This window comes from Billgrantia sulfidoxydans (assembly GCF_017868775.1).
Lineage (GTDB): Bacteria > Pseudomonadota > Gammaproteobacteria > Pseudomonadales > Halomonadaceae > Halomonas > Halomonas sulfidoxydans.
On record NZ_CP053381.1, the window covers coordinates 3,841,864 to 3,896,510 of the forward strand.

The window sequence follows — 54,647 nt, forward strand, 5'->3', positions numbered from 1 at the left end:
CAGCTCACGCTGATGTCGGATGCGCAGCTCAACCAGATGGGCCAGGAAGCCTTCGCACAGTACCAGCAGGACCTGCCCCCGGCCGGCCAGGCCCAGCAGCGCTACGCCCAGTGCGTGGCCGAAGCCATCGTCGCCGTCCTGCCGGAGCGTGAGCGCAATCAGGAGTGGCAGATCCGCGTGTTCGAAGCGGAGCAGGCCAACGCCTTCGCCCTGCCCGGCGGCTACATGGGCGTCAACACCGGCCTGCTCGAGATTGTCGACAACCAGGACCAGCTCGCCTCGGTGATCGGTCACGAAATCGGCCACGTCCTGGCACGCCATGCCAACGAGCGGGTCTCGACCCAGACCTCGACCCAGCTCGCCCTGTCGGTGCTGTCCTCGGCGGCCGGTCTCGAGGGCCCGGGCGGCGAGCAGTTGATGGGGGCGCTGGGTCTCGGCGCGCAATACGGCATCCTGCTGCCCTTCTCGCGCCGCCACGAGAGCGAGGCCGACGTGATCGGCCTGCGGCTGATGGCCGACGCCGGCTTCGATCCGCGCGCCAGCGTCGCACTGTGGGAGAACATGAGCGCCCAGGGCGGCGCCAACCCGCCGGCCTGGATGTCGACCCACCCCAGCCACGGCCAGCGCATGCAGGGCCTGCAGGCGGAGATGGACAACGCCCTGGCGCACTACGAACAGGCCCGTCAGGCTGGGCGGCAGCCAAATTGCCCGCGCCCCTAGGGAAATGCTGAGCCCCACCTCACCTTGGAACGCTGATGCTGAGACTTGGCCTGCTGCTGTTGATCCTGCCCCTCTTCGTGCTGATGGGGGTCTACTTCTGGGAGCTCAATGACGTGCGTGAATGCGCGCTGATCCAAGAGGGGCATTGGGACTACCTGGCTGGCACATGCCGTGAGACGCCCCAGCCCTTCGTGCCCTGGGTGGAGCGTCAGCCGTGGCTGGTCAACGGCGGCATGCTGCTGTCGCTGGCCGGCGCGGTGATGTGCCTGCTGGGGCTCTACGTCAAGCGACGCTGAGGCCAAACCTCGAACGCATGACCCCGCGGCGGCTCACAGAGCGCGACGCAGCGCCTCGAGCACCGGCGTGGTGTCGGGGCGCCTGCCCCGCCATTGATAAAACGACTCGGCGGCCTGCTCCACCAGCATGCCCAGGCCGTCGACGGCAAGCGCACCGCGCTCGGCGGCCCAGCGCAGGAACACGGTGGGCTCGGCGCCGTACATCATGTCGTAGGCGGTGGCCCCCGGCGCGAAGAGGTCGTCGGGCAGCGGCGGCAGATCGCCGGCCAGGCTGGCGCTGGTGCCGTTGATCACCAGGTCGTACCCCTTCCCCACGTCATCGAAGCCCCCGCCCTCGATGTCGCCCAGGTCGGCGAAATCCTGTGCCAGTGCCGCGGCCTTGGCGGCGGTGCGGTTGGCGATCCGCACGCCAAGCGGCCCTGCCGTCAGCAGCGGTTCCAGCACGCCACGTACCGCCCCGCCCGCTCCCAGCACCAGGATACGGGCGCCGGCCAGGTTCACGCCATGGCGCGCCAGGTCGCGCACCAGGCCGACGCCATCGGTGGTGTCGCCATGGGTTTGGCCGTTGCCGCCGAGGATCAGGGTGTTCACCGCCCCGGCCCGCTGGGCACGCCGGCTCAGGGTATCGCAGAGACGGCAGGCCGCCTCCTTGAACGGCACGGTGACGTTGGCCCCGCGCCCCCCTTCGGCGGTGAACCTGCGCCAGGCGCCGGGAAAGTCGTCCAGCGGCGCCGCGATGGCGGTGTAGTCGATGCCCTCCCCGGTCTGCTCGGCGAAGGCGGCGTGGATCGCCGGCGACTTCGAATGGGCAATGGGGTTGCCGAAGACGCAGTAGCGGTCGGTCATGAAGAGGGCTCCTCTTCCCCCAGCCAGTCGCGGGGGCACAGGTAGTTCCGGTACAGGGCTTCCTCCGCGCTACCCGGCTCGGGCGTCCAGCCGTACTCCCAGCGCGCCAGCGGCGGCATCGACATCAGGATCGATTCGGTGCGCCCGCCGCTCTGCAGCCCGAACAGAGTGCCGCGGTCCCACACCAGGTTGAACTCCACGTAGCGCCCGCGGCGGTAGAGCTGGAAGTCACGCTCGCGCTCGCCCCATGGCGTATCGCGACGACGTCGTACGATGGGCAGGTAGGCGTCGAGGAAGGCATCCCCCACCGCGCGCTGGAAGGCGAAGCTGGCATCGAAATCCCACTCGTTGAAGTCGTCGAAGAACAGCCCGCCCACACCGCGCGTTTCTTCGCGATGCTTGAGATAAAAGTATTCGTCGCACCACGCCTTGAAACGCGGGTAGACGTCGGCGCCGAAGGGCGCGCAGGTGTCGCGGGCCACGCGATGCCAGTGCAGCACGTCTTCGTGCACCGGGTAGTAGGGCGTGAGGTCGAAGCCGCCACCGAACCACCATACCGGGGCCTCGCCGGTCTTCTCGGCGATGAAGAAACGCACGTTGCCATGGCTGGTAGGCACGTGAGGGTTCTCGGGATGCAGCACCCAGGAGACCCCCACCGCATGGAAGCCGCGCCCGGCGAGCTGGGGCCTGGCGGCCGTGGCCGAGGGCGGCAGCTGGTCGCCGTGGACGTGGGAGAAATTGACCCCGCCCTTCTCGAACACGTGGCCGTGCTCGATCACGCGCGAACGACCACCACCTCCGGCCTCGCGCTGCCAGCTCTCCTCGCGAAAGCCGGCCCCGCCGTCCTCGGCGGCGAGCCCGGTGCACAGCCGGTCCTGCAGGTCGAGCAGGTAGCCCTTCACCGTGTCGAGATCGGCATACGCCATGTTGCTCCTCGCTATCGTGGTCTTTCGCTACCCCTGACCGGCACGCCACCACTCAGGCGCGCAGTACCCGGCCGCTGCGCAGGTCGCGAATGGTGCTGGGGCGATCCAGCCCGCCAAGCTCCCCCTCGACGACGGCGTCGAGCTCGTCGCCGAAGATCTCGCGCACCTCGGCGGCGCTCATGGCCGAAGGCTCATTGGCCCTGTTGGCCGAGGTCGAGACGATCGGCCCGCCGAAGGCCCGGCACAGCGCCGCCACGCCGGGGTGGGCGCTGACCCGCAGCGCCACGCAGTCGTGGGCACCGCGCACCAGCGCATGGGTGCGCCCGTTGTGAGGCACCAGCCAGGTGTTGGGACCCGGCCAGCTGGCGACCAGCGGCGCATGCAGCTCCGGCGCCAGGCCCTCGAGCCAGGGCGCGAACTGGGCGATGGAAGCCGCCACCAGAATCAGTCCCTTGGCCGGGTCGCGCTGCTTGAGCCGCAGCAGGTGGGCCACGGCCTCGTCATTGTCGGGGTCGCAACCCAGCCCCCACACGCCTTCGGTGGGGTAGGCAATCACGCCGCCGGCGCGCAGCGCGGCAACGGCGACATCGAGCGATTCGGCCACGGTCATGGTCTCCTGCCAATGATTCAGCATACCGACCGCCAGCGGAGGGCTGTGTCGGTCCTGATGAGGGTTCTCATGCTAGCACGCCTAGGCGTTCTCGGGCAGGCGCACCCAGCCCCCGGGGGCCTGGGCGGCACGCCCTTCGAGCTCGAGTTCCAGCAGGCGCCGCTGGCAGTCGGGCACGCTCAGCCCGGTCAGGCTCACCAGCGCATCGAGCGGCGAGGGGGCGTCGCTGAGCCAGCGCAGCAGCGGGTCGCCGCTGCTGGCGGCACCCTGCGCCCCGGCTTCCCGGGGCCGGGCAAGGGCGAGGCTCGACGCCGCCCACTGGGTCAGCTCGGCGAGGATATCCTCGACGTGGCGCACCAGTACCGCACCCTGCCGGATCAGCCGCAGGCAGCCACGCGCCTGAGGGTTGTGGATCGAGCCGGGCAGCGCGAAGACCTCGCGGTTCTGCTCGATGGCGAGCCTGGCGCTCACCAGTGAGCCGCTCTTCTCGGCGGCTTCCACCACCAGCACGCCCAACGAGAGCCCGGTGACGATGCGGTTGCGTCGGGGGAAGAACGCCGGCCGCGCCGGTGTGCCGGGAGGATGCTCCGAAAGGATCAGCCCGCCGTGGTCGAGCAGTTGCTGGTAGAGCCGCCCATGACGCGGGGGATAGATCACGTCGACGCCGCAGCCCAGCACCGCCACGCTGCGCCCGCCGGCCTCCAGCGCGGCCTGCTGGGCGGCCCCGTCGACGCCCAGCGCCAGGCCGCTGACGACGCACCAGTCGCGGCTGGCCAGTTCCCGACCGAAGGCCGCAGCGTTGGCCAGGCCTTCGCGGGTGGGCCGACGCGAGCCGACGATGGCGAGTCTGGGCGGCTGCAGGGCGGCCAGGTCGCCCAGTGCCCAGAGGACCGGCGGCGGGTCGCCGATCTGCTCCAGCAGCGCCGGCCACGCCGGATGCCCCGGATACAGCAGGTGGCGGTCAGGCGCGGCCGCGAGCCAGGCCAGGTCGGCCTCTATCCCCTGGGTCAGCGGGCTGCGGGCCGGGTGGTCGAGCCACAGGCGCAGCGCCGAGGCCGCCGGAGGCGGCAGTCGCGCCAGCCAGCCGCCCGGCCAGTCCGGGGCGGCGGCCTGGATTTCGGCCAATCGCGCGGCGCCCATTCCGGGCAGCCGCATCAGCGCCAGCCAGTCGCGCCGGCTCGGTCCATGTCGCGCATCGCTCACCGCTGCGCCACCCCCACCCCACGGCGGGGATTGTGGAGGCGGTCGCCGACTTCCAGCGTACGTGTCGCCCGCATCACCAGGCCATAGCTCATCCTCTCGTAGGGTCGAAACACCATGACCAGGCCGGCGTCGGTCCCGGGCAGGCGCAGCGACTCGCCGGTGCGGGGATCGACCACACGTTCGCCCTGCTGTTCGACCTGCAGCACATGGCCGGTTTCGAGCCCGTCGCGACGCCCCCGGTCCAGCGCCACCACCTGCAGCCGGCCGATGAAGCGCACCCCGCCCGGCACGGCGAGAATGGTGCCGTCGACCTCGTGGTCCGGTGCGCGAGGCATGAACTCGCTGGCCAGCTCGCGCGCCTCGAGCGGCAGCACGATGTCCTCGTTGCGCACCTCCTGGCTGGCGGCGAGGACCTCCATGAGCGCGATGCCGTCCTCGCTGCGCTCGGCCCGGGCCCGCCCGATGCCGATCAGCTCCAGCCCCAGCAGCTCGCCGGTCGCCGCGTCGTGGTAGCGCTCGCCGACGCGATAGATCCCGTAGCGCTGCCCCCGCTGCAGCTCGCCGCGGGCATAGATGCGGTCGCCGGCGCCGCTGATGATGCGCCGGTCGTTGCCGGCCACCACGTAGGCCAGCTCATCGAGCGCCTCGGGGTCGTCGATCACCCGATGGTCGCGCAGGAAATGGCGCACGGTATCCAGCGGGATCGGCTCGATCGCTTCGCGTACCGGAACCCGGCGCACCTCGGGCGAGAGCCGCACTTCGCCCTGGCCGCGTTCGATCCCGAGGCACGGCCGGCCATGGCAGTCCTGGAGGGTGATCACGTCGCCGGGATAGATCAGGTGCGGGTTGCGAATCTGCGGGTTGACCTGCCACACCTCCGGCCACTGCCAGGGATGGCGCAGGAAGCGCCCCGAGATGTCCCACAGGGTATCCCCGCGCACCACCGTGTAGCGGTCCGGCGCGTCGCTGCGCAGCCCCTGCTCCCAGCTCACCCCCTGGGCCTGGGCCAGCGTCGCCGCCAGCAGCAGTGACAGGCCGGCCCCCCACGTCCACGCTCGCCTCAGCGGGCCGCCCAGCCGCCACGTTGCATTCTCGTCCATCCTTCCCCCCTGCCCTCGCTGCCGGCCCCGATCGCGGCCTCTCACGCCGGGAACCGGCGTGCCGTGCTATAGTCCAACGCTATTGAATGGATAAGCGCGCCAGCGGTTTCCCCCTGGCCTGCCGCCCCCTAGAATAGGGGCAATTCCCGAATGACAGCATAACGGTGGTTCCAACGCCATGGCCAAATTGACGATCCTCGAATTTCCCGACGAGCGGCTGCGCACCAGGGCGGCGCCGGTCGAAGCGGTTGACGACGAGGTGCGCCGGCTGGTCGACGACATGCTCGAGACCATGTACGACGCTTCCGGCATCGGCCTTGCCGCCACCCAGGTCGACGTGCACCGTCGCGTGATCGTGATGGACGTCAGCGACGACCGGGCCAACCCGCTGGTGCTGGTCAACCCCGAGTACACCCCGATCGGCGATGAACGCGAACTGATGTCCGAGGGCTGTCTGTCGATTCCCGAGTACTATGCCGAGGTGCCGCGGGCGCTCAAGGTGCACCTCAAGGCGCTGGACCGCGACGGCAAGCCCTACGAGCTCGAGGCCGACGGCCTGCTGGCGCACTGCATCCAGCACGAGTGCGACCATCTCGAGGGCGTGCTGTTCGTCGACTACCTCTCGCCGCTCAAGCGCGATCGCGTGCTGAAGAAGATGCAGAAGCGCCACAAGCAGATGCAGACCGCTTGAGGGCAGCGTTGATTCGCCCCGCAAGGCCGACGTGTCCCACGTCGGCCTTCGTCGTTTGGGCCTGCCTCCGTTAAGATGAGGGCAACCGTTCACTGGCAAGGCTCGACTCATGTCCCGTTCCCTGCGCGTCATCTTCGCCGGCACCCCCGACTTCGCCGCCGCCAGCCTCGCCGCCCTGCTGCACAGCCGGCATTCGGTGGTGGCCGTCTACACCCAGCCCGACCGTCCGGCGGGAAGAGGCCGCAAGCTGACCGCCAGCCCGGTCAAGTCGCTGGCCCTCGCGCACGACCTGCCGGTCCGTCAACCCGAGACGCTGAAGAGCGCCGAGGTGCAGGCCGAGCTGGCCGCCTTCGAGGCGGACATCATGGTGGTGGTGGCCTACGGGCTGATCCTGCCCCAGGCGGTACTCGACATCCCCCGGCTCGGCTGCCTCAACGTTCACGCCTCGCTGCTGCCGCGCTGGCGCGGCGCGGCACCGATCCAGCGCGCCATCGAGGCCGGCGACAGCGAAAGCGGTGTCACCATCATGCAGATGGATGCCGGGCTCGATACCGGCGCCATGTTGCTCACGCGGCGCACACCGATCACCACGACGACGACCGGCGGCGAACTGCACGACACCCTGGCCACGCTCGGCGGCGAGGCGCTGGTCGAGGTACTCGACGCGCTGGCTGGCGAAGGCCTTACGGCCATACCTCAGCCGCAGGCGGGGGTGACCTACGCCGCCAAGCTCTCCAAGGCCGAGGCCGAACTCGACTTCACCCTCCCTGCCGACGAACTCGCCGCCAGGGTGCGCGCCTTCAACCCCTGGCCGGTGGCCTGGTGCGCCTGCGGCGATGAGCGGCTGCGCCTGCTGATGGCCGAGGCGGCATCCGCCCGCGAAAGCGAACGCCCCGTGCCGCCGGGTACCCTGCTCGCCCCCGAGGCCGACGCCCTGCGCATCGCCTGCGGCCCCCAGGGCGGCGAGGTACTGCGAGTCACCCGCGCCCAGCTGCCGGGCGGCAAGCCGCTGGCGGCCCGCGACCTGCTCAACGCACGCGACGCGCGCCTGCAAGCCGGGCATCGCCTGGGCAGTGCGACCGAGGAGAGCCCCTGATGCATCGTTCCACCCCCTCCACCCGCGCCGGCAAGAGCGTCCAGGACGGCGGCCAGGCGGTACGCGCCAGCGCCGCCCGTGCCCTGGTGCCCGTCATCACCGGCAAGGGCTCGCTCAACGAGCTGGACGATCATCAGGTGGTGATCCGCGACCGCGCCCTGTTCAAGGCGATGTGCTACGGCGTGTGCCGCACGCTGCCGCGCCTCGAGGCGCTCGCCGAGCGCCTGCTGAAATCCCCGTTCAAGGCCCGCGACGCCGACGTCCAGGCGCTGCTGCTGCTGGGCATCTACCAACTCCTCTACCTGCGCATCCCGGCCCACGCCGCGGTGGGCGAGACCGCCGGCGCCGCGCGCCAGCTGGGCAAGGAGTGGGCGACCCGGGTGCTCAACGGCTGCCTGAGGCGGCTGACCCGGGAGTCCGCCGCGCTACAGGCCGAGGTCGACCAGGACCCGGCGGTGGCGCTGCTGCATCCTCGCTGGCTGCTCAAGGCGCTGCGCCACGCCTGGCCCGACGACTGGCGCGCCCTTGCCGAGGCCAACAACCAGCCGGGCCCCATGACCCTGCGCATCAACCGCCGCCACGGCGACCGCGAGGCCTACCTGGCGAAGCTGCTCGAGAGCGGCATCGCGGCACGGCTGTGCACGCACTCACCCGATGGGCTGACGCTGGACAAGCCCTGCGACGTGCAGACGCTGCCCGGTTTCGCCGAGGGCGACGTCAGCGTGCAGGACGAGGCCGCCCAGCTCGCCGCCGAGCTGCTCGGGCCGGCCCTGGCCCCTCGCCCCGGCGGTCGCGTGCTGGATGCCTGCTGCGCCCCGGGGGGCAAGACGGCCCACCTGCTCGAACTGTTCGACATCGAGCTGCTGGCGCTCGACAGCGATGCCGTACGCCTGGCCCGGGTCGAGGAGACGCTGGAGCGTCTCGGTCTCTCGGCCACCCTGGTGCATGCCGACGCCACGCAGCGCGACTGGTGGGACGGAACGCCGTTCGACGCCATCCTGCTCGATGCGCCCTGCTCGGGCACCGGCGTGATTCGCCGCCATCCCGACATCAAGCGCCTGCGGCGCCCTTCCGACATCCCCAGGCTGGCCGAGCTGCAAGCCCGCCTGCTCGACAACCTGTGGCCGCTGCTGCGCCCCGGCGGCGCGCTGCTCTACGCCACCTGTTCGGTGCTGCGCGAGGAGAACGACGAGCAGATCCGCGCCTTCCTCGAGCGCACTCCCGACGCCGGCGTCACCACCCCCGAGGGAGTGAGCTGGGGCCGCACGGTCGGCCCCGGACGCCAGCTCCTGCCACAGCCGGAGAGCCACGACGGCTTCTTTTATGCCAGACTGAGGAAGCGGGGTGGATCCGACGCCCCTTCGTCCACATGAGCAAGGAGCACCCATGAGCGATCATGTCTACAAGCATATCGAGCTGACCGGTTCCTCCGAGAAGAGCATCGAGGACGCCATCCAGCGTGCGCTCGACAAGGCCTCGCAGTCGCTGCACGGCATGCGCTGGTTCGAGGTCGTGGATACCCGCGGCCACATCGAGAACGGCCGCGTCGGCCACTGGCAGGTCACGCTCAAGGTTGGCTTCACCCTGGACTGACGGCACCGTTACCACACGAGCCTGTTACATCACCTTCGGCTGGTTTATGCTAGCCACGAATGCTGCGGCGCCATAACGGCGTCGCAGAGTCGTTTGATGGGTCTGACAGCATATGAAGATCATCATCCTGGGCGCCGGCCAGGTCGGCGGCACGCTGGCCGAACACCTGGCCCGCGAGGAGAATGACATCACGGTGGTGGACACCGACGGCGAACGCCTGCGCGAACTGCACACCCGGCTCGACATCCGTACCGTGGTCGGTCCCGGCTCCTACCCCGTGGTACTGCGCCAGGCCGGCTGCGAGGACGCCGACATGCTGATCGCGGTGACCAGCCAGGACGAAGTCAACATGATCGCCTGCCAGGTCGCCCACACGCTGTTCCGCACGCCGACCAAGATCGCCCGGGTACGCGCCACCGCCTACCTCACCCGCAAGGGGCTGTTCGCCCACGAGGCGGTGCCCATCGACGTCCTGATCAGCCCCGAGCAGGTGGTCACCGACCACATTCGCCGCCTGATCGAGCATCCCGGCGCCCTGCAGGTGCTGGAATTCGCCGGCGGCCTGGTGCAGCTGGTGGCGGTCAAGGCCTACTACGGTGGCCCGCTGGTGGGCCAGGACCTCGGCTTCCTGCGCCGCCACATGCCCAGCGTCGATACCCGGGTGGCAGCCATCTACCGCCGCAACCGGCCGATCATCCCGCGCGGCGACACCGTGATCGAGGCCGACGACGAGGTCTTCTTCATCGCCGCCCGGCGCGACATCCGCGCGGTGATGAGCGAGCTGCGCCGGGTCGACCGCGACTTCCGCCGGGTGATGATCGCCGGGGGCGGCAACATCGGCGAGCGCCTCGCCGAGCACCTCGAGCACAGCCACCAGGTCAAGATCATCGAGCACGGCCTGGAGCGCTGCACCGTCCTCTCGGAACGCCTCAACCGCACCGTGGTCCTGCATGGCAGCGCCACCAACAAGCGCCTGCTCGAAGAGGAGAACATCGAGGATTGCGACATCTTCTGTGCGCTGACCAACGACGACGAGGTCAACATCATGTCGTCGATGCTGGCCAAGCGCATGGGTGCCAAGAAGGTGCTGACGCTGATCAACAACGCCGCCTACGTCGACCTGGTGCAGGGCGGCGAGATCGACATCGCCATCTCGCCGCAGCAGGCCACCATCGGCAGCCTGCTGACCCACGTGCGCCGCGGCGACATCGTCAACGTGCACTCGTTGCGCCGCGGTGCGGCGGAGGCGATCGAAGCCATCGCCCACGGTGACACCCAGTCTTCCAAGGTGGTGGGACGCGCCATCGGCGAGATCGACCTGCCTCGCGGCACTACCATCGGTGCCATCGTGCGCGGCAAGGAGGTGCTGATCGCGCATGACGACGTGGTGGTGGAGTCCGGCGACCATCTGATCCTGTTCGTGATCGACAAGCGCCGCATCCGCGACGTCGAGCGCCTGTTCCAGGTCGGGCTGACGTTCTTCTGATGGCGGGCTCGATGACGACACGCGACGCCGGGAACGCCGCTCCATGAGTCTGCGCGTCATCCTGCGCATCCTCGGCCTGCTGCTGATGATGTTCAGCCTGACCATGCTGCCGCCGATCCTGGTGTCGCTGCTGTTCGGCGACGGCCAGTGGGATGCCTTCAGCATCGCCATCCTGATCACCGTGCTGACCGGCCTGGTGATCTACCTGCCCAACCGCAGCGCGCACAAGGAGCTGCGCATTCGCGACGGCTTCCTGATCGCGGCGCTGTTCTGGAGCGTGCTGGGGCTGTTCGGCTCGCTGCCGCTGATGCTGACCGGCGACGCCGCACTCATGCCGACCGATGCGGTATTCGAGTCGTTCTCGGGGCTGACCACCACCGGCGCCACCGTGATCACCGGCATCGAATTCCTGCCCGAATCGGTGCTCTACTACCGCCAGCAGCTGCAGTGGCTCGGTGGCATGGGCATCGTGGTACTGGCGGTGGCCATCCTGCCGACGCTGGGCGTCGGCGGCATGGCGCTCTACCGCACCGAAATTCCCGGGCCGCTGAAGGACTCCAAGCTGACTCCGCGCATCACCGAGACGGCCAAGGCGCTGTGGTATATCTACGCGGCGCTGACGCTGACCTGCTTCCTGGCCTACCTGGCCGCCGGCATGAGCTGGTTCGATGCCCTGGGGCACAGTTTCTCCACCGTCGCCATCGGCGGCTTCTCCACCTACGACGCCAGCATCGGCCATTTCGACAGCGCCCTGATCGAGCTGATCTGCGTGTTCTTCCTGGTCATCTCGGCGATGAGCTTCAGCCTGCACTTCCTGGCCTGGCGCGGTCGGCAGCTCGGTCACTACCTGCACGATCCCGAGGCACGCTTCCTGCTGATCTTTCTCACCGGGCTGAGCGTCGTCACCATCGTCTCGCTATGGCTGACCAACACCTACGATACCGAGTTCGGGCTGCGCCACGGGCTGTTCCAGGCGGTCTCGGTGGCCACCACCGCCGGCTTCGGCGTGGACGACTTCTCGGCCTGGCCGGGGGCGCTGCCCTTCCTGCTGTTCATGGCCGCCTTCGTCGGCGGCTGCTCCGGCTCCACCGGCGGCGGCATGAAGGTGATTCGCATCATCCTCATTCTCAAGCAGGGCATGCGCGAGGTGATGCGCCTTGTCCACCCCAACGCGGTGATCGCGGTCAAGGTGGGCAAGGTCAGCGTGCCCGACGGCATCGCCCAGGCGGTGTGGGGCTTCTTCTCGGCCTACCTGATGCTGTTCTTCCTGATGCTGGTGGGCGTGATGGCCACCGGCGTCGACCAGGTCACCGCCTGGTCGACGGTGGCCTCGTGCCTGAACAACCTGGGCCCGGCCCTGGGTGACGCTGCCGCGCACTACGGCGAACTGCCGCCGCTCGCCAAATGGATCCTGGTGCTGGCGATGCTGCTCGGCCGGCTGGAGATCTTCACCGTGCTGGTGCTGTTCACGCCCGCGTTCTGGCGAAAGTGACGCCACGCTGAGGTCGGGTTTGGCCCGTCAGCCGGCTTCGTGGATAATCGGAACCTTCACTCCCTGCGACCCCGAGCGTTCATGACCGACTCCCAGGAATCCATGACCGACCCGCGCCAGGAAGGCGCCTTCAGCGGCCCCCATCGCGTCGTCGAAGTGGGCGGCACCCGCTACACCCTGCTGGGTACCGCGCATGTCTCCGCCGAGAGCGCCGAGGACGTGCGCCGGCTGATCCGCTCAGGCGACTTCGACGCCGTGGCCGTCGAGCTGTGCGATGCACGCCATCACAACCTCAGCAACCCGGACGCCCTGGCCCAGCAGGACCTGTTCGAGATCTTCCGCCGCGGCAAGGCCGGCATGGTCGCGGCCAACCTGGCGCTGGGCGCCTTCCAGCAGCGTGTCGCCGAGCAATCCGGCATCGAGCCGGGGGCCGAGATGCGCGCCGCCCTGGAGGAGGCGCGCCACCACGATCTGCCGCTGCTGCTGATCGACCGCGACGTGGGCATCACGCTCAAGCGCATCTACGCCAACGTGCCGTGGTGGCAGCGCATGTCGCTGTTCACCGGCCTGCTCGGCAGCGTGATGTCGCGCCAGGAGATCAAGCCCGAGGAGATCGAGCGCCTGAAGGAGGGCGACGTACTGGAGTCGACCTTCAGCGAATTCGCCGCCGAATCGGAGACGCTGTACACCCCGCTGATTGCCGAGCGCGACCGCTACATGGTGCTGCGCCTGGCGGAGCAGGCCCCTCCCGGGCGCTATCGCAACGTGCTGGTGGTGATCGGCGCCGGCCACATGAAGGGCATGGTCGAGCACTTCGACGCCCCGCTTCCCGCCGAGCCGGAGGCGGAGGCGGAGCGGCACACGCTGGAGGCCACCCCGCCGCCGTCGAAACTCTGGCGCGCCCTGCCCTGGCTGATCACGGCCCTGGTGCTGACCGGCTTCGTCATCGGCTTTTCGCGCAATACCGATCTCGGCTGGCAGCTGGTCGTCGAGTGGTTCCTGATCAACGGGGTGCTCTCTGGAGTCGCCACGCTGGCCGCCCTGGCCCACCCGATCACCGTCGTGGCCACCATGTTCGCCGCCCCGCTCACCTCGCTCAACCCCACCATCGGTGCCGGCTTCGTCGCCGCCGGGGTCGAGCTGTGGCTGCGCAAGCCCAAGGTGCGCGACTTCTCGATGCTGCGCCACGACGTCACCGAGCTCAAGGGCTGGTGGCGCAACCGCGTGTCGCGCACGCTGCTGGTGTTCCTGTTCGCCACCCTGGGCTCGGCCGCCGGCACCTGGATCGCCGGCTTCCGTATCGCCGGGGCGCTGCTCGGCCCCGCGGCCTCGGGCTAAGACCGCCCATCGCCAGGCGGGTGCTCTTCCGCGCCGCTTCGTTCGGCCCGGGCGAAGGCCTCGATGACCTGGGCCACCACCTTGCGCTGCGCCACCGGCAGGGCCAGGTAGCGCTGCAGCACGCGGCGCTCCTCGGCGCTGACCGAGGCGTCCCAGGCACCACGCGGTTCGCCGATGCGATAACCGCCGCCCTCACCGAAGCGCAGGGCCTGGGGCTCGACCCCGAGCCACTCGGCCAGCACCTGCAGTTTCTCCTGCTGCGGCAGAGTCTCCCCGCATAGCCAACGCCTTACCCCCTGAAGCGTGACGGGTTTGCCCCAGTAGCGCAGGTTGAATTCCCGCTCGAGGACGGCAGGGCGCGGCTCGTAGCCGGCAGCACGCATGGCGGCGGCCAGCCGCTCGGCAAAGGCAATCTTCTCATTCATCGGAGGAATGTGCCGCGTACGCCAGACCCGCGGTTAAACCGCGGTTGATCTTAAATGGCAACCAATGGTTTACTTTCGTCATGACAGGACCTGCGTGGGCCATGCCAACCTTCCCGGATGGCGGGCCACGTAACAGGGGCGACAGCTAACCCTTGCTGTCGACGACACAACAGGAAACATCCCCATGCCGGACTCGCTTGAAAGGGAACTCGATGCGAGTGTCTGCCCGTCGGCAGCCGTTGCCGCCAGCGGCGCGATACAGCCTCATGGTTGTGTCATTGGTTTCGACAACGGCTGGCGAGAGGTGTGCCTCGCCAGCGCCAACCTGTCCCGCTTCTTCGGTCTCTCGCCTGCCGAGGCGCTCGGCCGCTCCCCCGAGCGGGTGCTGGGCCTCGATGGCGTCATCGCCCTGCAGGAGGCGCTGGCCGCGGGATCGCCCGGCATTGCGCTGCCTACCTCATGCGGCGGCGCCGACTTGCCGGGGCTCCACCTCTCCCTGCAGGCGACCGGGCGACACGTCGTGCTCACCGGCGAGCCCCTGGAGGGAACGGCCCATGACCTGCCGGGGTTCGGCTGCAGCTGGGGAGCACGCCTCGCCCAGGCCGACAGTGCCAGCGAGCTCGACGCTCGGCTCCGGCAGGCCCTGCTGGCCTTGACCGGCTTCGAATCGTGCACCCTGGTCCGCCCTGAACACGGATGCCTGGCGTCCGAACGCCTTCCCGGCGCCGTGTACCACAGCGACGGCCCGTCGCTGTGGTTGGCCGATACCTGGGCGGGCCCGGTCGAGCTATGGACAGCGCCGGGTCCGCACGTCGAACTCACCAGCTGCCCGCTGCGCCTGGCGCCACCGGCGCTGGGCCACTGGCTGGCCGATCGCCAGGCCCGCGCTGCACTGATCCTCGACCTGCACGAGGCCCCTCCGGGACGGAGCCTGGCCATCTGCTGGGATCGCCGGCCACGCTACCTGGCACCGCCCGTCAGACATCTGCTGCTGCAGCTCGCCCAGATGGCCGCGCTGCGTCGCACGCTGCTTCACGAGACACAGCGGACCCGGCATCGCTATCGCCTGCTGCACGAACGCAACACCCGGCTCCAGCGGCTCGCCTACACCGATCCGTTGACCCAGCTGGCCAACCGTCACCGCATCGAGCAGGTACTCGACACCGAACTGGCGCTGGCCAGTCGCAACGAGGCCCCGCTGGCGGTGCTGCTGTTCGATATCGACCACTTCAAGTCGATCAACGATACCCATGGCCATGAGACGGGCGACCGGGTGCTCTATCGCATCGCCCGGCAGGCCCAGTCACACCTGCGCGACAGCGACCATCTAGGGCGATGGGGCGGCGAGGAGTTCATCGTCGTCGTGCCCGGGTGCGAACTGCCCCGGGCACGGGAGCTGGCATGGCGCATGTGCCGCACCCTGGCCCAGTGCCGCATCGCCCCCGTCGGCCAGGTCACCGCCAGCTTCGGTGTCGCGTCCCGCCAACCCGGGGACAGCTGCCGCGTCCTGGTGCGGCGCGCCGACCAGGCGATGTACCTGGCCAAGCAGGCGGGACGTGCATGCGTGCGGTCGCTGGCCGGCGCCAGCTGAGTGCTTACCCGCCGTGCCGGGCCAGCAGCCGCCGCATGGCGGCGGTGGGCGCCTCGAGCTTCTCGTAGCGGCGGCTGGCGGCGTAGCTGACATTGAAGGCGTCGAAGTAGTCGTCCAGGACCTGGGCCGCCTCGCCGTCACCACTCTGGCGCAGCAGTTCGGCAGCCACCTCGGCGGTACATAGATGGGCCTGGGAGGCAGGCTTGCGCAACCGGTAGCGGGTCACCCGACTCGTGGCGAGCGGCAGCACCGGCAGCCGGTCGAGATAGTCGCTCTTGCGGAAGATCCGTCGCGCCTGGCGCCAGGTGCCGTCGAGCAGGATGAACACCGGTACCTTGTCCTTCCGCTTGGCGGCCCCGACGGCTTCCATGCCCACGACCCGCTCGGCATAGTCGGGCTGGTCGTCGGGAAAGATCACGAAGGGGGCGAAGCGCGGGTCATCGAGCAGCGCCAGCAGGCGTTCGTCCGGCGCCGTGCGGTACCAGGTGAAGACCTCGGTGGCGGGCAGCACGTCGCGGATCAGGCGCCCGGTATTGGTCGGCTTGAGGTGCTCGAGTGGATGCGTGATCAGCCACACCCGCGCCTCGCTCTCGGCGCTGGCCCGGTAGGGACAGAGACAGTTCAGCACCGGCAGGTTGCAGCCGGCGCAGCGCTCGGTGAAGCTGCCCCGCGCCTTGAACTCGCGCCGCGGCGGCCGCCGATGACCGGTACCGGGGTCATGGGCAAGGCCGGGGGCGGGGTCAGCCGAAAGCGCGGCCGCGGGGTGACCGGTGGAAAGGTCCTGGGGCAGGGTCTCGTCCAGCATCAGTACGCTATCTTGGAAACGGGCCGGCATTCTAGCACGCCACCGGCATCAGCCCAGCAGGGTTTGCGGCACCCACAGCCTTCCCTCACGCTGCCAGTGGCGTACCAGCGCCGGTACGCCCCTCCCGGCGGGCTGGCTGATGCGGGTCACGCCGGGCGGCGCCAGCACCTCGGCCTCGGGGTCGACCAGCACGCTGGGCGCGTCCAGCGGCGCATGCTCGAGCAGCGAGGCGGCCGGCATCACGGCGAGCGACGTGCCCACCACCAGCAGCAGATCGGCCTCGGTGACAATCTCGCAGGCCTCGCCGAAGTGCGGCACGCTTTCGCCGAACCACACCACGTCGGGGCGCAGCTGGCTACCCTTGTCGCAGATGTCGCCCAGCTCGATGCCGCCGCGCGGCAGTGGGTACTGCATGCGGCCGTCCACCGTGGAGCGCGCCTTGAGAATCTCGCCGTGCAGGTGCAACACGTGGCGCGAGCCTGCACGCTCGTGAAGGTCGTCGATGTTCTGGGTGATGATGCTGACCCGAAAGCCCTGCCGCTCGAGCGCCGCCAATGCCCTGTGCGCGGCGTTGGGGCGCGCCCGGCGTACCTGCTCGCGGCGCAGGTTGTAGAACTGCAGCACGCGGGCCGGATTGCGCCGCCAGGCCTCGGGGGTGGCAACCTCTTCGATGGGGTGGTCGGCCCACAGCCCGTCGCTGGCGCGAAAGGTCTGGATGCCGCTCTCCGCGCTGATGCCCGAACCGGTGAAGACCACCAGGTGGGGACGCTCGTCCTCTGCCATCACGGCCCTCGTTGCTTCACATCAGTAAACCAAGCCGTTCTCTTCATTGGCGCTGAAGCGCTGCTTGTTACGATAGGGGTAGACGTCGATCACCCGTCCATCGATGATCGCCTGCTGCAGGCCCTTCCAGTAGTCGGCGTCGAACAGTTCGGGGTGCAGCTGGTAGAAGAGCTTGCGCAACTTCAGGTCGGCGAACAGGAAAGGGCCGAACTCCTCGGGGAAAATATCATTGGGCCCTACCGAGTACCAAGGCTCGCCGGAAAGCTCCTGCTCCGGATACATCGGCTCGGGAATGTGGCGGAAATTGCATTCGGTGAGATAGCACACCTCGTCGTAGTCGTAGAAGATCACCCGGCCGTGGCGGGTGACGCCGAAGTTCTTCAGCAGCATGTCGCCGGGAAAGATGTTGGCCGCCGCCATCTGCTTGATGGCGTTACCGTAGTCCTTGAGCACCGCTTGGGTCTCGGCGTCGCCGCACTGCTCCAGGTAGAGGTTGAGCGGCGTCATCATGCGCTCGGTGTAGCAGTGCTTGATGATCACCTTGTCGCCCCTGAGATACACCGTTGAAGGGGCCACCTCCAGCAGGTGCTCGAGGCACTCCGGGGAGAAGTGATCCTTGCGCGCGATGAAGTTGGAGAACTCCTGGGTGTCGGCCATGCGCCCGACCCGGTCATGGCGCTTCACCAGCCGGTACTTCTCGCGCACGGTGTCGTGACTCATCTCCTTGGAGGGGTCGAAGCGGTCCTTGATGATCTTGAACACGGTGCGAAACGAGGGCAGCACGAACACCGCCATGACCATGCCGCGCACCCCGGGGGCGATGACGAACTGATCCTCGCGCTTGGCCACCTGGCGGTTGAGCGCACGGAAGAACTCGGTCTTGCCGTGCTTGAAGAAGCCGATCGCCGAATAGAGCTCACCCTCCGGCTTGTCGGGCATGAGCTGCTGCAGGTAGTCGACGAACTCGCCCGGCACCTGGACCTCGACCTGGAAGTAGGCGCGCGTGAACGAGAAGATGATCGACACTTCGTCCGACTCGATCAGCACGGTGTCGAGGTGCAGCCCCTCGCCCTGCTCGTGCAGGATCGGCAGCACCAGCGGCACCTGTTCGCCATCGCCACGGATCCGCCCCACCAGATAGGCGCCCTTGTTGCGGTAGAACACGCTCTTGAGCAGCTCGATCTCGGCGTCCGGCGCGTCGAGGAGCGTCCGCGGCAGATGGCCGCGCAGGAACTCGCCGCCGAGCCGGACGTCGCGCGCGAGATCCTCGAAGGGGGTCTCGAACGGCGCCTCGGCCAGCGCCCAGCGGATCGCGCCCTCCCAGTCGCCCGCGACGCGCCGGCTGCGACACGGCTCGAGCCCGGAGTGGTGGGCCGCCGAATCCCGCGAGCTGTAGACGAACATCCAGTCGTTGCGAATGTGGCGATGATGGAAGATCGAGCAGAACAGCGAGTTGAAATAGGTCTCGGCGAGCTCGTAGTCGAGCCGCTCGCTGATCAGCTCGGCGTAGTGGTTGCGCGCCTCGCGCCAGCATTCGCAGTGGGTCAGGTCGTCTTCGTCCAGGGCGCGCTGGAGCCGGCCCAGGGTCTCGCCGACCTTCTCCTCGTAGAGGTTGATGCGCTCGGCCGAGGCCTGCTGGGCCTCGCGCCAGGCGGCATCGCGGAAGCGCCGGCTGGCATCGGCGGTGATCTCCTTGAAGCGGGTACGGTACTCGTCGAAGCCGTGCAGGATGGTGGCGGCGAGGCGATAGGCAGGCGAATGCTTCATGGCGAACTCCGGGCGACGTAGGCCACCAGCTTCGCCAATTCTCGTTCGCAGCGCGAGCCGACCATGGTGGGGCGCGCTGTAGTTCAACGACATGCCGTCATCCTTTCATCACCGTGCTGTCGCCGGGTCGTCATCCCCGGCAGGCATGCTCGCCCTCAAGCTCCCAGGCAGCGAGGATGCCATGCGAATCTGTCTAGTCAGCGAGACCTGGTCACCCGAGATCAACGGGGTCGCCCATACCCTCCTGCAGCTGAGCCAGGAGCTGCTGGCGCGGGGCATGTCGCTGCAGCTCATCCGCCCCCACCCGGCCGATGCCGGCGCCCCGCGGCGCACCCGGGGCATGCAGGCCGAACTGCGGGTGCCGGGGGTGGCGATACCGGGCTACCGTGCGGTGCGCATCGGCATGCCCGCCGCGCGGCGCATCCAGCGGCTGTGGCAGAAGCAGCGTCCCGACGTGGTCTACCTGGCGACCCAGGGGCCCCTGGGCTGGTCGGCACGGCGCGTGGCCCGCCGCCTGGGCATTCCGCTTGTCGCCGGCTGGCACACCAATTTCGACCACTACTGCGGCGATTATGGCGTCCCCTGGCTGGCCCCGACCCTGATGCGTGCGCTGCGCCACTTCCACAACGGCTGCCAGGCCACCCTGGTCCCCACGCGGCAGCAGGCCGAGGAGCTCGTTCGCCAGGGCTTTGAGCGGCTTGAGCTGATGGGGCGCGGTATCGAACACGAGCGCTTCTCGCCCGCGCTGCGCTGTTCCGAGCTGCGTCGTCGCTGGGGCGTGGGCGAGCACCGTCCGGTGGCCCTGTACGTCGGCCGGCTGGCGGCGGAGAAGAACCTCGGGCTGCTGCGCGAGACCCTGCACGCCATGCGCAGCGCACGCCCCGACATGGCCCAGGTCATCGTCGGCGACGGGCCGGCGCGGCGCTCGCTCGAGAAGGCGCTGCCCGACGTGCACTTCAACGGCTTCATCTCACCGGAAGCCCTGTCGCGGCACTACGCCAGCGCCGACCTGTTCCTGTTCCCCTCGCTCTCCGAGACCTGGGGCAACGTGGTGCCGGAGGCCATGGCCAGCGGCCTGGCGGTGGTGGCCTATCGCCATGCCGCCGCCGCCGAGCTGATCGACAGCGGGGCCAACGGCGTGACCGTGGCCGCCGGCGATGCCGCGGCGTTTCGCGAGGCCGCCGTGGCGCTGTGCCAGCAGCCCGCCCGCTACGCCCGGATGGGCCGCGCCGCACGCCTGCGCAGCCTGGCCTGCCGCTGGCCGGCCGTTGCCGACACCTTTCTTTTCGCACTCGAACAGGCCCGGGAGGTGACCCATGCGACCACGCACCCTTGCCGTATTTGACCGCCTCGACCTGCTGGAGTGGCGGCTCTGCCGACGCTTCGCCCGCCTCAGCCTCTATGCCCCGTGGCTCGCCACCCTGCGCCTGGCCAGCCGCGTGGGCGACTGGCCGGTATGGGTAGCGCTGATCGCCGCCCAGCCGCTGTTACAGCCCGAGGCCGGCTTCACCTACCTGCTGCAGTACGCCGCGACGGGGCTCATCGCCATCCTGATCTATCGTCTGATCAAGACCCGGCTGTGCCGCGAACGGCCCTTCATCACCTTCGTCAATGTCATCCAGTGCGGCGAACCGGCCCGCGACCGCTACAGCTTTCCCAGCGGGCACACCATGCACGCGGTGATGTTCTGCGTGATGACCGCCGCCCATGCCCCTTGGCTGCTGCCGCTGCTGGTACCGCTGGCGGTGCTCATCGCGCTCTCTCGGGTCGGGCTCGGGCTGCACTACATCAGCGACGTGGCCGCCGGTGCCGCCATCGGCTACGTGTTCGGCCTGGCCAGCCTCACCCTGGCGGGATGAAGCTACCAGGGCAGCGCCTCGCCGTTGCTATGCCAGAAGCCGCCGCTGGTCTCGAGCGTCAGCGCCGCGATGCAAGCGGCGATGCCGGCGGCGGCCTCCTCGGGAGGGATCAGGCCGCCGAAGTCGACCATGCGGGTCTGCACGTAGCCCGGATGGAGCTGGGCCACGGCGATGCCCTTGGGCTTGAGGTCGATGGCCAACGACTTGCCGAAGGCATTCAGCGCCGCCTTCGAGGCCCGGTAGCCATAGCGCCCGCCGGAATCGTTGTCGGCGATCGATCCCATGCGGCTGGTGACGTTGGCGACCTTGCTGCCGGCGCCCAGGTTGTCGAGCAGCGCCTCGGTCACCCGCAGCGGGCCGTAGGCGTTGACCTCCATCTGCCGCTGGATGGTGGCGAAGTCCAGCGAGCCCAGCGACTCATCGTGCAGCAGGCCGGCATTGTTGACCAGCACGTCCAGACGCTGGCCGCGAATGGCCTCGGCGAGCCTCGCCACGTCCTCGGAGCGGGTCACGTCGACGCCTTCGACCACCTGCTCGGCGACTTCATCGAGCTCGGCGGAGGTCGCGCGGCAGGCGCCGACCACCCGCCAGCCCTGCCCATGATAGTGACGGGCCAGCGCCAGACCGATGCCGCGGTTGGCTCCCGTGATCAGCACGCGTGAAGACATGAATGACTCCTCTGTGTCGGGGGGTGGTGGGTTGTCAGTGTGGCGGCGAGAACCGGGAGTGCAAGCGCCGATTCGGCACATTTCCTTCAACGTAACGGCGGGAATATAATGGTTACGCAATGTAATGCCCGCTCCGGGCCCCCTCACCGATGCCTGCCATCGAACAAGGATGCTTTCATGGCCAATCGCGCCTCTACCATGACTCTTGCCGCCCTGGGTGGCGCCGCCGTCGGCCTGGTCGCCGGCTGGCAGCTGCCCGACATGGCCCCGACCACCGCTCCGATCATCGAGGAGGCTGCTGCCGATAACGCCGCGTCCCCGGTGCTGACGCTTGGCGAACGCCTGCGCGGCGAGATCACCTCGGCCAGCGAGCTCAACGGCAAGGACGGCAGCCGCTTCCAGCGCTTCACCCTCTCCCTGGAGGAGGGGGCGCTGATCGAGATCGAACTCGGCGGCCCCCTGCAGGGCACCCTGGCGCTCTACGACAGCGAGGAGACCCTGCTCGCCTCGAGTGCCAACCCGGCCTACTACGACGCACCGGCCGCCACCTCGCTGCGCCGGCGTATCGACGAGAGCGGCGACTACCTGCTGGTGGTCAGCGGTCACGACAAGCACAGCTACGGCCCCTTCACGCTGACCAGCCGAGAGATGGAGCTCACCACCAGCGACACGCTCGAGATGCCCTCGCGTGCCGATGGCTGGCTGCAAGGTGACGGCGACACCTTCAGCATGACGATCGAGGAGAGCGGCCTGTACCAGATCGAGATGCGCTCCAGCGATGTGGATGCCTACCTGGTACTGGAAGGTCCCAACGGCTACCGCCGCGAGGACGACGACAGCGCCGGCAACCTCAACGCCCGCATCGCCGACTTCCTCGAGCCGGGCGATTACCGTCTGACCGCCCGCGCCGCCTACGACCACGACGGCGGCCTCTATACGCTGGAGCTCGGCCCCCATGCCCAGGCCGACGGCGCGACGCTGCGCAACAGCGGCGAGCTGACGTTCGACGAACCATTGCACGGCTGGTTCAGCGGCGAGACGCTGAACTACGAGTTCACCCTCGAGTCGCCGGCGGCGGTGACCATCGACATGCTCTCGTCCGATTTCGACGCCTACCTCGAGCTGCAGGGCGACAACGTCTTCGCCAGTGACGATGACGGCGGCGATGAGCTCAACGCCCGCCTTTACTCTCCCCTCGAGGCCGGCAGCTATCGCGTGACCGCCCGCAGCCACGGCGGCCACGGCAGCGGCCTGTTCGAGCTGCGAGCCAGCAGCACTCCGCTGGAAGAGCTACCCAGTAACGGCCAGCTGGAGATCGACAATCCGGTGCGCGCCAGGCTCGCGCCTGGCGCGCGCGACTACTACGAACTCGTGGTCGAGGAAGCCGGCCGCTATCGTCTCGATCTGCTCTCGGACGATTTCGATGCCTTTCTCGAACTCGACGGCCAGGGGCAGTACCTGCGCGACGACGACGGTGCCGGCGAGCTGAATGCACGCATCAGCAGCCATCTGGAGCCGGGCAGCTACCGAGCCACCGCCCGCGCCTACGGCAGCAGCGAGAGCGGCAGCTATACGCTGCAGTTGCATCGCGAGTGAGGTGAACGACCGATGACGGCTGACCCCGCCTCGGGGCCGGCCGTCGTCATGGGCCGCACGCCACCGGCGGATACCGCCTCAATGCCGGCCTGCGGTACAGCTGCTATGCTGTGCATGAGTTCGTCATGCATGGAGACGGCGGCCCTCGTTGCCCTTCGACATATGGAAGTGAACGTCAAGCGCAGGCTTCGCCTGCGTCCTGCAGCCGCGACAGACAGGCCCCTGCTCGAACACTGGGACACCCAGTCCCACGTCTTCGCCACCCCCAGCGCAGGCGGGAATCGCCACGCCGAGCTTGGCCATCACGCCGAATGGCGCCGGCAATTCATCGCCGAACGCGATGGATATCCCATCGGCTTCGTTCAGATCATCGCCCCCGCCCGCGAGCAGAGCGCGTACTGGGGGGAACTCGCCCCTGGCGTGCGCGCCATCGACCTCTGGATCGGCGAGCCCGAGGAGCTGGGCAAGGGTTATGGCACCACCACGATACAGCTGGCCCTGGCCCTCTGTTTTGCCGACCCCGAGGTATTCGCCGTACAGATCGCCGTCCTGGCCGACAATCGCCGCGTTCGACACTTCTACGAGCGACTGGGCTTCCGCTTCATCGAGCAGCGCGGGCTGGGCAACGTGACCGGCTGCATCTACCGCCTCGAGCGTCGCGACTGGCAGGCCTGAGCGCGCGGATCGTACGCCCCTCCCCCGGCCCCGGTCGTCCCTCGCCCAGGGCTGCTACGCTGAACCAGGCAAACGAGGAACACGCTCATCAGGAGGAAGCCGATGTCAGGGCAAACGGATCATGCCAACCTGTTCGACGATGCCCGCTCACGACTGGAGGAGGTATTCGATGCCATCGACGTGCACGGAGATGCCAGGGAGCGCCTGAGGCAGCCCAACCTGTCCCTTCAGGTCAGCGTGCCCGTGCGCATGGACGACGGCAGTCTCAAGGTCTTTCCCGGCTGGCGCGTGCAGTACAGCGACACCCTGGGGCCGGCCAAGGGCGGCATCCGCTTTCATCCCGACGTGAACCAGGAAGAAGTGACCACGCTGAGTTTCTGGATGGCGGTGAAGTGTGCCGTGGTCGACCTGCCCTACGGCGGCGGCAAGGGGGGCGTCAAGGTCGACCCCAAGCGGCTGTCGACGCTGGAACTGGAGCGCCTGGCCCGCGGCTACGTGCGCGCCATCGCCGATATCATGGGACCCGATCGCGATATCCCCGCCCCCGACGTCAACACCAATGCCACGGTCATGGGCTGGATGGCCGACGAGTTCGATCACCTCGCCCGCGGCAAGGTGCCTGCCGCCATCACCGGCAAACCGCCGGCCCTGGGCGGCTCGCTGGGCCGCGTCGCCGCTACCGGGCGCGGCGCCCTGCACGTGCTCGACCTGTGGGCGACCCGCGAGGAGCGCAGGCCCGAGGAGATCACCCTGGCGATACAGGGCTTCGGCAACGCCGCCTATCATTTCGCCCGCCTGGCGCATGCGCGAGGCTACCGCATCGTCGCGGTGTCCGACTCCAAGGGCGCCATCTACAGCCGTGAAGGCCTGGACCCGGACCCCATCATGGCGCAGAAGACCCGCAACCAGCGTCTGCACGACATGGTCTACTGTGACGACTCGGTTTGCATTGCCGAGGATGCAGAGCCGATCGAGCGCGACGACCTGCTGACCCTGGAGGTCGACGTCCTGGTTCTGGCGGCGCTCGAGAATCAGGTGCACGAACACAACGTCGACCAGCTGAAGGCCGGTGCCGTGCTCGAGATCGCCAACGGGCCGGTCACCAGTCGTGCCGATTCGCGGCTCGAAGCGCGAGGCGTGCCCGTACTGCCCGACGTGCTGGCCAACACCGGCGGCGTGATCGTCAGCTATTACGAATGGGTGCAGAACCGCAGCGGGGAACGCTGGGCCGAGGAGGAGATCGATTCGCGCTTGGCCAAGCGCCTCGAACGACAGAGCCGGCTGGTCTTCGAACGCGCCGAGCGGGAGGCAATCTCCTATCGCAAGGCGGCATATCGCCAGGGCATCGAGCGCATCGCCGAAGCCATCCAGCTGCGCGGCAACTGCCAGGACAGCGAGTGAGCGCCCGTGGCGGCGCACAGGTGACAAGAGCCAAGGAGGGGGCGACAATGGCGCCCCTTGCAGCAACCATCGGGTCGCCATGACGGAACCCTTGAGCATCCTTCATCGGGACGAGCATCTGGTCGCGGTGCACAAGCCCGCGGGCCTGCTGGTGCATCGTTCCAAGCTGGCCGGCGGCGAACGCGAGTTCCTGCTGCAGCGGCTGCGCGACCAGTTGGGCCAGCGGATCTACCCGGTGCATCGCCTCGACCGCCCCACCTCGGGTGTCATGGTCTTCGCCCTGAACCCGGCCACCGCGACCCGGCTGGGCGACAGCTTCGCCGAGCGCCGGGTCGCCAAGCGCTACCTGGCCGTGGTACGCGGCACCGGCCCGGAGTGCGAGCGGCTCGACTATGCCCTGCGCGAGGAGGACGGCAGCCGCCCCAAGAGTGAAATGCCGGCGCTCGAAGCCGTCACCGAAATCAGGCGGCTCGACAGCGTGGAACTGCCGGTCCAGGTGGATCGCTACCCTACCAGCCGCTACTCGCTGATGGAGGCCAGACCGCTGACCGGGCGCCGCCACCAGATCCGCCGCCACCTGTCGCGGCGCGGCTACCCCATCATCGGCGACGCCAAGCACGGCAAGGGCAACCACAACCGCTTCTTCGCCCAACGCCTGGGCTGCCCGCGGCTGCTGCTGGCCGCGGTTGGCCTGAGCTTCGACCACCCCGTAAGCGGGCATCGGCTGGCATTGAGCTGCGCCCTTGACGCCCCGATGACGGCCCTGTTCCAGCGCCTAGGCTGGGCCGGCCACCTGCCGGTCGATGGCGCCCGTTGTCCCGACGTCCCTCTGCCCGTCGCCACCTGACACCTGAGCCGGAGTTCGATACGCCCCATGACCGCTTCTCCAAGCCCGCACGATGTCGCCCCGCCGGCGCAGGATGACTACGACTTTCGCTTCGGCGGCATCCGGCGCCTCTACGGTGCCCGCGCCCTCGAGCGCTTCCGCGCCGCCCATGTGGTGGTGGTGGGCGTGGGTGGCGTCGGCAGCTGGGCGGTGGAGGCGCTGGCGCGCTCGGGCATCGGCCGGCTCACGCTGATCGATCTCGACGACGTCTGCGTCTCCAACGTCAACCGCCAGCTGCCGGCCCTCGACGGCACCATCGGTCGACCCAAGGTGGACGTGCTGGCCGAGCGCTGCCGGGCGATCCAGCCCGGCATCGAGGTCGCCGCCGATACCGCCTTCGTCACCCCGACCAACCTAGCGCAGCGCATCCCGGAAGACGCCGACTACGTGGTCGACGCCATCGACAGCGTGATGGCCAAGGCCGCACTGATTCACTGGTGCCGGCGGCGCAAGCTGCCCATCGTGGTGGCGGGCGCCGCCGGCGGCCAGACCGACCCCACGCGGATCAAGGTGGCGGATCTCGCGCGCAGCGAGCACGACCCGCTGCTGGCCAAGGTACGCGCCCGCCTGCGTCGCGACTACGGTTTCTCGCGCAACCCGAAGCGGCGCTTCTCCGTGGAGTGCGTCTATTCTGACGAACAGCTGGTCTACCCGGGCGTCGATGGCGAGGTCTGCCTGCAAAAGCCTGGCAGCGGCGAGTCGACCCGGCTCGACTGCGCTTCCGGCGTAGGCGCAGCCACCTTCGTGACCGGTGGCTTCGGCTTCATCGCCGCCTCGCGGGTCCTTGCCCGCCTGGCCAGGCAGGCCGCCGAGGCAGCGGCCGGCAACGACACGCCCCCCTGACTGGAGTCCAACGCGATGTCTCACCCCCTCCCCGTTCCCGGCATCTACAGCCACTACAAGGGCAACCGCTACGAGGTGCTCGGCGTCGCCCACCACAGCGAGACCGAGGAGCCCCTGGTGGTCTACCGCGCCCTGTACGGCGACTACGGTCTGTGGGTGCGTCCACTGGCCATGTTCACCGAAACCGTGGAAGTGCGCGGCGAGCCAGTGCCGCGCTTCGACCTCGAAAAGGCATTCAACTGAAGGTGGAACGGAGCCGCCAAACAAGACGGCACCGACGTGAATCGGTGCCGTGGGGGTTGCGCCAAGCCAGCGATCACTCGTCGCCGGCTTCCTGCATCTGGCGCAGCATATAGTTCTCGATGCCGACCTTGTCGATCAGGCCGAGTTCGGTCTCGATATGGTCGATGTGCTCTTCTTCGTCTGCCAGGATGTCGCGAAGCAGGTCGCGGGAAACGTAATCCTTGACCTTCTCGCAGTAGGCGATGGCCTCGATGTAGTCCTTGCGCCCGTCATGTTCGAGCTTGAGATCGCTCTCGAGCATCTCGCGCACGTTCTCGCCGATGTGCAGCTTGCCGAGGTCCTGCAGGTTGGGCACGCCTTCGAGGAACAGGATGCGCTCGATCAGCTTGTCGGCGTGGTTCATCTCATCGATGGACTCGTCGTACTCCCACTTGGCCAGCGCCTTGAGGCCCCAGTCCTTGTACATCTTGGCGTGAAGGAAATACTGGTTGATCGCCACCAGCTCATTGCCGAGGGCCTGGTTGAGATACTTGATGACCTTGGCATCGCCTTTCATTGCCTTTCTCCCTTCTCTCGTCTCGGCCTGGGGCCTTGTCGTTGCATGATGCTCGAATCATCATAGGCAGTATCAGCCCAAAAACGCAAAAAATCCAACCGAGACAGTCGGTTGGATTTAATGGCAACAAGAATGAGAGAGATTGACAACGGCGAGCCGGGGCGCCCGAACTCTACACGGCATAGGCGAGGTCGTTGGCCGACGCCATCACGGCGGCCTTGACCGCTTCACGGGTGATGGTCTTGCCGACGCTGGCGCACTTGCCGCACTGAGTACCGCAGCCGGTTTCCTGCTGAACCTCGCGCCAGCTACGCGCACCGCCCTCGACGCTCTCACGAATCTTGCGGTCTGATACGCCCTTGCAGAGACATACGTACATCGACATCCACCTCGCTATGCTTACGATAGTTAATGTAAATGATTCGCATAGCCCATCGCAAGGGGGAATCGACTATTTTTTGATCTCGGTCAGCCGGCGCCTAGCGACGGCTCGCCCGGGGCAGGACCACCACTCGCGTGCCCGAGGCGATATCGGACCAGCTACGGCGCTCGGTATCGAACAGGACCCAGAGATAGCCGAGCCCGAAGGCCGCCAGCGACAGCCAGGCCACAAGGTAGCGCACCAGGCTCTGGCGCAGCGTGATCGAGTGCCCGCTGCGGGTCTGCACGCGCAGACGCCAGGCCTGCATTCCCAGCGTCATGCCGCCGCGCATCCAGGAGAAGGCGAAGAACAGGAAGGCGCCCATCACCAGCAGCAGCTGCAGCGACAGGCGCTGCGCGATGCCGGCACCGACCTCCTCGGCACCGAGGCCCAGCACCTGGCGCACGAAGACCACGTGCAGCACCCCGATCAGGATCCAGACCGCCACGACCAGCAGGGCGTCGTAGAGCATGGCGCCCAGGCGCCGTCCGAGGCCGGCCGGCCACACATCGTCGAGTTGGTCGAATCGTCGTTGCATCATCGTCTCTCGTTTCAGGTCCGTGCCGGCGGAGCTATTAGCCCGAGCGCCGCAGGAGGTACAGCCCGAGGGCGGCGCAGAGCAGGGTCGGTGCCAGCACGGCCCAGACCGGCGAGAATCCGAACACGGTGGAGGCCGGCGCCAGCAGGTCCTGCAGGTACTTGAACGACAGCCCCACGACCACGCCGTAGAACACCCGCGTCCCCGCCGCCACGGTACGCAACGGGCCGAACACGAACGACGCCGCGACCAGCACCAGCGAGGCCATGGTCAGCGGCAGCAGGAGCTTCTGCCAGAAATAGAGCAGCGGTTGGGTGGCCTGCTGGCCCTGGGAGAGCAGGTAGCGCGAGTAGGCCCACAGCTCGCTGGGCGCCTGGCTGCTGACGTCCCGCAGCAGGCGATTGAGCTGGTCGGGGGTCAGGCTCGTCTCCCATTCCAGCCGGTCGTGCGTCTCGGCTTCGGTACGGTCTTCGCCAAAGCGCGTGACGCTCACCTCCTCGAGCACCCAGCGGTTGTCCTCCCACGAGGCACGCGTCGCCTGGACGGCTTCGCGCAGCCGCCTGCCGTCGAAGACGTAGCGGGTCAGGTCGAGCACGGTGTCGTCGGCGCGAATGGCGCCGAAACGATAGACGCTGTCGCCCTCGCGCTGCCAGCCACCGCTCTGGGTCAGCAGGGCGCCTTCCCCCTGCATCTGTTCCAGGCGCCAGGCGCTGGCGAACTGCTCGGTACGAGGGCTGACGAATTCGGCGATCAGCAGCAGGATGACCACCACCAGGATGATCGGCTTCATCACCCCCCACAGGATACGCGCCAACGAGCGCCCCGCGGCACGCATCACCGTCAGCTCGTTGCTCGAGGCCATGCTGCCAAGGCCGATCAGCGCGCCGATCAGCACGCCCACCGGGGCATACTGATAGAAGCGCCAGGGCAGACGCATCAGCAGGTAGAGCAGCACCTGCAAGGCGCCGTAGTTGCCCTCGACATCGTCCAGGTCGTTGATATAGGTGATCACCAGATCGAGGCCGAGCAGCACCACCTGGACGACGAGGATCGCGCCCAGCACGTTGCGGGCGATATAGCGGTCGAGACGGTCCGTCAGCATCAGCGCATCCCCCTGCGCTGGTTGTGCATCAGCAGCCCCACGCCGAGCGCCAGGAACACGAGATGGATCGGCCACATGCCGATTGATGCCGACAGTGCCCCGCGGCCGATGGCATCCAGTGCCGCCAGCAGCAGGCTCAGGTAGCAGATGTGCAGGAAGATCGCCGGCAGCAGCTTGGCGAAGCGTCCCTGGCGCGGGTTGACCCGCGAGAGCGGCATCGCCATCAGCGTCAGGATGAACACCATCAGCGGCAACGACAGCCGCCACTGCAGCTGGGCCTGGGCACGGGACGAGCCGTCATCGAGCAGCTCGGCCGTGGTGGCGTACTCCGCCGACTCCAGCTCACGCTGCTCGCCGCCGAGCGAGAGCCGCACGGCGTAGGTCCCGAACTCCAGTCGCTCGGCTTCGAAGCGCCCCGGCTCGACGCTGTAGCGTTCGCCGTCGGCCAGCACCAGGAAGCGGCTGCCGGTCTCGGGGTCCACGGTCTGGTAGCCGCTGCCGGCGCGAGTCACGGCGGTTTCCGGGGTGCCGTCGCGTCGACGCTGGCGCTCGCTGATGAAGACCTCCTGCATTTGCTGTCCGTCGGGGCTGAAGGCCTCGGTGTAGGCGGTGCGACCGCCGCCGAAGTCCTGGAAGCGCCCCGGCGCCAGGGCGGTGAAGTCGAGCCGGCTGCGCTGCTCCTCGAGCATCACCGCGTTGTGCAGTGCCCCGGCCGGGGTCAACCACAGGCTGCACAGCCCCACCACGACCGCCACCAGGGTGGCCGGCACCAGGCTGACCTGGAACAGCCGGGCAGGACTGGTGCCGCAGGCCACCAGCACGGTGATCTCGCTGTTGAGGTAGAGCTGGCCGTAGGCCAGCAGAATGCCGAGAAAGAAGGCCAGCGGCAGGATCAGCTCGAGAAAGCCGGGCAGATGATAGAGCATCAGGTTGCCGAGGATGGTGGCGGGAATGTCGCCCTCCGCGGCATCGGTGAAATAACGAATGAACCGGCTGCCCATGATGACCAGCAGCAGCACGCCGGCGACGGCGGCCATGGTGAGCAGGATTTCGCGGGTCAGGTACCGAAAAATGATCATGCAGCGGTCTTCCATGCAATGGCGCCATGCCTTGAGTACACTGGGGTGATTCGGCAGTGGCCTGGAGCCGTGCCGGCATTATCCAGAATCCCCCATCGCTTGTCTTGTGGAGTCACCATGGAATTCCCAGTTCAGACGGCCAATCCCGCCAAGGCCGAATCGGCCTGCATCGTGGTCCCGATCCTCAAGGACGGCGACCTGCTGCCCGCCGCCGCCAAGCTCGACGACGCCAGCGAGCGGCTGATCGGCCAGTTGATCGAGCGCGGCGACTTCGACGCCAAGCTGGGCAACGTGCAGCTGATTCCCTTCGCCCCCGGTCTGTCCGCCGACCGCCTGCTGCTGGTGGGCCTGGGCGAGCGCGACAAGTGCCAGGAGCGCGCCTTCATCCGGGCGTTGGATGCCGCTTTCAGCGCCGCCGCCGGCCTGAAGATCGAGGACCTCGCCGTGGCCTTCACCGACGTGCCGGTTCCCGAACGCAGCGTCGCCTGGAAGGCCCGCATGACCGCCGAAGCCGCGCAGCGCGCCGTCTACCGCTTCGACGAGTTCAAGTCGGAGAAAGCGCCGCGCCCGCCACTGGACCAGGTCACCCTGCTGCTGAGCGACGCCGAGGCCGCCGACGAGGCGCGCGAGGGCGCACGCATCGGTAACGCCGTAGGCCAGGGGGTGGCCTACACCCGCACCCTGGGCAACCTGCCGGGCAACGTCTGCACCCCGAGCTACCTGGCCGAGCAGGCCGAACAGCTGGGTCGCGAATCGGGCGGTGCCCTCGAGGTCGAGATCCTCGACGAGGCGGCGCTGGAGGAGCTCGGCGCCCACAGCCTGCTCTCGGTGGGCCGCGGCAGCGAGCAGCCCTCACGCCTGATCGTGATGAAGTACCAGGGCGCCGAGAGCGCCGACGAGGCGCCCCACGTGCTGGTGGGCAAGGGCATCACCTTCGACACCGGCGGCATCTCGCTCAAACCCGGCGAGGCGATGGACGAGATGAAGTTCGACATGTGCGGGGCGGCCAGCGTGTTCGGCACCGCCAAGGCGGTGCTCGGCATCCGCCCCAAGCTCAACCTGGTGTTCATCGTCGCCGCCGCAGAGAACATGCCCGACGGCCGCGCCACCAAGCCCGGCGACATCATCAAGACGCTGAAAGGCCTCACCGTCGAAGTACTCAACACCGATGCCGAAGGGCGCCTGGTGCTGTGCGATGCCCTGACCTACGCCGAGCGCTTCGAGCCCGCCAGCGTGGTCGACATCGCCACCCTGACCGGGGCGGCCATCATCGCCCTGGGCCACCACGCCACCGGCCTGCTCTCCAACGACGACGACCTGGCGCTCGACCTGCTCGACGCCGGCGAAGCCGCCTGGGACCGCGCCTGGCACCTGCCGCTGTGGGACGAGTACAAGGAGCAGCTCGACTCCAACTTCGCCGACATGGCCAACATCGGCGGGCGCCCGGCCGGCACCATCACTGCCGCCTGCTTCCTCTCGCGCTTCGCCGACAAGTTCCCCTGGGCACACCTGGACATCGCCGGCACCGCCTGGACCTCGGGCAAGCAGAAAGGCGCCAGCGGCCGCCCGGTGGGGCTCTTGACCCAATACCTGCTCGACCGCGAGGAGGAGGCGCGCCAGGTCGAGAACGACGGCTGACGCCGCCAAGGTTGCCATCGCCGCCGGCAACCGTTACATCTGACGCATTGCACGCCCCGGGTCGGCCGACCCGGGGCGTCAAGAAGCCCAAGAAAACGCCGGAATCCCGGCATAGCGGAGACCCTTTTGCCGTGCCCAACGCCACCTTCGAGATACTGCCAAGCGCCATGCCCACGGCAGCCAACATTCGTGACGACATCCTTGCCAACCCCGGTTTCGGTCGTTACTTCAGCGACCACATGGCCCACGTGCGCTGGACGGCCGAGGCCGGCTGGCACGGCCACGAGGTGCGCCCCTACGGCCCGTTGACCCTCGACCCGGCGGCGGCCGTGCTGCACTACGGCCAGGAAATCTTCGAGGGCATCAAGGCCTACCGCCACGCCGACGGCTCGGTGTGGTCGTTCCGCCCGGAGAAGAACGCCGAGCGCTTCCGCCGCAGCGCCCGCCGCCTGGCGCTGCCCGAACTCAGCGACGAGGACTTCGTCGGTTCGCTCAAGGCGCTACTCGCCCAGGACCACGCCTGGGTGCCGACGCCCCGCAACGAGGCCGACGAGTCGAGCCTCTACCTGCGCCCGTTCATGATCGCCAGCGAGAAGTTCCTCGGTGTGCGTCCGGCCCACGAGGTCGACTACTACGTGATCGCCTCCCCCGCCGGCGCCTACTTCAAGGGCGGCATCGCCCCGGTGTCGATCTGGCTCTCCTCGCACTACAAGCGCGCCGCCCCCGGCGGCACCGGCTTCGCCAAGTGCGGCGGCAACTATGCCGCCTCGCTGGCTGCCCAGAAGGAAGCCGAGAAGCACGGCTGCAGCCAGGTCGCCTTCCTCGACGCCGCCGAGAACAAGTGGGTCGAGGAGCTGGGCGGCATGAACCTGTTCTTCGTCTACAAGGACGGCCGCCTGGTCACGCCGCGCCTGACCGACACCATCCTCGAGGGCGTGACCCGCGACTCGGTGCTCACCCTCGGCCGCGACGAAGGCTTCACCCCGGAGGAGCGCGCCATCAGCATCGACGAGTGGCGCGACGGCGTGGCTTCCGGCGATATCGCCGAGGTCTTCGCCTGCGGTACCGCCGCGGTGATCACCCCGGTGGGCCAGTTGATCAGCGAAGACGACACCATCCAGATGCCCGACGCCGGCAACGAGATCGCCAAGCGCCTGCGCGGCAAGCTGCTCGATCTGCAGTACGGCCGCGCCGAAGATACGCATGGTTGGTTGACCCGCCTGGTGTAACAGCGAAGTCGCCGCAATGGGCTCGCTGGTGCGAGTCCGTTGCCACCACGACTATTACCACTGAGGCGAGGGGCGCCGAAGGGCAGGCCGGCGCGGAGGTCCTACGCCAGGGATGGCGTCGGTAGCGTACAGGGAAGTATTCACAGCGCCTCCGCGAAGGCCTGCCCGTCGGGAAAGCCCCGGGCAGACTCTGATGACCCAAGTAGATTTCTACATCCTCCCCGACACCACGCTGGAAGCACGGCTCGACTTCGCCTGTCGGCTGGCCGAGACCATCGCCGGCAAGGGCTTCCGGCTGCATCTGCACGCCGAGGACGAAGCCATGGCCAGCGATCTCGACGAACGGCTGTGGACCTTTCGCCCCGAGGCCTACCTGCCCCACGCCCTGCTCGGCAGCGAGATGGCCGAGAGCGTGGCGGTGACCATCGGCTGGGAGCAGCCGCCCGAGCCGAGCGCCGAAGCGCCCATGGCGCTGCTCAACCTCGACCCGGGCATCCCCGAGTGGTTCTCGCGCTTCGAGCGGGTCGCCGAGATCATCAACCAGCACCAGCAGGTGCTCGTCGCCAAGCGCGAGTGCTGGCAGACCTACAAGCAGCGCGGCTATCCCGTCAAGGCCCATCAGCTCAAGGGGTGAGTCCCGTCCCGGTGTTACGAGAGGCCGCCTATACCGGGGCTGATCCGGCGACAGGGACTGCGAGGAGGCGCTGTGAACCTATCCCTGGGCGCTACTTTTGCCATCCCTGGCAAAAGACCTCCTCTTCGCCCTGCCCCCGGCGCCCCTCAGAGGCTGTACCGATCCGTCCGTTCACGTCTGGCTGACGCCAAGCACCCCATCGCGCTATAATCGAGCCCATTTTTCGCACGCTTTCGACGACTTCCCGCCGCCCGGCCCCACGACCCGGCGGCGATCATTTCTGGACCCGGAACGCCCCATGGACAAGACCTACCAACCCGAGCAGATCGAATCCCGCTGGTACGAGCGCTGGGAGGCCGACGGCCGCTTCGCCCCCTCGGGCGAGGGCGAACCCTACTCGATCATGATCCCGCCGCCCAACGTCACCGGCAGCCTGCACATGGGCCATGCGTTCCAGGACACCATCATGGACACGCTGATCCGCTGGAAGCGCATGCAGGGCAACAACACCCTGTGGCAGGTCGGCACCGACCACGCCGGCATCGCCACCCAGATGCTGGTCGAGCGCAAGGTCGCCGCCGAAGAGGGCAAGAGCCGCCACGACCTGGGCCGCGACGCCTTCATCGACAAGGTCTGGGAGTGGAAGCACGAATCCGGCGGCCACATCACCCGCCAGCTGCGCCGCATGGGCGCCAGCGTCGACTGGTCGCGCGAGCGCTTCACCATGGACGACGGCTTCTACCAGGCGGTGCAGGAAGTCTTCGTGCGCCTCTATGAAGAGGATCTGATCTATCGCGGCAAGCGCCTGGTCAACTGGGACCCGACCCTGCACACTGCCATCTCCGATCTCGAGGTGGAGAACCGCGAGCAGCAGGGTCAGTTCTGGCACTTCCGCTACCCGCTGGCCGACGGCGTGACGACCGATGCCGGCCTCGATTATCTGGTCGTCGCCACCACCCGCCCCGAGACGATGCTCGGCGACACCGGCGTGGCGGTGAATCCCGAGGACCCGCGCTACGCCTCGCTGATCGGCAAGTTCGTCGAGCTGCCCTTGGTCGGCCGGCGCATCCCCATCGTCGCCGACGAGCACGCCGACATGGAGAAGGGCTCGGGCTGCGTGAAGATCACCCCGGCCCACGACTTCAACGACTACGAGGTGGGTCGTCGCCACGGCCTGCCCTTGATCAACGTCTTCACCCAGGACGCGGCGATCCTGCCCCAGGCCGAGGCCTTCGACATCCAGGGCCGCCCGCTGCCCGAGATCGACTTGAGCCTGCCCGCCGCCTACGCCGGCCTCGACCGCTTCGAGGCACGCAAACAGATCGTCGCCGACATGGAGGCCGCCGGGCTGCTCGAGCAGATCGAGACGGTCAACAACACCCTGCCCTACGGCGACCGCTCCGGCGACGTCATCGAACCGCTGCTCACGGACCAGTGGTTCGTCGCCGTGGAGAGCCTGGCGGGGCCCGCCATCGCCGCGGTGGAGAACGGCGACATCCAGTTCGTGCCCAGGAACTACGAGAACATGTACTTCTCGTGGATGCGCGACCTGCAGGACTGGTGCATCTCGCGCCAGCTGTGGTGGGGCCACCGCATTCCCGCCTGGTACGACAGCGAAGGCAACGTCTATGTCGCCCGCACCGAGGCCGAGGCAACGGCGAAATATCTTGAGCAAATGGCAGCGACGAGCGGTACGCATGCCATCGCGCTGACACACCTCAAAAACAAGAACCTGTTGGTTAACGGAGTGTTGAATGAAGAAGGCATTGCTCAATTAACTGACACATTCGGGCTCGAAAGACTGACCCAGGACGAGGACGTGCTCGACACCTGGTTCAGCTCGGGGCTGTGGACCTTCGGCACCCTGGGCTGGCCGGAGAAGACGCCGGAGCTGGCGACCTTCCACCCCTCCAGCGTGCTGGTCACCGGCTTCGACATCATCTTCTTCTGGGTCGCGCGGATGATCATGCTGACCCTGAAGTTCATGGACGAGGTGCCGTTCAAGACCGTCTACGTCCACGGCCTGGTGCGCGACGGCCAGGGTCAGAAGATGTCCAAGTCGAAGGGCAACGTGCTCGACCCCATCGACCTGATCGACGGCATCACCCTGGACGCGCTGCTCGAGAAGCGCACCGGCAACATGATGCAGCCGCAGAAGGCCAAGGCGATCGCCAAGGCCACCCGCGACGAGTTCCCCGAGGGCATCGAGCCCCACGGTACCGACGCGCTGCGCTTCACCTTCCTTTCCCAGGCCACCACCGGGCGCGACATCAAGTTCGACATGGGTCGCCTCGACGGTTACCGCAACTTCTGCAACAAGCTGTGGAACGCCTCGCGCTACGTGCTGATGAACGCCGAAGGCCAGGACTGCGGTGCGCAAGGTGGCGAGGTCGAGCTGTCGCTGGCCGATCGCTGGATCGTCTCGCGTCTGCAGCAGACCGAGGCCCAGGTGACCAAGGCGATGGAGGAATTCCGCTTCGATCATGCCTCCCAGGCGCTCTACGAGTTCGTCTGGAACGAGTACTGCGACTGGTACCTGGAGCTCTCCAAGCCGGTGCTGTGGGACGAGGGCGCCAGCGCGGCAGCCAAGCGCGGCACCCGCCGCACCCTGGTGCGGGTGCTGGAGGCGATCCTGCGCCTGGCCCACCCGATGATGCCGTTCATCTCCGAGGAGATCTGGCAGCGCGTGGCGCCGCTGGCGGGTAAACAAGGCGATTCGATCATGGCGCAGCCTTGGCCCGTGGCGGAGCAGGAGAAGATCGACGAGCAGGCGACCCGCGACATCGAGTGGCTCAAGGGCGTGATCGTGGCGGTGCGCAACGTGCGCGCGGAGATGAACATCGCCCCGGGCAAGCCGCTGGAAGTCCTGCTGACCAAGGGCTCGGCGGCCGATCGCGAGCGCCTCGAGGCCAACCGCCTGTTCCTGGCCAAGCTGGCCAAGCTCGCAAGCGCCACCTGGCTCGACGACCCGAGCGAGGCGCCGCTGTCGGCCACGCAGCTGGTCGGCGACATGGAGGTGCTGGTGCCGATGGCCGACCTGATCGACAAGGATGCCGAGCTCGCCCGACTGGCCAAGGAGATCGACAAGCAGGACAAGCTGATCGGCGGCATCGAGAAGAAGCTTTCCAACGAGAGCTTCGTCGCCAAGGCGCCCGAGGCGGTGGTCGAGAAGGAGCGCGGCAAGCTCAAGGAGTACCAGGCGGCGCGCAACCTGCTGCTCGAGCAGCGCGACAAGATCGCCGCGCTCTGATCAGCGGCCCGATACCGCCGCGCTCTGATCAGCGGCCCGATACCGCCGCGCTCTGATCAACGGCCCGACACCGCCGCCAGGAGACGACACGAATGCCTCGAGACGACAGCACCATGGCCGGCCACCGCCAGGGCTTGACCCTCGAGGCGATCCGCCCGCTGTTTCCGCTGCTCGAGCGCAACAGCGCCGGGGCGATCCTGGTCGACGAATCGAGCCGTCTCATCTGGATCAACGCCTGTTACTGTCGGCTGCTGGGCATCGACGATCCGGCCAGTGTGATCGGCCGCCCCGTGGGCGAGGTGATCCCGCACACGCGCATGCCCGAGGTGGTACGCAGCGGGCAGCCCATTCTGCTCGACATCATGGAGTACCAGGCGCGGCAACTGGTCGTCACGCGGCTGCCGCTGCACGATCCGACCAGCGGCCGGGTCAACGGTGCCGTGGCCTTCATCGTGTTCGACGACCTGGGCCCCCTGGCGCCGCTGATCGGCAAGTACCGCCGCCTGCAGCACGACCTGGCGGTGGCCCGGCGCGCCCTGGCAAGCCGCGGCTCACGCTACGCGCTGGCCGATTTCGTCGGCGCCAGCCCCGCGGTGCTCGAGGTCAAGCGCCGCGCCCGCCTGGCCGCCGCTCGCGCCACCCCGGTGCTGCTGCTGGGCGAGACCGGCACCGGCAAGGAGGTGCTGGCCCAGGCCATCCACGGCGACTCGCCGCGGGGGGCCAGTCCCTTCGTTGCCGTCAATGTGGCCGCGGTGCCCGAGAACCTGCTCGAGGCGGAGTTCTTCGGCGTCGCCCCGGGCGCCTACACCGGCGCCGACAAGCGCACCCGCCAGGGCAAGTTCCAGCTCGCCGACGGCGGCACCCTGTTCCTCGACGAGGTCGGCGACATGCCGCTGGCGCTGCAGGCCAAGCTGCTGCGCGCGCTGCAGGAGGGCGAGGTGGAGCCGCTCGGCTCCAACGAGATCAAGCGCATCGACGTGCGCGTGATCGCCGCCACCAGCCGCGACCTGGAAGCCATGGTCGCCGAGGGCAGCTTCCGCTCAGATCTCTACTATCGCCTCAACGTGCTGCGCATTCAGGTTCCCCCGTTGCGCGACCGCCTGGCCGACCTCGGCATTCTGTGCGAGACCCTGCTCGGCCGGATCGCGGCGGAGAGCGGCGAGCCCCGCGCCGAGATCAGCGCCGAGGCCGTGGCGCTGCTTCAGCGTCACGACTGGCCTGGCAACATCCGCGAGCTGCGCAACGTGCTCGAGCAGACCCTGGCCCTGAACGAGGCCTGCAGCGTCATCGACGTGCCGGAGCTGGGCGCCGCCCTGCGTCTCCCCACCCAGGCCGGTGACGCAGCGGTGCCCACCACCAGCGTTCGTCCGCTGGGAGAGATCGTCGCCGAAGCCGAGCGTACCGCGCTGGCCAACGCCCTCGCTGCCTGTCATGGCAATAAGTCACGCGCGGCCCGCCTGCTGGGCATTCCCCGCTCGGTGCTCTACGACAAGCTCTCCAGACTGTCCGTTAATCCAGACAATTGACCGGTTTTCGGTCAAATTTCTTTTCGACCAAGGTCTAGAACTGTCCGAATCAGCGGACAGCCACTGCAACACTCCCTCCTAAATAAATCTCAACTTTTTGATTTAACGATTCTTTTTATTTCTGGCATGAAGTCTGCAATGCGTTGTGGCATGCGTCGCCCGAGCGGCGCTGAGGGTCGCTTCGCAGGGCGATCCATACAACATCCCATCGCCAGGCATCGACCAGGCGTCGTACCGACAACAATTCCCAAGGAGCCTTCATGTCGTTCACTCCCACTTTCGCCGCTCGCCTACGTCCGCTCACCCTCGGCGTGGCCGCTGCCGCCCTGATGGCGGGCGTCGCCACCACCGGTACCGCCGAAGCCCAGGAGCAGGTGCGCTGGCAGGTGCCCATCGCCTTTCCCTCGCACCTGGTCGGCCTGAGCACGCCGGTGCGCTTCCTCAGCGAATCGCTGGAGCAGGCTTCCGGCGGCAGCATTAATTTGCGCTACTACGAGCCGGGCGAGCTGATCCCGCCGTTCGAAATCCTCGATGCCGTCTCCGAAGGCCGCTACGACGCCGGCTTCACCTGGGTCGGCTACGACCAGGGCAGCATCCCCTCGCTGCCGCTGTTCGCCGGCGCGCCGTTCGGCATGGAGCCGCCCGCCTACCTGGCCTGGCACTACTTCGGCGGCGGCCAGGAACTGCTCGAGGAGATCTACGCCGACTACGACGTCCAGCCGCTGCTGTGCAGCATGATCGGCCCGGAAGCCGCCGGCTGGTTCGCCGAGCCGCTGGAGTCGCTCGATCAGATCGACGGCCTGCGCATTCGCTTCGCCGGCATCGGCGGCCGCGTGCTGGAGCGCCTGGGCGCCTCGGTCACCATGATCCCCGGCGGCGAGCTCTACCAGGCCATGGAGCGCGGCACCATCGACGCCACCGAGTTCTCCGCCCCGGCGGTGGACCGCATCCTCGGCATGCAGGAGATCGTGCAGAACTACGTGATGCCGGGCTGGCACCAGACCTTCACCACCGCCCACCTGCTGATCAACAAGGAGAGCTGGGAGGCGCTGGAGCCGCAGACCCAGGCGATGATCGACATGGGTTGCCGTGCGGCCACCCTCTACGGCTACTCCGAGAGCGAGATCGAAACACCCAAGGCGCTGCGCGACTTCGAGCAGGAGGGCGTCAACGCCCAGGTCTTGCCCGACGAGGTGCTGTCGGAGCTGCGCCGGGTGACCAACGAGGTGCAGGCCGAGATCGCCGCCGAGGACGAAATGTTCGGCCGCGTGCTCGAGAGCCAGCGCGAGTTCATGAAGCTGCACGGCAACTGGCACGTCAAGGGCCACCTGCCGCGCTCCTACTACGCCCCGGAAAATCTCGAGAACTGAGCCGGCCGCCCGGTAGCGGGCGGCCTCTGCCAGCCATAAGCGACAGCGGCCCCCGCCGTAAGGCGGGGCCGCCCCGTGTTCCCAACGCCCCGGAGTCACCCCATGAGCGTCAACGAATCAGCGGCCTCTGCCCAGGGGCCGGAGGGCCACTCCGTGCCGGAATTGCCCACCAACCGCCTCAGCTATCGCCTCGACCTGACCATCCTGCTGTTCGGCCGCGCCGTCTCCTGGCTGTGGCTCGCCACCATGGCGGTCGTGCTGACCAACGTGGTCAACCGCTTCATCCTCGGCCGTGGCTCGATCGCGGTGGAAGAGCTCTCCTGGCACCTGTTCGGCGCCACCATGATCCTCACCCTGGCCTACGCCGTGGTCAGCGACGATCACGTGCGCGTCGACGTGATCCGCGAGAAGTTCTCTCTGCATACCCAGGCCTGGATCGAGCTGGCAGGCATCGTGCTGCTGGCGCTGCCGATCCTCTACCTGATGACCGAGGCGCTGTTCGAGTACGGCTACCGCGCCTTCGCACGCGGCGAGCGCTCCCAGGCGCCGAGCGGCCTGCCCTATCGCTTCATCATCAAGACCCTGATTCCCATCGGCCTGACGCTGGTCGCCGTGGCGCTGTTCTCGCGAGCGCTGCGCTGCGCCACGCTGCTGTTCGGTTTCCCCCGGCCTCTTCGCCAGACCACACCGCGGCACTAGCGGCGCGCCGCCCTCCGCCATACGCCACGTTCATCTAGCGAGATCGACTATGGGACTGGAACAATTTCTCGTGCTGGCCATGTTCGCCAGCTTCATGGGCCTGCTGCTGCTGGGCTTCCCGGTGGCCTGGTCGCTGGCCGGCATCGGCTTCGTCTTCGCCGTCATCGGTCACCTGCTGGTGGAGTTCGCCGGCGCCGACCTGTGGTTCTCCTGGGGCGGCACCATCGGCGTGCTGGACCGTCGCATCTACGGCATCGTCGCCAACGAACTGATGGTGGCGCTGCCGCTGTTCATCTTCATGGGCATCATGCTCGACCGCTCCGGCATCGCCGAGCGCCTGGTCACCTCGCTGGTGCGCGTGCTCGGCGGCCTGCGCGGCGGCTACGCCATCACCGTGGTGATCGTCGGCGTGCTGCTGGCGGCTTCCACCGGCATCGTCGGCGCCTCGGTGGTGCTGCTCGGCATGCTGTCGCTGGGGCCGATGATGCGCGCCCAGTACAACAAGTCGCTGGCGGTGGGTACCGCCTGCTCGGTGGGGACCCTGGGTATTCTGGTGCCGCCGAGCATCATGCTGGTACTGATGGCGGACCGCATGGGCACCTCAGATGCCTCGGTGGGACGGCTGTTCATGGCCGCGCTGGTTCCCGGCGTGATGCTCGGCGTGCTCTATGTCGCCTACATCCTGATCGCCGCCTATCTGAACAAGGACCTGGCACCGGCGCCCAAGGACCGCGAGCCGCTCGACGCGCGCGCCTTCCTGCAGGTGTTCTGGGCGGTGTTGCCGCCGTTGGGCCTGATACTGGCCGTGCTCGGCTCGATCTTCACCGGCTTCGCCACCACCACCGAGGCCTCCGCGGTAGGTGCGCTGGGGGCCATGCTGCTGGCCCTGGTCAACCGCCGGCTCAGCCTCACGACCCTGCGCCAGGCGCTCTACCAGACCAGCCGCACCACGGCCTTCATCTTCGCCATCTTCATCGGCGCCACGGTGTTCGCCGCCGTGCTGCGCGGGCTGGGGGGCGACGACGTGGTGCGCTTCGCCCTCACCGGCCTGCCCTTCGGCGAGACCGGTATCGTGCTGACCATCCTCGCCGTGGTGTTCCTGCTCGGCTTCTTCCTCGACTGGGTGGAGATCACCCTGATCATTCTGCCGCTGGTGGCCCCGGTGGTCATGAACCTGGGGGTGGATCCGCTGTGGTTCGCGATGCTCTTCGCCATCTGCCTGCAGACCTCTTTCCTGACGCCACCGGTGGGCTTCGCGCTGTTCTACATCAAGGGCGTCTGCCCGCCAGAGATCACCACCCGTGACATCTATCTCGGGGTCGCACCCTTCGTCGCCATCCAGCTGCTCGGGCTTGCGCTGGTGTTCTTCTTCGCCCCACTGGCGACCTGGCTGCCCAACGCCATGTATGGCGGCAACTGACAACGGAGACCGGACATGCAACTCATCGACAAGACGGCCCTGATCACCGGCGCCGGCGGCGGCATCGGCCGCGCCATCGCCGAGCGCTATGCCCGCGAGGGCGCCAGGGTCGCGGTGGCTGACCTCGACCTGGCTGCCGCCGAGGCCACCGTCGCGCAGATCCGCGCGCAAGGCGGCGACGCCATGGCACTGGCCATGGACGTCACCGACGAAGGCGCGGTGGACACTGGCGTCGCCGCGGTAGTGGAGCGCTGGGGCAGCCTGGACATCGCCATTGCCAACGCCGGCATTCAGCACATCGCGCCGCTGCATGCCTTGTCCTTCGCCGACTGGCGCAGGGTGATGGCGGTACACCTCGACGGCGCCTTCCTGGTCACCAGCGCCGCCCTGCGTCAAATGTACCGTCAGCCGAGCGGCGGCTGTCTGCTCTACATGGGCTCGGTGCACAGCAAACTCGCTTCGCCGCTCAAGGCGCCCTACGTGGCCGCCAAGCACGGCTTGCTGGGGCTGTGCCGCAGCGTGGCCAGGGAAGGGGCGGCACACCGGGTTCGCGCCAACGTGATCTGCCCCGGCTTCGTACGCACGCCGCTGGTGGACAGGCAGATCCCCGAGCAGGCCGAGGCGCTGGGCATCTCGGAGGAAGCGGTGATCCGCGACGTGATGCTCAAGGATACCGTGGACGGCGAGTTCACCACGCTGGACGACATCGCCGAGGTTGCGCTGCACCTGGCGGCCTTCCCTACGGCGGCGCTGACGGGCCAGTCGGTGGTGGCCAGCCACGGGTGGTACATGCAGTAGTCACGATAAGTTAAAGAACGCTGTTCCGTTACGTTCCCTTACGCTAGAATGGGGCATCGCTATCTCCATCGTGCGTGCCCCTCATGTCACACTTCGAACCGATCTTCAGTCCAGGCCGTATCCTGCTGTTCAACCTGCTCGGCGCCCTGCTGGTCTGGTCCTGGCTCTCGCCCAGCCTGCTGTTCTGGACCGAACTGGACGACGCCGTCTTCTTCACCACCAACGCCTGGCTGAGCGGTGACAACGATGCCTGGGTGCTGTTCGTGGCGGCGCTCAACACCCGCGTGTTCGACGTGGCCAGCCTGCTGGTGCTGCTGGCCCTCTTCGTGTGGGCGATGAGCCGCGACCCATGGCACCCCAACCGCCTGCTGCGCTGGGGCGGCATCGGCGTCGCCATGCTGCTGGCGGCGGTGTTCATCGCGCAGGGGGTGCGCCTGGCAATACCCTATACCCACCCCAGCCCCACCCTGGTCTACGATAACGTCAACCTGGTGACGCAGCTGGTCGACCTGCCCACCAAGGACAGCTCTGCCAGCAGCTTCCCGGGCGACCATGGCATCAACCTGTTCCTGTTTGCCGCCTTCATGTGGCGCTTCGCCGGCCTGCGTGTCGCCCTGGTCAGCGCGGCCTTCGCGGTCCTGCTCAGCGCCCCGCGTATCCTCAGCGGTGCCCACTGGTTCAGCGACGTGTTCTTCGCCGCTTTGGCGATCAACCTGATCGCAACACCGTGGATCCTGCTCACCCCGGCCGGCCCGGCACTCGCTCGCGCGATCGGCGCCGGGCTGCTCACGCTGCGAGGCGCGTTACCCGACCGGCCGAGCTTGGGCTAGCCCGCTAGCCCGCAAGGGCGCGGGCTTCAGCCCGACCTCTTGCGTCGATGCGTCGAGGGCTCCTTGGGCTGTCAGTTGGCTCTCTTCCAGCCGCCCAATACCCGCTGGTCCGGCCCGAAGAGCACCAGTCGATCATGGTCGATAAGAAAGCGGTAGGCGTTCTCCATCATTCCGGTAACCCGCTTGGCATCCTCGAGCTGCGCGCACCCGCGGCGGGTAGTGGCAAGCTCGCTGAACTGGATGCGGTTGCCCTCGTCCAGGCGCACCCGGCCATTGAGCTGGTTGCAGCCGTCGCTGCCGCTGACACGACCGTCTGACGAAACGGTGAAATGCGGCGTCTCGGGCATGGAGAGCCGCTCGTCGGTGCCCACCAGCAGCAGGTTCCAGCGCGGCCCCACCACCGGATGATCGCTGGCGACACGCTCGCCCTCCTGGCGCGTCGGCTCGGAGGGCTGGCTGCCGCACGCCGCCAGCAGGGCGGCGGCTGCCGTCATCAGGCCCAGGCGGGCCACAAGCGTCTTCATCATGGAATTTCTTCTTCTCTCAAGGGCTGAATTCAACGCCGCACGGCCAGGCGCAAAGGCACTCCCGACCCTACCAGGCGCCGGTGTTCGGCATGGATGCCCAGGGCTCCCGCGGCGGCAGCGCCTCGCCCTTCTGCAGCAGCTCGACGGAGATGCCGTCGGGGCTGCGCACGAAGGCCATGTGGCCGTCGCGTGGCGGCCGATTGATGGTCACGCCCCCCGCCTGCAGGCGCTCGCAGAGGGCGTAGATGTCCTCGACGCGATACGCCAGATGACCGAAGTTGCGCCCACCGCCGTACTCCTCCGGGTCCCAGTTGTAGGTCAGTTCCAGCTCAGGCGACTTGAGCTCGGCGGAGCGGGACTCGTCCTCGGGTGCAGCGAGAAAGACCAGGGTGAAGCGCCCCTTCTCGTTCTCCTTGCGCCGGACTTCCACTAGCCCCAGCAGGTCGCAATAGAAGTGCAGCGACGCGTCCAGATCACTGACGCGAACCATGGTGTGCAGATACTGCATGACCCCCTCCTTGTGTCGTGTCCCACTCACTCATGAGTGTATTCGTTGAAGATGGCCGGCGTACGATCCTCATGGCGCCAGGTCAGCACGGCGTAATCGTCCTGGCGTCCGGTTTCCATGCCGGGCGAGCCATGCGGCATACCGGGCACGGCTAGCCCCGCCACGTCGGGCTGCTCCTCGAGCAGCCGCTTGATGTCGGCAGCGGGCACGTGACCCTCGATCACATAGCCCTCGACCAGCGCCGTGTGGCAGGAGGCCAGCTCCGGCGTGACACCATGCTCGATCTTGACCGTGCGCATGTCATCGCTCTTGTGCCGGCGCACCTCGAAACCCTCCTCCTCGAGATGTTCGGCCCAGGCCGAGCAGCAGCCGCAGTTGGGGTCCTGGTACATCTCGACCACGGGGGCGGCCGATGAGGAGAGGCTGAAGTGGGCCGCCAGCAAGCCGCCCGCCAGGGCGGTGAGCAGCGCTGCCTTCCGGGTCTTGCGGTTTGCGGGTAGGATCTTCATGTCGGTGGCTCCCGATGCGTTGCGTCGCCTAGTGAGGGGAATCGTGACAAGCCGCCGACGAATTGCCAATACCCCAAGCACAAGAGAGCCGAAATGGCGCACTATTGCGATCTGGCCCCCGGCCACCCCTGGCACGGCCCCTACCACCAGGAGGAATACGGCTTCCCGGTCGGGGACGACACGGCCCTGTTCGAGCGCCTCGTGCTGGAGATCAACCAGGCCGGGCTGTCGTGGCTGACGGTACTGAAGAAGCGCGACGCGTTTCGGCGTGCCTTCGACCGCTTCGACATCGACCGGGTTGCCGCCTTCGGCGACACCGACCGCGCACGACTGCTCGCCGATGCCGGCATCATTCGCAACCGGCTCAAGATCGAGGCGGTGATTCACAACGCTAGCGTGATCCAGGCCCTGCGCGAAGAGTATGGCAGCTTCGCCGGCTGGCTCGATCATCATCACCCACTGCCGCTGGCCGACTGGGTCAAGCTGTTCCGCCGCACCTTTCGCTTCACCGGCCCCGAAATCGTCGGCGAGTTCCTGATGAGCACCGGCTACCTGCCCGGCGCCCATCGCGACGACTGCCCCGTCCACCAACGCATACTCGCCTGTCGCCCCGCCTGGCACACGGCCTGAGCCCCGGCGCATCTTCGCAAGGAGTTCAAGCGCATGGATACCCTGACACAGGCCGCTCTGGGTGCGGCGGTAGGCGGCACGGTGCTGGGCCACCGACTGGGGCGCAAGGCGATCCTGCTCGGCGCAGCGCTGGGCACCCTGCCCGATCTCGATGTCTTCATCGACTACGGCGATGCCGTGGCCAACGTCACCGAGCATCGCGGCTTCAGCCACTCGCTGTTCGTGCTCACCGGCCTCGGCACGCTGCTGGCAGGGCTGGCCAGGCGCTTCGCCGCGGCCCGCGACATTTCCCTGGGCCGCTGGTGGGCCTACTTCATGCTGTGCCTGGTGACCCATCCGCTGCTCGACGCCCTGACCACCTACGGCACCCAGCTCTGGTGGCCGCTCGACGTGCGCCCCAGCGCCTGGCCGGTAGTGTTCATCATCGACCCGCTCTACACCCTGCCGCTGCTGGCAGGCATCGGCATCGCGCTGATCGGCGGCAACGGCTGGCGCGGCCCCGCCTGGGGGCTGTCGCTCTCCTGCGCCTACCTGCTCTTCGCCATGCTCGCCAAGGGCGTGGTCGAGCACCGCCTTGCACCGGTACTCGCCGAGCGTGGCCTCGAGGAGGCGCCACGGCTGGTGCAGCCCACCCCGTTCAACACGCTGCTGTGGCGAGCGACGGTCATCGACGGCGACCGCCATCACGAGGCCCTGGTGGGCCTGCTGGATGGCGATACGCCGCCGATCGTGGAAACCTTTCACCGCGGCGCCGAATTCGAGTCCGCCGCGCTGGCATTCGAAAAGGGCCGACGGCTGGACTGGTTCGCCGGTCCCTTCATTCGCTACGAGCTACGCGAATGGGAGGGGCGGGAAGCCCTCATCGCCACCGACCTGCGCCTGGGCTTCCCGGGGTTCTATGCCTTCGGCTACGCCTTGGCAGCTCGCGAGGGGGAAGCCTGGCGGCCGCTGGAGGTCACCGAACTGGTCGCCTCCGACTCACGCGCCGACCTGGCCACACTCGGCCGGCTGGGAGGTCGCATGCTCGATGCGCAGCCTCCCTTGTGCACGAGCCGTTTCGTTGCCGAGCGCTGGGTTGCAAACGTGCCCGGGGCGTGCTGAGTCCTACAGGCCGGCGACCAGTCCGTCGATGGCCTGCCGGGCCTCCTTGAGCGCGGCATCGCGCCGCCCCTCGCCCATGGCGAGCCCCTCGGCATAGACCACCGATACGTCGTCGATGCCGATCATGCCCAGCATCGCCTTGAGGTGCGGCGTCTGAGTATCGAGCTCGGTGCCGGCATACTGTCCACCGCGGGCAGCCAGGATGACGGCGCGCTTGCCGTTCACCAGCCCCTCGGGGCCCTGCTCGGTATAGCGGAAAGTGACGCCGGCGCGCATCACCCGGTCGAACCAGGCCTTGAGCTGGGACGGAATGCCGAAGTTGTACATCGGCACCGCCAGCACCAGCACGTCGTGGGCCTGCATCTCCTCGATCAGCCTGTCGGAGCGCTCGGCCAGCACCTGCTGTTCGGCGCTGCGCCCTTCGGCCGCGACCTGCCAGCTGGAGAGCTCCTCGAGCCCGAGGTGGGGCAGCGATTCGACGGCCAGGTCACGGTGGGTGAGACTCAGCTCGTCGCGCTCGGCGACACGCTGGCGCAGGTGGCTGGCCAGGGCGTTGGACTGCCCCTGTTCGCCGAGGATGGAAGAAGTGACGAGAAGTATACGGTTAGCCATGACGATCTCCCTCGAAGGGTGGGTGTTGATCGCCATGTTACGTGCAATTTTTACCATTAAAAGCGTATAGTTTCGCGCTTTTCGTTCGAAAAATACGAAACTTTATGACGCCAATAGGCCCCGCCTAACGGCGAGGCCTATCGAGATGCTGCACGAGGGCGCAGGCTTCACCCGCGCCGTCACATGCCTCAGCTGAAATTCTGGGCGACGAAGTCCCAGTTCAGCACGCTCCAGACGTTCTCCAGGTACTTCGGACGCGCGTTGCGATAGTCGATGTAGTAGGCGTGCTCCCACACGTCGATGGTCAGCAGCGGCGTCTGGCCGTGGGCGATCGGGGTATCGGCGTTGCTGGTGTTGACGATGTCGACGCCGCCGTCTGCGGTCTTGATCAGCCAGGTCCAGCCGGAGCCGAAGTTGGCCACGGCGTTGGCGTTGAAGGTTTCCTTGAACTTGGCGAAGGAGCCGAACTTGGCGTTGATCGCCTCGGCCAGCGCGCCTTTCGGCTCGCCGCCACCGTTGGGCGCCAGGCAGTGCCAGTAGAAGGTGTGGTTCCACACCTGGGCCGCCTGGTTGAACAGGCCGCCGGAAGAGGACTTGATGATCTCCTCGAGCGACTTGTTGGCATCGTCGGTACCCTCGGTCAGCTCGTTGAGCTTGGTGACGTAGGCCTGGTGATGCTTGCCATAGTGGTAGTCGAGGGTCTCGGCGGAAATGTACGGCTCGAGGGCGTTCTTGTCATAGGGCAGTGCCGGCAGTTCGAATGCCATGATGGTGGCTCCTTGCTTTTCACGGTGGTATGGCGGAGCTTGCCCAAGGCGCCCGACTTGCCCTGAGGAGGCTCCGCCGCTATTTTTCCAAGGAATCACTAGATTAATTCCAACCGGCCCTATGTCAAGCAAACGCGATGGAAAAGCCTCCGGCAGCCCGATGGATAGCGCCGAGAGGCTGCTGCAGCTACTCAAGACCCGCGGCCCCCAACCTGCCGCTGCCCTGGGCGAGATGCTCGGTACCAGCGGGGAAAACGCTCGCCAGCAGCTCAACAAGCTGGCGCGGCTGGGGCTGGTGACCCAGCGTCCGCTTCCCGGCGGCGTCGGGCGACCGGTCATCGAGTGGCGGCTCAGCGAGGCCGGCCACGCCCGCTTTCCCGATGGCCATGCCGACCTGGCGTCACGATTGATTCTCAGCGTGCGCGACACCCTCGGCGACGAAGCCCTGGCAAAGCTGGTCGAAGCGCGCCAGGGCGAGACCCTGGCGCTCTATCGAGACGCGCTGGGCGACGCCACGGCGCTGGAATCCCGTGTCGAACGCCTGGCCGAGATCCGCACTCGGGAGGGCTACATGGCGGAATGGCAGCGCGAGGAGGACGGCAGCCTGCTGCTGATCGAGAACCACTGCCCGATCTGTCGCGCCGCGCACACCTGCCCCGACCTTTGCCGTTCCGAGCTGACGGTGTTCCGCGCCGTGCTGGGCAAAGACGTCAGCGTCGAGCGCACCGAGCACGTGCTGGGCGGCGCACGGCGCTGCGTCTATCGCATCGAGAGCGTTTAAGGGGCAATGCCCTGACCACAGCCCCGATAGGTCTGGCCTTCGATGGTAAGGGTGACCCGGGCGGGGAAGGGCTCGCCGCTCATGTCGTCGAAGCAGGCCCGCGCTTCCAGGCGCAGCTCGAAGGGCTGCTGTGCCGCGGCGCTGGCGAGCGCCACCCGGCCGTTGGCGTTGTCCATGCCGGTGACGCGATAGGGCAGCGTCATTTCCCGCGTGCCGTAGTCGAGCACCAGGGTCAGTTCGGGCGTGTCGTGGGCCAGGTTGACGTTCCAGCCCGGCTCGTTGCCACGCCCATGGAACATCACCCCGGGGCGGTGCTGGCGCGTCAGCGCCGTGCGCGCCATGTCGGCGCGGCAGTCGAGCTTGCCGTTGGCGCTCTCCACCACCGCCTCCCCACCCTGGTTCCAGAAGCTCAGCTCCCCCTGCTGGTAACGCGCACCGCTAGCCACCACCGCCGGCGTCAGGCGATAGGCGCCATGTGCCGACCACAGCCGCAGTTCGCGCTCGCCGAAGGCCGTCACCAGGTCCTGCTGCGGCGTGCAGCGCCAGGCCTCGAAGCGCTCGGCGCCGCCCGGGAACAGCGAGGAGGGTAATAACGGTGCCGTGCTGGCGACCTTGTCGGCAGGCCGCGCCCCATCGACGGTGGCAGTGGCGCAGCCGCCCAGCAGCAGCGAGGCGGCCAGGAAAAGAGCCGGGGGGAAAGAGGTAGGGACGCGAAGCGACATGACAGTTCCTTGAAGAGTTCGAACGGCCACAGCATAACAGGCACCGACGCCCTGCGGCCCGGTGCCTCTTTCACGCGCCGCGAACGCAGCGTGCCCGCCCAGGGTCAGCCATGGCGGCGGCGCAGTTCGCGTGCCGCCTCGACCATGTTGGCCAGGGCCGGTTCCACTTCCTCCCAGGCGCGAGTCTTGAGGCCACAATCCGGATTGACCCACAGCCGCTCGACGGGAATGCGCTCGGCCGCCTTCTCCATCAATTGCACCATCCAGGCCACCTCGGGCACGTTGGGCGAGTGGATGTCGTAGACGCCCGGGCCGATCTCGTTGGGATAGGCGAAGTCCTGGAAAGCGTCGAGCAGCTCCATGTGGGAGCGTGAGGTCTCGATGGTGATGACGTCGGCGTCCAGCGCGGCGATGGCGGCGATGATGTCGTTGAACTCCGAATAGCACATGTGGGTGTGGATCTGCGTCGCATCCCGCGCAACCGAGGCGGTCAGGCGGAAGCACTCCACCGCCCAGTCGAGATAGCCCTGCCACTCGCCCTGGCGCAGCGGCAGCCCCTCGCGCAGCGCCGGCTCGTCGATCTGGATCGCCGGAATGCCGGCGGCCTCGAGATCGGCCACCTCGTCGCGCAGCGCCAGGGCGATTTGCCGGCAGGTCGTCTCGCGCGGCTGGTCATCGCGCACGAAGGACCACTGCAGCATGGTGACTGGCCCCGTCAGCATGCCCTTCATCGGTCGCCGGGTGAGCGACTGGGCGTAGCGGCTCCAGGCCACCGTCATCGGCGCCGGGCGGCTCACGTCGCCGACGATGACCGGCGGTTTGACGCAGCGCGAGCCGTAGCTTTGCACCCAGCCGTGACGGGTGAAGACGTAGCCATCCAGCTGCTCGCCGAAGTACTCGACCATGTCGTTGCGCTCGGCCTCGCCGTGCACCAGCATGTCGATCCCGAGTGCCTCCTGGCGGCGTACGGCATCGGCGATCTCGTCGCGCATCTGCGCCTCGTAGGCATCGCGCCCCAGCTCACCGCTCTTGTGAGCGCGCCGGGCGGCGCGGATCTCCGCGGTCTGGGGAAAGGAGCCGATGGTCGTGGTGGGGAATGGCGGCAGGTCGAGCACGCCACGCTGGGCCCCGGCCCTGACCGGGTAGGGGTTGTCACGCGAAAGCTCGGCGTCGCCAGCCCGGGCCAGGCGCTGGGCCACCTCGGGTCGATGCAGCCGCGGCGAGGCACGTCGGGCGTCCAGCGCCGCCGTGGCGGCGGCCACCCGGGCGCGGTCCTCCGCACCGGCGCGATTGCCCAGCAGCCGCGCCAGGGTCACGGTCTCGTCGAGCTTCTGGCGGGCGAACGCCAGCCAGCTCTTGAGCTCCTCGTCGAGCCCATCCTCGCTTTCCAGGTCCACCGGCACGTGCAACAGTGAGCACGAGGGCGCCAGCCACAGCCGCTCACCCAGGCGCATGCGGGCGTTGGCCAGGCGCTCGTGCAGGGCGCCCAGGTCGGCGCGCCAGACGTTGCGTCCATCGATGGCCCCGACCGACAGCACCTTGTAACCGGGCAGGTTGTCGAGCACTGCGGTCAACTGTTCGGGGGCGCGTACCGCGTCGACGTGCAGGCCTTCCACCGGCAGATTCACGGCCAGCTGCAAGTTATCCCCCAGCCCGCCGAAATAGGTCGCCACCAGCAGCTTGACCGGCGCGGCGCGCAGGACATTGTAGGCTGCCTCGCAGGCCTGTCTCCACGCCAGGGGCAGGTCCTGCACCAGCGCCGGCTCGTCGAGCTGAACCCACGCCACGCCCTGCTCGGCCAGGCGCGCCAGGATCTCGGCATAGACCGGCAGCAATGCCTCGAGCAGGCTCAACCGGTCGAAGCCCTCCTCGCGCGCCTTGCCCAGCCACAGCCAGGTCAGCGGTCCGGTGAGCGCCACCTTGACCGGATGCCCCGCCGCGCGCGCCTCGGCCACCTCGTCGAACAGCCGCGAGCTGGCCAGCTTGAACGCCTGCCCCTCGTGCAGCTCGGGGACCAGGTAGTGGTAGTTGGTATCGAAGTACTTGGTCATCTCGCAGGCGGCCGCAGGCGCCCCGCTGGGTGCCCGCCCGCGCGCCATGCGGAACTGGGTGTCGAGATCGATCTCGCCGCGGGCCAGCTCCTCCTCGGCGGCGAAACGCGCCGGCACGGCCCCCACCAGCGTGGTGACGTTGAGCACCTGGTCGTAGAAGGCGAAGTCGCCCACGGTGACCAGGTCGAGTCCGGCGTCGCGCTGCGCCTGCCAGTGACGCGCCCGCAGTTCGCGGCCGGCGGCTTCCAGGGCGTCGCGTTCGAGCTCACCACGCCAATAGGCCTCGACGGCCCGCTTGAGTTCGCGGCCGGCGCCGATTCGCGGATAGCCAAGCACATGAGCTAATGTCATGATAAATCCCTCTACGCATGAATGATGCGGTAGAGTCTCGCCGTCAGCGACACGTGAATCAAACTAAATATATTAACGAAGAACCTGAATAATACTCATGATAGAACTTCGTCACTTGCGCACGCTGGTCGCCTTGCGTGATGCCGGATCGCTGGTGGAAGCCGCCGAGCGGGTCCACCTGACCCAATCGGCGCTGTCGCACCAGATCAAGGATCTGGAGGAGCGCCTGGGCACGGCGTTGTTCGTGCGCAAGACGCGACCGGTGGAGTTCACTCGTGCCGGCCAGCGTCTGCTGGCACTGGCCGAGCAGGTGCTGCCGCTGGTGCGCATGGCCGAGCGCGACGTCGCCCGACTGATCGGGCACGAGCCGGGGCGCCTGCACATGGCCATCGAGTGCCACAGCTGCTTCCAGTGGCTGATGCCGACCATCGATCACTTCCGCGACCACTGGCCGGAGGTGGAGATCGACATTCCCGGCGGACACCATTTCGACCCGCTGCCGGCCCTGGCCCGCGAGCAGCTCGACCTGGTGATCACCGCCGACCCGCAGCCGCTGCCGGGGGTCTACTACGAGCCGCTGTTCCGCTATCAGGGCCTGCTGGCGGTCGCTCGACAGCATCCTCTCGCCGACCGCGCCTTCATCGTGCCCGCGGAGCTCGCCGACGAGACCCTGATCACCTATCCCGTCGAGCATGCCCGCCTGGACGTGTTCACCCAGTTTCTCGACCCCGCCGGCGTACGCCCGCGCGAGATCCGCACCGCCGAACTCACGGTAATGATGATGCAGCTGGTGGCCAGCGGTCGCGGCGTCTGTGCGCTGCCCAACTGGGCCCTGACGGAGTACCTGGAGCGCGACTACGTGAAGGCGGTGGGGCTCGGCGAGGCGGGCATGTGGAGCACCCTGTATGCGGCCATCCGCGAGGAGAGCCGCGAGCAGCCGTGGATGGAGGATTTCCTGCGCACGGCCCGCGAGACCTCCTTCGCCGTGCTGGAAGGCATCAAGCCGGCTTGACCGGCAGCTTGGCCCTGCCGTTCCCTCCTCTCGGCAGCAGCAGCGAGAAACGCGCACCGCCCAGCTCCTGGCTGTCGTCGACCACCACGCTGCCGCCGTGCCAGGCCATGACCTTCTGCACGATGGAGAGCCCCAGCCCGTAGCCCCCGCTGCGCCGGGTACGACTGTCGTCGAGCCGGGCAAAAGGCTTGAAGATGGCCTGACGCTCGCCGGCCGGTACGCCGGGCCCGTCGTCCTCGATGTCCAGCCGCACCAGCCGCGACTCCAGCGTGATCCGCACCAGCACCCGGGATTGGGCGTGTCGGCAGGCATTGGCCACCAGGTTCTGCAGCGCCCGCTGCAGGTAGCGCGGATCGGCCAGCACCTCGACCTCATCTCCCGGCGCCAGCGCCAGGCGCAGGTGCGCATGCAGCGGCGCCAAGGTCTCGATGACCCGCTCGGCGACGGCGCGACAGTCGACCTGGGTGCGCTCCAGCTCGGCCCCGTTGACGATGCCGCTGTCGAGCCGCGCGTAGGTCAGGATCTCGTCGATCAGTTGATCGAGCTCCTCGATGTCGCTGTCGATGCCGTGCAACTGGCGGTGAATGGCGGGGTCGTCGGTCATGTCCTCGACCATCTGCATGGCGAAGCGGATGCGTGCCACCGGCGTGCGCAGCTCGTGGGACACCGCGCGGATCATCTCCTGCTGCGAGCGCAGCAGCGACTGCACCTGGGCGGCCATGGCGTTGAAGGCCATCCCCACCCGGCCGATGAAGCCGCCGGCGTCGACCTTGACCCGCGTATCGAGGCGACCGCTGGCGATGCGCCCCGCCGCCAGCTCGAGGCGCGCCAGGCGCGCCTCCACGCCGCGTACGATCAGGTAGATGATGGCGGCCAGCACGCCGAGCATGATCACCAGCACCAGCAGCAGCAGCGAGATGGGAGTGGGCTCGAGCGCCGAGACCGGACCGATCGACAGCCACTGGCGAGAGCCATCGGCGGCCGGCACGGCGAGATGAACCGTCAGCGCCCAATGACCCGGCATCAGGCGAATCACCAACTCGCCGT

The 54,647-nt window shown here is 68.0% G+C and carries 55 protein-coding genes (2 of these 55 only partly in view); 32 read left to right on the plus strand and 23 right to left on the minus strand.

Annotated features, from left to right (window positions below; all coding sequences use genetic code 11):
- Both HNO51_RS17715 and HNO51_RS17720 read left to right on the plus strand, forming a co-directional pair.
- Positions 1-720: the 3' portion of a M48 family metallopeptidase gene (locus tag HNO51_RS17715; RefSeq protein WP_197448542.1), read on the plus strand. It extends 81 nt beyond the left edge of the window; 720 of the gene's 801 nt are visible here — the last part of the coding sequence; its start codon lies beyond the left edge, outside the window; it ends in the stop codon at positions 718-720.
- Positions 721-755: 35 nt separating this feature from the next.
- Positions 756-1,016: a hypothetical protein gene (locus HNO51_RS17720; protein WP_197448543.1), complete on the plus strand. Its 261-nt coding sequence runs from the start codon at positions 756-758 to the stop codon at positions 1,014-1,016.
- Positions 1,017-1,049: 33 nt separating this feature from the next.
- Here HNO51_RS17720 and aroE read toward each other — a convergent pair whose 3' ends face one another.
- From aroE to HNO51_RS17745, 5 genes are all read right to left on the minus strand, one after another.
- Positions 1,050-1,862: a shikimate dehydrogenase gene (aroE, locus tag HNO51_RS17725; protein ID WP_197448544.1), complete on the minus strand. Its 813-nt coding sequence runs from the start codon at positions 1,860-1,862 to the stop codon at positions 1,050-1,052.
- Positions 1,859-2,788: an oxygen-dependent coproporphyrinogen oxidase gene (gene hemF / locus HNO51_RS17730; RefSeq protein ID WP_209538024.1), complete on the minus strand. Its 930-nt coding sequence runs from the start codon at positions 2,786-2,788 to the stop codon at positions 1,859-1,861. Before hemF ends, aroE begins: the two co-directional genes overlap by 4 nt.
- Positions 2,789-2,840: 52 nt before the next feature.
- Positions 2,841-3,398 carry an L-threonylcarbamoyladenylate synthase type 1 TsaC gene (gene tsaC, locus HNO51_RS17735; RefSeq protein WP_197451105.1) on the minus strand — a complete coding sequence of 186 codons (558 nt, stop codon included), beginning with the start codon at positions 3,396-3,398 and terminating at the stop codon, positions 2,841-2,843.
- 81 nt (positions 3,399-3,479) lie between these two features.
- Positions 3,480-4,553, minus strand: a complete 1,074-nt coding sequence (dprA, locus tag HNO51_RS17740; RefSeq protein ID WP_197451106.1) for a DNA-processing protein DprA — start codon at positions 4,551-4,553, stop codon at positions 3,480-3,482.
- A 44-nt stretch (positions 4,554-4,597) separates the two neighbouring features.
- On the minus strand, positions 4,598-5,701 hold the full coding sequence (locus HNO51_RS17745; protein ID WP_197448546.1) for a LysM peptidoglycan-binding domain-containing protein: 1,104 nt from the start codon (positions 5,699-5,701) through the stop codon (positions 4,598-4,600).
- A 178-nt stretch (positions 5,702-5,879) separates the two neighbouring features.
- Between HNO51_RS17745 and def the strand changes: the two genes are divergently transcribed.
- The 7 genes from def to HNO51_RS17780 all read left to right on the plus strand — a co-directional run bounded on the left by def (position 5,880) and on the right by HNO51_RS17780 (position 13,397).
- Positions 5,880-6,392, plus strand: a complete 513-nt coding sequence (def, locus tag HNO51_RS17750; protein ID WP_197448547.1) for a peptide deformylase — start codon at positions 5,880-5,882, stop codon at positions 6,390-6,392.
- Positions 6,393-6,501: 109 nt separating this feature from the next.
- A complete protein-coding gene (fmt, locus tag HNO51_RS17755; protein WP_197448548.1) occupies positions 6,502-7,488 on the plus strand; it encodes a methionyl-tRNA formyltransferase in 987 nt (328 codons plus the stop codon).
- Positions 7,488-8,861, plus strand: a complete 1,374-nt coding sequence (gene rsmB / locus HNO51_RS17760; RefSeq protein WP_197448549.1) for a 16S rRNA (cytosine(967)-C(5))-methyltransferase RsmB — start codon at positions 7,488-7,490, stop codon at positions 8,859-8,861. Before fmt ends, rsmB begins: the two co-directional genes overlap by 1 nt.
- A gap of 13 nt (positions 8,862-8,874) precedes the next feature.
- A complete protein-coding gene (locus HNO51_RS17765) occupies positions 8,875-9,081 on the plus strand; it encodes a dodecin (RefSeq protein WP_149328065.1) in 207 nt (68 codons plus the stop codon).
- A 112-nt stretch (positions 9,082-9,193) separates the two neighbouring features.
- Positions 9,194-10,567 (plus strand): Trk system potassium transporter TrkA, encoded by a 1,374-nt coding sequence (gene trkA / locus HNO51_RS17770; RefSeq protein WP_197448550.1) that lies wholly within the window; start codon positions 9,194-9,196, stop codon positions 10,565-10,567.
- Between the two features lie 43 nt (positions 10,568-10,610).
- The gene (locus HNO51_RS17775; protein ID WP_197448551.1) at positions 10,611-12,059 is read left to right on the plus strand and encodes a TrkH family potassium uptake protein; all 1,449 of its coding nucleotides are present in this window, start codon (positions 10,611-10,613) and stop codon (positions 12,057-12,059) included.
- Between the two features lie 81 nt (positions 12,060-12,140).
- Positions 12,141-13,397 (plus strand): TraB/GumN family protein, encoded by a 1,257-nt coding sequence (locus HNO51_RS17780; protein WP_209538025.1) that lies wholly within the window; start codon positions 12,141-12,143, stop codon positions 13,395-13,397.
- Here the strand turns inward: HNO51_RS17780 and HNO51_RS17785 are convergent.
- Entirely contained in the window at positions 13,394-13,822 is a 429-nt protein-coding gene (locus HNO51_RS17785) for a transcriptional regulator (protein WP_197448553.1), read from the minus strand. The two genes, HNO51_RS17780 and HNO51_RS17785, sit on opposite strands and share 4 nt — an antisense overlap.
- Before the next feature lie 184 nt (positions 13,823-14,006).
- Here HNO51_RS17785 and HNO51_RS17790 point away from each other — a divergent pair, with 184 nt between their 5' ends.
- Positions 14,007-15,413, plus strand: coding sequence for a sensor domain-containing diguanylate cyclase (locus HNO51_RS17790; RefSeq protein ID WP_209538026.1), 1,407 nt, complete (start codon positions 14,007-14,009; stop codon positions 15,411-15,413).
- Between the two features lie 4 nt (positions 15,414-15,417).
- Here the strand turns inward: HNO51_RS17790 and HNO51_RS17795 are convergent, their stop codons facing one another.
- Genes HNO51_RS17795 through aceK form a run of 3 tightly spaced genes read right to left on the minus strand, consistent with a single transcriptional unit; the run spans position 15,418 to position 18,768 of the window.
- A complete protein-coding gene (locus HNO51_RS17795) occupies positions 15,418-16,248 on the minus strand; it encodes a tRNA-uridine aminocarboxypropyltransferase (RefSeq protein WP_242597147.1) in 831 nt (276 codons plus the stop codon).
- A gap of 18 nt (positions 16,249-16,266) precedes the next feature.
- Positions 16,267-17,001 (minus strand): SIR2 family NAD-dependent protein deacylase, encoded by a 735-nt coding sequence (locus HNO51_RS17800; RefSeq protein WP_209538027.1) that lies wholly within the window; start codon positions 16,999-17,001, stop codon positions 16,267-16,269.
- Positions 17,002-17,022: 21 nt separating this feature from the next.
- Positions 17,023-18,768: a bifunctional isocitrate dehydrogenase kinase/phosphatase gene (gene aceK, locus HNO51_RS17805; protein ID WP_197448557.1), complete on the minus strand. Its 1,746-nt coding sequence runs from the start codon at positions 18,766-18,768 to the stop codon at positions 17,023-17,025.
- Between the two features lie 181 nt (positions 18,769-18,949).
- Between aceK and HNO51_RS17810 the strand changes: the two genes are divergently transcribed.
- On the plus strand, positions 18,950-20,113 hold the full coding sequence (locus tag HNO51_RS17810) for a glycosyltransferase family 4 protein (protein ID WP_209538028.1): 1,164 nt from the start codon (positions 18,950-18,952) through the stop codon (positions 20,111-20,113).
- Positions 20,085-20,627: a phosphatase PAP2 family protein gene (locus HNO51_RS17815; RefSeq protein WP_197448559.1), complete on the plus strand. Its 543-nt coding sequence runs from the start codon at positions 20,085-20,087 to the stop codon at positions 20,625-20,627. Before HNO51_RS17810 ends, HNO51_RS17815 begins: the two co-directional genes overlap by 29 nt.
- 2 nt (positions 20,628-20,629) lie before the next feature.
- On the opposite strand, the gene HNO51_RS17820 is transcribed toward HNO51_RS17815, so the two are convergent.
- Positions 20,630-21,295, minus strand: coding sequence for an SDR family oxidoreductase (locus HNO51_RS17820; RefSeq protein ID WP_209538029.1), 666 nt, complete (start codon positions 21,293-21,295; stop codon positions 20,630-20,632).
- Between the two features lie 177 nt (positions 21,296-21,472).
- Here HNO51_RS17820 and HNO51_RS17825 point away from each other — a divergent pair, with 177 nt between their 5' ends.
- The 6 genes from HNO51_RS17825 to HNO51_RS17850 all read left to right on the plus strand — a co-directional run bounded on the left by HNO51_RS17825 (position 21,473) and on the right by HNO51_RS17850 (position 26,939).
- Positions 21,473-22,891: a hypothetical protein gene (locus HNO51_RS17825; RefSeq protein ID WP_209538030.1), complete on the plus strand. Its 1,419-nt coding sequence runs from the start codon at positions 21,473-21,475 to the stop codon at positions 22,889-22,891.
- A 12-nt stretch (positions 22,892-22,903) separates the two neighbouring features.
- Positions 22,904-23,566, plus strand: coding sequence for a GNAT family N-acetyltransferase (locus tag HNO51_RS17830; protein ID WP_242597148.1), 663 nt, complete (start codon positions 22,904-22,906; stop codon positions 23,564-23,566).
- A 102-nt stretch (positions 23,567-23,668) separates the two neighbouring features.
- The gene (locus HNO51_RS17835; RefSeq protein WP_197448563.1) at positions 23,669-24,967 is read left to right on the plus strand and encodes a Glu/Leu/Phe/Val family dehydrogenase; all 1,299 of its coding nucleotides are present in this window, start codon (positions 23,669-23,671) and stop codon (positions 24,965-24,967) included.
- 79 nt (positions 24,968-25,046) lie between these two features.
- Positions 25,047-25,814 (plus strand): pseudouridine synthase, encoded by a 768-nt coding sequence (locus HNO51_RS17840; RefSeq protein WP_197448564.1) that lies wholly within the window; start codon positions 25,047-25,049, stop codon positions 25,812-25,814.
- A 27-nt stretch (positions 25,815-25,841) separates the two neighbouring features.
- Positions 25,842-26,696, plus strand: a complete 855-nt coding sequence (tcdA, locus tag HNO51_RS17845; protein ID WP_209538031.1) for a tRNA cyclic N6-threonylcarbamoyladenosine(37) synthase TcdA — start codon at positions 25,842-25,844, stop codon at positions 26,694-26,696.
- Between the two features lie 15 nt (positions 26,697-26,711).
- Positions 26,712-26,939 (plus strand): DUF1653 domain-containing protein, encoded by a 228-nt coding sequence (locus HNO51_RS17850; protein ID WP_197448566.1) that lies wholly within the window; start codon positions 26,712-26,714, stop codon positions 26,937-26,939.
- Positions 26,940-27,012: 73 nt separating this feature from the next.
- Here HNO51_RS17850 and bfr read toward each other — a convergent pair whose 3' ends face one another.
- From bfr to lptF, 5 genes are all read right to left on the minus strand, one after another.
- Positions 27,013-27,495, minus strand: coding sequence for a bacterioferritin (gene bfr / locus HNO51_RS17855; protein ID WP_197448567.1), 483 nt, complete (start codon positions 27,493-27,495; stop codon positions 27,013-27,015).
- 172 nt (positions 27,496-27,667) lie between these two features.
- Entirely contained in the window at positions 27,668-27,874 is a 207-nt protein-coding gene (locus HNO51_RS17860) for a (2Fe-2S)-binding protein (RefSeq protein WP_197448568.1), read from the minus strand.
- Positions 27,875-27,974: 100 nt separating this feature from the next.
- Complete coding sequence (locus tag HNO51_RS17865) at positions 27,975-28,454, minus strand: RDD family protein (protein WP_197451107.1); 480 nt, start codon at positions 28,452-28,454, stop codon at positions 27,975-27,977.
- Positions 28,455-28,491: 37 nt separating this feature from the next.
- Positions 28,492-29,556, minus strand: a complete 1,065-nt coding sequence (gene lptG, locus HNO51_RS17870) for an LPS export ABC transporter permease LptG (RefSeq protein ID WP_197448569.1) — start codon at positions 29,554-29,556, stop codon at positions 28,492-28,494.
- Complete coding sequence (gene lptF / locus HNO51_RS17875) at positions 29,556-30,635, minus strand: LPS export ABC transporter permease LptF (protein WP_197448570.1); 1,080 nt, start codon at positions 30,633-30,635, stop codon at positions 29,556-29,558. Before lptF ends, lptG begins: the two co-directional genes overlap by 1 nt.
- 117 nt (positions 30,636-30,752) lie before the next feature.
- On the opposite strand from lptF, the gene HNO51_RS17880 reads away from it, so the two are divergent.
- The 10 genes from HNO51_RS17880 to HNO51_RS17925 all read left to right on the plus strand — a co-directional run bounded on the left by HNO51_RS17880 (position 30,753) and on the right by HNO51_RS17925 (position 44,029).
- The gene (locus HNO51_RS17880; RefSeq protein WP_197448571.1) at positions 30,753-32,273 is read left to right on the plus strand and encodes a leucyl aminopeptidase; all 1,521 of its coding nucleotides are present in this window, start codon (positions 30,753-30,755) and stop codon (positions 32,271-32,273) included.
- Positions 32,274-32,440: 167 nt separating this feature from the next.
- Positions 32,441-33,502: a branched-chain amino acid aminotransferase gene (locus HNO51_RS17885; protein WP_197451108.1), complete on the plus strand. Its 1,062-nt coding sequence runs from the start codon at positions 32,441-32,443 to the stop codon at positions 33,500-33,502.
- 193 nt (positions 33,503-33,695) lie between these two features.
- Positions 33,696-34,136, plus strand: coding sequence for a DNA polymerase III subunit chi (locus HNO51_RS17890; protein WP_197448572.1), 441 nt, complete (start codon positions 33,696-33,698; stop codon positions 34,134-34,136).
- Between the two features lie 298 nt (positions 34,137-34,434).
- Entirely contained in the window at positions 34,435-37,386 is a 2,952-nt protein-coding gene (locus HNO51_RS17895; RefSeq protein ID WP_197448573.1) for a valine--tRNA ligase, read from the plus strand.
- A 92-nt stretch (positions 37,387-37,478) separates the two neighbouring features.
- Complete coding sequence (locus HNO51_RS17900) at positions 37,479-38,912, plus strand: sigma-54 interaction domain-containing protein (protein ID WP_234283718.1); 1,434 nt, start codon at positions 37,479-37,481, stop codon at positions 38,910-38,912.
- Between the two features lie 260 nt (positions 38,913-39,172).
- Positions 39,173-40,282 (plus strand): TRAP transporter substrate-binding protein, encoded by a 1,110-nt coding sequence (locus HNO51_RS17905; RefSeq protein WP_197448574.1) that lies wholly within the window; start codon positions 39,173-39,175, stop codon positions 40,280-40,282.
- Positions 40,283-40,384: 102 nt separating this feature from the next.
- Positions 40,385-40,981 carry a TRAP transporter small permease subunit gene (locus HNO51_RS17910; RefSeq protein WP_197448575.1) on the plus strand — a complete coding sequence of 199 codons (597 nt, stop codon included), beginning with the start codon at positions 40,385-40,387 and terminating at the stop codon, positions 40,979-40,981.
- Between the two features lie 49 nt (positions 40,982-41,030).
- Positions 41,031-42,401 carry a TRAP transporter large permease gene (locus HNO51_RS17915; RefSeq protein ID WP_197448576.1) on the plus strand — a complete coding sequence of 457 codons (1,371 nt, stop codon included), beginning with the start codon at positions 41,031-41,033 and terminating at the stop codon, positions 42,399-42,401.
- A 15-nt stretch (positions 42,402-42,416) separates the two neighbouring features.
- Positions 42,417-43,199: a 3-hydroxybutyrate dehydrogenase gene (locus HNO51_RS17920; protein WP_197448577.1), complete on the plus strand. Its 783-nt coding sequence runs from the start codon at positions 42,417-42,419 to the stop codon at positions 43,197-43,199.
- 83 nt (positions 43,200-43,282) lie between these two features.
- The gene (locus HNO51_RS17925; protein ID WP_197448578.1) at positions 43,283-44,029 is read left to right on the plus strand and encodes a phosphatase PAP2 family protein; all 747 of its coding nucleotides are present in this window, start codon (positions 43,283-43,285) and stop codon (positions 44,027-44,029) included.
- A gap of 71 nt (positions 44,030-44,100) precedes the next feature.
- Here the strand turns inward: HNO51_RS17925 and HNO51_RS17930 are convergent, their stop codons facing one another.
- The 3 genes from HNO51_RS17930 to HNO51_RS17940 all read right to left on the minus strand — a co-directional run bounded on the left by HNO51_RS17930 (position 44,101) and on the right by HNO51_RS17940 (position 45,573).
- A complete protein-coding gene (locus HNO51_RS17930; protein ID WP_197448579.1) occupies positions 44,101-44,556 on the minus strand; it encodes an META domain-containing protein in 456 nt (151 codons plus the stop codon).
- Positions 44,557-44,623: 67 nt separating this feature from the next.
- The gene (locus HNO51_RS17935) at positions 44,624-45,064 is read right to left on the minus strand and encodes a VOC family protein (protein WP_197448580.1); all 441 of its coding nucleotides are present in this window, start codon (positions 45,062-45,064) and stop codon (positions 44,624-44,626) included.
- A gap of 26 nt (positions 45,065-45,090) precedes the next feature.
- The gene (locus tag HNO51_RS17940) at positions 45,091-45,573 is read right to left on the minus strand and encodes a DUF411 domain-containing protein (RefSeq protein ID WP_197448581.1); all 483 of its coding nucleotides are present in this window, start codon (positions 45,571-45,573) and stop codon (positions 45,091-45,093) included.
- A gap of 93 nt (positions 45,574-45,666) precedes the next feature.
- Here HNO51_RS17940 and HNO51_RS17945 point away from each other — a divergent pair, with 93 nt between their 5' ends.
- Together HNO51_RS17945 and HNO51_RS17950 are read left to right on the plus strand one after the other, a co-directional pair.
- A complete protein-coding gene (locus HNO51_RS17945) occupies positions 45,667-46,203 on the plus strand; it encodes a DNA-3-methyladenine glycosylase I (protein ID WP_197448582.1) in 537 nt (178 codons plus the stop codon).
- A 33-nt stretch (positions 46,204-46,236) separates the two neighbouring features.
- Complete coding sequence (locus HNO51_RS17950; protein ID WP_197448583.1) at positions 46,237-47,304, plus strand: metal-dependent hydrolase; 1,068 nt, start codon at positions 46,237-46,239, stop codon at positions 47,302-47,304.
- A gap of 3 nt (positions 47,305-47,307) precedes the next feature.
- Here the strand turns inward: HNO51_RS17950 and HNO51_RS17955 are convergent, their stop codons facing one another.
- Positions 47,308-47,916, minus strand: coding sequence for an FMN-dependent NADH-azoreductase (locus tag HNO51_RS17955; protein WP_209538032.1), 609 nt, complete (start codon positions 47,914-47,916; stop codon positions 47,308-47,310).
- Between the two features lie 188 nt (positions 47,917-48,104).
- The gene (locus tag HNO51_RS17960; protein ID WP_197448585.1) at positions 48,105-48,683 is read right to left on the minus strand and encodes a superoxide dismutase; all 579 of its coding nucleotides are present in this window, start codon (positions 48,681-48,683) and stop codon (positions 48,105-48,107) included.
- Between the two features lie 160 nt (positions 48,684-48,843).
- Between HNO51_RS17960 and HNO51_RS17965 the strand changes: the two genes are divergently transcribed.
- A complete protein-coding gene (locus HNO51_RS17965) occupies positions 48,844-49,464 on the plus strand; it encodes a helix-turn-helix transcriptional regulator (protein ID WP_197448586.1) in 621 nt (206 codons plus the stop codon).
- Here the strand turns inward: HNO51_RS17965 and HNO51_RS17970 are convergent.
- Entirely contained in the window at positions 49,461-50,186 is a 726-nt protein-coding gene (locus tag HNO51_RS17970) for an MliC family protein (protein ID WP_197448587.1), read from the minus strand. The two genes, HNO51_RS17965 and HNO51_RS17970, sit on opposite strands and share 4 nt — an antisense overlap.
- Before the next feature lie 104 nt (positions 50,187-50,290).
- A complete protein-coding gene (gene metE, locus HNO51_RS17975) occupies positions 50,291-52,588 on the minus strand; it encodes a 5-methyltetrahydropteroyltriglutamate--homocysteine S-methyltransferase (protein WP_197448588.1) in 2,298 nt (765 codons plus the stop codon).
- 97 nt (positions 52,589-52,685) lie between these two features.
- Here metE and HNO51_RS17980 point away from each other — a divergent pair, with 97 nt between their 5' ends.
- Positions 52,686-53,600, plus strand: a complete 915-nt coding sequence (locus HNO51_RS17980; protein ID WP_209538033.1) for a LysR family transcriptional regulator — start codon at positions 52,686-52,688, stop codon at positions 53,598-53,600.
- Here the strand turns inward: HNO51_RS17980 and HNO51_RS17985 are convergent.
- Positions 53,587-54,647: the 3' portion of an ATP-binding protein gene (locus tag HNO51_RS17985; RefSeq protein WP_209538034.1), read on the minus strand. It continues 577 nt past the right edge of the window; the window shows 1,061 of its 1,638 coding nt (coding positions 578-1,638); its start codon lies off the right edge, out of view; it ends in the stop codon at positions 53,587-53,589. The genes HNO51_RS17980 and HNO51_RS17985 overlap by 14 nt on opposite strands.

Excerpts from the sequence above, each read along its gene's own strand:
- HNO51_RS17720 (WP_197448543.1), top strand. The coding sequence starts at position 756 with ATGCTGAGACTTGGCCTGCTGCTGTTGATCCTGCCCCTCTTCGTGCTG.
- aroE (WP_197448544.1), bottom strand. The coding sequence starts at position 1,862 with ATGACCGACCGCTACTGCGTCTTCGGCAACCCCATTGCCCATTCGAAG.
- hemF (WP_209538024.1), bottom strand. The coding sequence starts at position 2,788 with ATGGCGTATGCCGATCTCGACACGGTGAAGGGCTACCTGCTCGACCTG.
- tsaC (WP_197451105.1), bottom strand. The coding sequence starts at position 3,398 with ATGACCGTGGCCGAATCGCTCGATGTCGCCGTTGCCGCGCTGCGCGCC.
- dprA (WP_197451106.1), bottom strand. The coding sequence starts at position 4,553 with ATGCGGCTGCCCGGAATGGGCGCCGCGCGATTGGCCGAAATCCAGGCC.
- HNO51_RS17745 (WP_197448546.1), bottom strand. The coding sequence starts at position 5,701 with ATGGACGAGAATGCAACGTGGCGGCTGGGCGGCCCGCTGAGGCGAGCG.
- def (WP_197448547.1), top strand. The coding sequence starts at position 5,880 with ATGGCCAAATTGACGATCCTCGAATTTCCCGACGAGCGGCTGCGCACC.
- fmt (WP_197448548.1), top strand. The coding sequence starts at position 6,502 with ATGTCCCGTTCCCTGCGCGTCATCTTCGCCGGCACCCCCGACTTCGCC.
- rsmB (WP_197448549.1), top strand. The coding sequence starts at position 7,488 with ATGCATCGTTCCACCCCCTCCACCCGCGCCGGCAAGAGCGTCCAGGAC.
- HNO51_RS17765 (WP_149328065.1), top strand. The coding sequence starts at position 8,875 with ATGAGCGATCATGTCTACAAGCATATCGAGCTGACCGGTTCCTCCGAG.
- trkA (WP_197448550.1), top strand. The coding sequence starts at position 9,194 with ATGAAGATCATCATCCTGGGCGCCGGCCAGGTCGGCGGCACGCTGGCC.
- HNO51_RS17775 (WP_197448551.1), top strand. The coding sequence starts at position 10,611 with ATGAGTCTGCGCGTCATCCTGCGCATCCTCGGCCTGCTGCTGATGATG.
- HNO51_RS17780 (WP_209538025.1), top strand. The coding sequence starts at position 12,141 with ATGACCGACTCCCAGGAATCCATGACCGACCCGCGCCAGGAAGGCGCC.
- HNO51_RS17785 (WP_197448553.1), bottom strand. The coding sequence starts at position 13,822 with ATGAATGAGAAGATTGCCTTTGCCGAGCGGCTGGCCGCCGCCATGCGT.
- HNO51_RS17790 (WP_209538026.1), top strand. The coding sequence starts at position 14,007 with ATGCCGGACTCGCTTGAAAGGGAACTCGATGCGAGTGTCTGCCCGTCG.
- HNO51_RS17795 (WP_242597147.1), bottom strand. The coding sequence starts at position 16,248 with ATGCCGGCCCGTTTCCAAGATAGCGTACTGATGCTGGACGAGACCCTG.
- HNO51_RS17800 (WP_209538027.1), bottom strand. The coding sequence starts at position 17,001 with ATGGCAGAGGACGAGCGTCCCCACCTGGTGGTCTTCACCGGTTCGGGC.
- aceK (WP_197448557.1), bottom strand. The coding sequence starts at position 18,768 with ATGAAGCATTCGCCTGCCTATCGCCTCGCCGCCACCATCCTGCACGGC.
- HNO51_RS17810 (WP_209538028.1), top strand. The coding sequence starts at position 18,950 with ATGCGAATCTGTCTAGTCAGCGAGACCTGGTCACCCGAGATCAACGGG.
- HNO51_RS17815 (WP_197448559.1), top strand. The coding sequence starts at position 20,085 with ATGCGACCACGCACCCTTGCCGTATTTGACCGCCTCGACCTGCTGGAG.
- HNO51_RS17820 (WP_209538029.1), bottom strand. The coding sequence starts at position 21,295 with ATGTCTTCACGCGTGCTGATCACGGGAGCCAACCGCGGCATCGGTCTG.
- HNO51_RS17825 (WP_209538030.1), top strand. The coding sequence starts at position 21,473 with ATGGCCAATCGCGCCTCTACCATGACTCTTGCCGCCCTGGGTGGCGCC.
- HNO51_RS17830 (WP_242597148.1), top strand. The coding sequence starts at position 22,904 with ATGACGGCTGACCCCGCCTCGGGGCCGGCCGTCGTCATGGGCCGCACG.
- HNO51_RS17835 (WP_197448563.1), top strand. The coding sequence starts at position 23,669 with ATGTCAGGGCAAACGGATCATGCCAACCTGTTCGACGATGCCCGCTCA.
- HNO51_RS17840 (WP_197448564.1), top strand. The coding sequence starts at position 25,047 with ATGACGGAACCCTTGAGCATCCTTCATCGGGACGAGCATCTGGTCGCG.
- tcdA (WP_209538031.1), top strand. The coding sequence starts at position 25,842 with ATGACCGCTTCTCCAAGCCCGCACGATGTCGCCCCGCCGGCGCAGGAT.
- HNO51_RS17850 (WP_197448566.1), top strand. The coding sequence starts at position 26,712 with ATGTCTCACCCCCTCCCCGTTCCCGGCATCTACAGCCACTACAAGGGC.
- bfr (WP_197448567.1), bottom strand. The coding sequence starts at position 27,495 with ATGAAAGGCGATGCCAAGGTCATCAAGTATCTCAACCAGGCCCTCGGC.
- HNO51_RS17860 (WP_197448568.1), bottom strand. The coding sequence starts at position 27,874 with ATGTACGTATGTCTCTGCAAGGGCGTATCAGACCGCAAGATTCGTGAG.
- HNO51_RS17865 (WP_197451107.1), bottom strand. The coding sequence starts at position 28,454 with ATGCAACGACGATTCGACCAACTCGACGATGTGTGGCCGGCCGGCCTC.
- lptG (WP_197448569.1), bottom strand. The coding sequence starts at position 29,556 with ATGCTGACGGACCGTCTCGACCGCTATATCGCCCGCAACGTGCTGGGC.
- lptF (WP_197448570.1), bottom strand. The coding sequence starts at position 30,635 with ATGATCATTTTTCGGTACCTGACCCGCGAAATCCTGCTCACCATGGCC.
- HNO51_RS17880 (WP_197448571.1), top strand. The coding sequence starts at position 30,753 with ATGGAATTCCCAGTTCAGACGGCCAATCCCGCCAAGGCCGAATCGGCC.
- HNO51_RS17885 (WP_197451108.1), top strand. The coding sequence starts at position 32,441 with ATGCCCACGGCAGCCAACATTCGTGACGACATCCTTGCCAACCCCGGT.
- HNO51_RS17890 (WP_197448572.1), top strand. The coding sequence starts at position 33,696 with ATGACCCAAGTAGATTTCTACATCCTCCCCGACACCACGCTGGAAGCA.
- HNO51_RS17895 (WP_197448573.1), top strand. The coding sequence starts at position 34,435 with ATGGACAAGACCTACCAACCCGAGCAGATCGAATCCCGCTGGTACGAG.
- HNO51_RS17900 (WP_234283718.1), top strand. The coding sequence starts at position 37,479 with ATGCCTCGAGACGACAGCACCATGGCCGGCCACCGCCAGGGCTTGACC.
- HNO51_RS17905 (WP_197448574.1), top strand. The coding sequence starts at position 39,173 with ATGTCGTTCACTCCCACTTTCGCCGCTCGCCTACGTCCGCTCACCCTC.
- HNO51_RS17910 (WP_197448575.1), top strand. The coding sequence starts at position 40,385 with ATGAGCGTCAACGAATCAGCGGCCTCTGCCCAGGGGCCGGAGGGCCAC.
- HNO51_RS17915 (WP_197448576.1), top strand. The coding sequence starts at position 41,031 with ATGGGACTGGAACAATTTCTCGTGCTGGCCATGTTCGCCAGCTTCATG.
- HNO51_RS17920 (WP_197448577.1), top strand. The coding sequence starts at position 42,417 with ATGCAACTCATCGACAAGACGGCCCTGATCACCGGCGCCGGCGGCGGC.
- HNO51_RS17925 (WP_197448578.1), top strand. The coding sequence starts at position 43,283 with ATGTCACACTTCGAACCGATCTTCAGTCCAGGCCGTATCCTGCTGTTC.
- HNO51_RS17930 (WP_197448579.1), bottom strand. The coding sequence starts at position 44,556 with ATGATGAAGACGCTTGTGGCCCGCCTGGGCCTGATGACGGCAGCCGCC.
- HNO51_RS17935 (WP_197448580.1), bottom strand. The coding sequence starts at position 45,064 with ATGCAGTATCTGCACACCATGGTTCGCGTCAGTGATCTGGACGCGTCG.
- HNO51_RS17940 (WP_197448581.1), bottom strand. The coding sequence starts at position 45,573 with ATGAAGATCCTACCCGCAAACCGCAAGACCCGGAAGGCAGCGCTGCTC.
- HNO51_RS17945 (WP_197448582.1), top strand. The coding sequence starts at position 45,667 with ATGGCGCACTATTGCGATCTGGCCCCCGGCCACCCCTGGCACGGCCCC.
- HNO51_RS17950 (WP_197448583.1), top strand. The coding sequence starts at position 46,237 with ATGGATACCCTGACACAGGCCGCTCTGGGTGCGGCGGTAGGCGGCACG.
- HNO51_RS17955 (WP_209538032.1), bottom strand. The coding sequence starts at position 47,916 with ATGGCTAACCGTATACTTCTCGTCACTTCTTCCATCCTCGGCGAACAG.
- HNO51_RS17960 (WP_197448585.1), bottom strand. The coding sequence starts at position 48,683 with ATGGCATTCGAACTGCCGGCACTGCCCTATGACAAGAACGCCCTCGAG.
- HNO51_RS17965 (WP_197448586.1), top strand. The coding sequence starts at position 48,844 with ATGGATAGCGCCGAGAGGCTGCTGCAGCTACTCAAGACCCGCGGCCCC.
- HNO51_RS17970 (WP_197448587.1), bottom strand. The coding sequence starts at position 50,186 with ATGTCGCTTCGCGTCCCTACCTCTTTCCCCCCGGCTCTTTTCCTGGCC.
- metE (WP_197448588.1), bottom strand. The coding sequence starts at position 52,588 with ATGACATTAGCTCATGTGCTTGGCTATCCGCGAATCGGCGCCGGCCGC.
- HNO51_RS17980 (WP_209538033.1), top strand. The coding sequence starts at position 52,686 with ATGATAGAACTTCGTCACTTGCGCACGCTGGTCGCCTTGCGTGATGCC.